Source organism: Rhizobium sp. CBN3 (assembly GCF_030518245.1).
Lineage (GTDB): Bacteria > Pseudomonadota > Alphaproteobacteria > Rhizobiales > Rhizobiaceae > Rhizobium > Rhizobium aethiopicum_A.
On sequence record NZ_JAULSE010000003.1, the window covers coordinates 397,451 to 451,205 of the forward strand.

The 53,755-nt window shown below is 62.0% G+C and carries 61 protein-coding genes and 2 pseudogenes (1 of these 63 only partly in view); 21 read left to right on the forward strand and 42 right to left on the reverse strand.

The window, feature by feature from the left end; all coding sequences use genetic code 11:
• Positions 1–50: 50 nt before the first annotated feature.
• The 8 genes and pseudogenes from QWJ46_RS07190 to QWJ46_RS07225 all read right to left on the reverse strand — a co-directional run bounded on the left by QWJ46_RS07190 (position 51) and on the right by QWJ46_RS07225 (position 7,054).
• The gene (locus tag QWJ46_RS07190) at positions 51–2,045 is read right to left on the reverse strand and encodes a heme lyase CcmF/NrfE family subunit (protein WP_302750114.1); all 1,995 of its coding nucleotides are present in this window, start codon (positions 2,043–2,045) and stop codon (positions 51–53) included.
• Positions 2,042–2,524, reverse strand: a complete 483-nt coding sequence (ccmE, locus tag QWJ46_RS07195) for a cytochrome c maturation protein CcmE (protein WP_302750116.1) — start codon at positions 2,522–2,524, stop codon at positions 2,042–2,044. The genes QWJ46_RS07190 and ccmE overlap by 4 nt, the downstream gene beginning before the upstream one ends.
• Positions 2,521–3,682 (reverse strand): annotated as a pseudogene (gene ccmI / locus QWJ46_RS07200) (c-type cytochrome biogenesis protein CcmI). The gene ccmE and the pseudogene ccmI overlap by 4 nt, the downstream one beginning before the upstream one ends.
• A gap of 65 nt (positions 3,683–3,747) precedes the next feature.
• A complete protein-coding gene (locus QWJ46_RS07205; protein WP_302750120.1) occupies positions 3,748–4,173 on the reverse strand; it encodes a hypothetical protein in 426 nt (141 codons plus the stop codon).
• A gap of 118 nt (positions 4,174–4,291) precedes the next feature.
• Entirely contained in the window at positions 4,292–5,695 is a 1,404-nt protein-coding gene (locus QWJ46_RS07210) for a HAMP domain-containing sensor histidine kinase (protein ID WP_183840761.1), read from the reverse strand.
• Positions 5,685–6,356 (reverse strand): response regulator transcription factor, encoded by a 672-nt coding sequence (locus QWJ46_RS07215; RefSeq protein ID WP_085777499.1) that lies wholly within the window; start codon positions 6,354–6,356, stop codon positions 5,685–5,687. The genes QWJ46_RS07210 and QWJ46_RS07215 overlap by 11 nt, the downstream gene beginning before the upstream one ends.
• A 53-nt stretch (positions 6,357–6,409) precedes the next feature.
• A complete protein-coding gene (locus QWJ46_RS07220) occupies positions 6,410–6,658 on the reverse strand; it encodes a hypothetical protein (RefSeq protein WP_184458780.1) in 249 nt (82 codons plus the stop codon).
• Between the two features lie 3 nt (positions 6,659–6,661).
• Entirely contained in the window at positions 6,662–7,054 is a 393-nt protein-coding gene (locus QWJ46_RS07225; RefSeq protein ID WP_184458781.1) for a hypothetical protein, read from the reverse strand.
• 67 nt (positions 7,055–7,121) lie between these two features.
• Between QWJ46_RS07225 and QWJ46_RS07230 the strand changes: the two genes are divergently transcribed.
• Positions 7,122–8,345, forward strand: coding sequence for an MFS transporter (locus QWJ46_RS07230; RefSeq protein WP_302750274.1), 1,224 nt, complete (start codon positions 7,122–7,124; stop codon positions 8,343–8,345).
• Positions 8,346–8,454: 109 nt separating this feature from the next.
• Here the strand turns inward: QWJ46_RS07230 and QWJ46_RS07235 are convergent, their stop codons facing one another.
• Both QWJ46_RS07235 and QWJ46_RS07240 read right to left on the reverse strand, forming a co-directional pair.
• Positions 8,455–8,793 carry a Dabb family protein gene (locus QWJ46_RS07235; RefSeq protein WP_184458782.1) on the reverse strand — a complete coding sequence of 113 codons (339 nt, stop codon included), beginning with the start codon at positions 8,791–8,793 and terminating at the stop codon, positions 8,455–8,457.
• Between the two features lie 13 nt (positions 8,794–8,806).
• Positions 8,807–9,501, reverse strand: a pseudogene (locus QWJ46_RS07240) (hypothetical protein).
• A gap of 157 nt (positions 9,502–9,658) precedes the next feature.
• On the opposite strand from QWJ46_RS07240, the gene QWJ46_RS07245 reads away from it, so the two are divergent.
• On the forward strand, positions 9,659–9,820 hold the full coding sequence (locus QWJ46_RS07245; RefSeq protein WP_184458784.1) for a hypothetical protein: 162 nt from the start codon (positions 9,659–9,661) through the stop codon (positions 9,818–9,820).
• A 9-nt stretch (positions 9,821–9,829) separates the two neighbouring features.
• On the opposite strand, the gene QWJ46_RS07250 is transcribed toward QWJ46_RS07245, so the two are convergent.
• From QWJ46_RS07250 to QWJ46_RS07265, 4 genes are all read right to left on the reverse strand, one after another.
• On the reverse strand, positions 9,830–10,390 hold the full coding sequence (locus tag QWJ46_RS07250) for a TetR/AcrR family transcriptional regulator (protein ID WP_302750125.1): 561 nt from the start codon (positions 10,388–10,390) through the stop codon (positions 9,830–9,832).
• 20 nt (positions 10,391–10,410) lie between these two features.
• Complete coding sequence (locus QWJ46_RS07255) at positions 10,411–10,872, reverse strand: nuclear transport factor 2 family protein (RefSeq protein ID WP_302750127.1); 462 nt, start codon at positions 10,870–10,872, stop codon at positions 10,411–10,413.
• Positions 10,873–10,949: 77 nt separating this feature from the next.
• Complete coding sequence (locus QWJ46_RS07260) at positions 10,950–11,882, reverse strand: pyridoxamine 5'-phosphate oxidase family protein (RefSeq protein ID WP_302750129.1); 933 nt, start codon at positions 11,880–11,882, stop codon at positions 10,950–10,952.
• Between the two features lie 58 nt (positions 11,883–11,940).
• Positions 11,941–12,552: a glutathione S-transferase family protein gene (locus QWJ46_RS07265; protein WP_302750130.1), complete on the reverse strand. Its 612-nt coding sequence runs from the start codon at positions 12,550–12,552 to the stop codon at positions 11,941–11,943.
• A gap of 132 nt (positions 12,553–12,684) precedes the next feature.
• Here QWJ46_RS07265 and QWJ46_RS07270 point away from each other — a divergent pair, with 132 nt between their 5' ends.
• Positions 12,685–13,578, forward strand: a complete 894-nt coding sequence (locus tag QWJ46_RS07270; protein WP_302750131.1) for a LysR family transcriptional regulator — start codon at positions 12,685–12,687, stop codon at positions 13,576–13,578.
• A gap of 2 nt (positions 13,579–13,580) precedes the next feature.
• On the opposite strand, the gene QWJ46_RS07275 is transcribed toward QWJ46_RS07270, so the two are convergent.
• Positions 13,581–13,949 (reverse strand): DUF983 domain-containing protein, encoded by a 369-nt coding sequence (locus QWJ46_RS07275; protein ID WP_064801332.1) that lies wholly within the window; start codon positions 13,947–13,949, stop codon positions 13,581–13,583.
• A 196-nt stretch (positions 13,950–14,145) separates the two neighbouring features.
• Positions 14,146–15,549, reverse strand: coding sequence for a PLP-dependent aminotransferase family protein (locus QWJ46_RS07280; protein ID WP_302750134.1), 1,404 nt, complete (start codon positions 15,547–15,549; stop codon positions 14,146–14,148).
• Positions 15,550–15,764: 215 nt separating this feature from the next.
• On the opposite strand from QWJ46_RS07280, the gene QWJ46_RS07285 reads away from it, so the two are divergent.
• The 4 genes from QWJ46_RS07285 (at position 15,765) to QWJ46_RS07300 (ending at position 17,968) form a co-directional block, all read left to right on the forward strand.
• Complete coding sequence (locus QWJ46_RS07285; RefSeq protein ID WP_183703755.1) at positions 15,765–16,670, forward strand: S1C family serine protease; 906 nt, start codon at positions 15,765–15,767, stop codon at positions 16,668–16,670.
• Positions 16,671–16,803: 133 nt separating this feature from the next.
• Positions 16,804–17,184, forward strand: a complete 381-nt coding sequence (locus tag QWJ46_RS07290) for a VOC family protein (protein ID WP_085777493.1) — start codon at positions 16,804–16,806, stop codon at positions 17,182–17,184.
• Between the two features lie 254 nt (positions 17,185–17,438).
• The gene (locus tag QWJ46_RS07295) at positions 17,439–17,822 is read left to right on the forward strand and encodes a hypothetical protein (RefSeq protein ID WP_259668253.1); all 384 of its coding nucleotides are present in this window, start codon (positions 17,439–17,441) and stop codon (positions 17,820–17,822) included.
• Positions 17,804–17,968 (forward strand): hypothetical protein, encoded by a 165-nt coding sequence (locus tag QWJ46_RS07300; protein ID WP_302750142.1) that lies wholly within the window; start codon positions 17,804–17,806, stop codon positions 17,966–17,968. Before QWJ46_RS07295 ends, QWJ46_RS07300 begins: the two co-directional genes overlap by 19 nt.
• Here QWJ46_RS07300 and QWJ46_RS07305 read toward each other — a convergent pair.
• Complete coding sequence (locus QWJ46_RS07305) at positions 17,959–18,873, reverse strand: SDR family oxidoreductase (protein ID WP_302750143.1); 915 nt, start codon at positions 18,871–18,873, stop codon at positions 17,959–17,961. The genes QWJ46_RS07300 and QWJ46_RS07305 overlap by 10 nt on opposite strands.
• 106 nt (positions 18,874–18,979) lie before the next feature.
• Here QWJ46_RS07305 and QWJ46_RS07310 point away from each other — a divergent pair, with 106 nt between their 5' ends.
• The gene (locus QWJ46_RS07310) at positions 18,980–19,540 is read left to right on the forward strand and encodes a TetR family transcriptional regulator (RefSeq protein ID WP_302750145.1); all 561 of its coding nucleotides are present in this window, start codon (positions 18,980–18,982) and stop codon (positions 19,538–19,540) included.
• Between the two features lie 7 nt (positions 19,541–19,547).
• Here the strand turns inward: QWJ46_RS07310 and QWJ46_RS07315 are convergent, their stop codons facing one another.
• Positions 19,548–20,024: a YcgN family cysteine cluster protein gene (locus tag QWJ46_RS07315; RefSeq protein WP_097599828.1), complete on the reverse strand. Its 477-nt coding sequence runs from the start codon at positions 20,022–20,024 to the stop codon at positions 19,548–19,550.
• A 192-nt stretch (positions 20,025–20,216) separates the two neighbouring features.
• Between QWJ46_RS07315 and QWJ46_RS07320 the strand changes: the two genes are divergently transcribed.
• The 3 genes from QWJ46_RS07320 to QWJ46_RS07330 all read left to right on the forward strand — a co-directional run bounded on the left by QWJ46_RS07320 (position 20,217) and on the right by QWJ46_RS07330 (position 23,685).
• Positions 20,217–22,403: a transglycosylase domain-containing protein gene (locus QWJ46_RS07320; protein WP_302750150.1), complete on the forward strand. Its 2,187-nt coding sequence runs from the start codon at positions 20,217–20,219 to the stop codon at positions 22,401–22,403.
• 150 nt (positions 22,404–22,553) lie between these two features.
• The gene (locus QWJ46_RS07325) at positions 22,554–23,141 is read left to right on the forward strand and encodes a DUF1214 domain-containing protein (protein ID WP_285193078.1); all 588 of its coding nucleotides are present in this window, start codon (positions 22,554–22,556) and stop codon (positions 23,139–23,141) included.
• Positions 23,134–23,685 carry a DUF1254 domain-containing protein gene (locus tag QWJ46_RS07330; RefSeq protein ID WP_302750153.1) on the forward strand — a complete coding sequence of 184 codons (552 nt, stop codon included), beginning with the start codon at positions 23,134–23,136 and terminating at the stop codon, positions 23,683–23,685. The genes QWJ46_RS07325 and QWJ46_RS07330 overlap by 8 nt, the downstream gene beginning before the upstream one ends.
• A gap of 52 nt (positions 23,686–23,737) precedes the next feature.
• Here QWJ46_RS07330 and QWJ46_RS07335 read toward each other — a convergent pair whose 3' ends face one another.
• The gene (locus QWJ46_RS07335) at positions 23,738–23,905 is read right to left on the reverse strand and encodes a hypothetical protein (protein WP_302750154.1); all 168 of its coding nucleotides are present in this window, start codon (positions 23,903–23,905) and stop codon (positions 23,738–23,740) included.
• Positions 23,906–24,271: 366 nt separating this feature from the next.
• Positions 24,272–24,637 carry a hypothetical protein gene (locus QWJ46_RS07340; RefSeq protein ID WP_302750155.1) on the reverse strand — a complete coding sequence of 122 codons (366 nt, stop codon included), beginning with the start codon at positions 24,635–24,637 and terminating at the stop codon, positions 24,272–24,274.
• A 108-nt stretch (positions 24,638–24,745) separates the two neighbouring features.
• Between QWJ46_RS07340 and QWJ46_RS07345 the strand changes: the two genes are divergently transcribed.
• Positions 24,746–25,795 carry a hypothetical protein gene (locus QWJ46_RS07345; protein ID WP_302750156.1) on the forward strand — a complete coding sequence of 350 codons (1,050 nt, stop codon included), beginning with the start codon at positions 24,746–24,748 and terminating at the stop codon, positions 25,793–25,795.
• A 19-nt stretch (positions 25,796–25,814) separates the two neighbouring features.
• On the opposite strand, the gene QWJ46_RS07350 is transcribed toward QWJ46_RS07345, so the two are convergent.
• A complete protein-coding gene (locus tag QWJ46_RS07350) occupies positions 25,815–26,159 on the reverse strand; it encodes a DUF1491 family protein (protein ID WP_085777486.1) in 345 nt (114 codons plus the stop codon).
• A gap of 256 nt (positions 26,160–26,415) precedes the next feature.
• On the reverse strand, positions 26,416–27,363 hold the full coding sequence (locus tag QWJ46_RS07355; protein ID WP_302750277.1) for an IS630 family transposase: 948 nt from the start codon (positions 27,361–27,363) through the stop codon (positions 26,416–26,418).
• A 136-nt stretch (positions 27,364–27,499) separates the two neighbouring features.
• Between QWJ46_RS07355 and QWJ46_RS07360 the strand changes: the two genes are divergently transcribed.
• On the forward strand, positions 27,500–28,534 hold the full coding sequence (locus QWJ46_RS07360) for an IS110 family transposase (RefSeq protein WP_302750157.1): 1,035 nt from the start codon (positions 27,500–27,502) through the stop codon (positions 28,532–28,534).
• Between the two features lie 462 nt (positions 28,535–28,996).
• On the opposite strand, the gene QWJ46_RS07365 is transcribed toward QWJ46_RS07360, so the two are convergent.
• From QWJ46_RS07365 to QWJ46_RS07375, 3 genes are all read right to left on the reverse strand, one after another.
• Entirely contained in the window at positions 28,997–30,445 is a 1,449-nt protein-coding gene (locus QWJ46_RS07365) for a methyl-accepting chemotaxis protein (protein WP_302750278.1), read from the reverse strand.
• Between the two features lie 108 nt (positions 30,446–30,553).
• Complete coding sequence (locus QWJ46_RS07370; RefSeq protein WP_302750158.1) at positions 30,554–31,507, reverse strand: peptidoglycan-binding domain-containing protein; 954 nt, start codon at positions 31,505–31,507, stop codon at positions 30,554–30,556.
• Positions 31,479–33,020, reverse strand: coding sequence for a HAMP domain-containing sensor histidine kinase (locus QWJ46_RS07375; RefSeq protein ID WP_302750159.1), 1,542 nt, complete (start codon positions 33,018–33,020; stop codon positions 31,479–31,481). The genes QWJ46_RS07370 and QWJ46_RS07375 overlap by 29 nt, the downstream gene beginning before the upstream one ends.
• A gap of 451 nt (positions 33,021–33,471) precedes the next feature.
• Here QWJ46_RS07375 and QWJ46_RS07380 point away from each other — a divergent pair, with 451 nt between their 5' ends.
• Positions 33,472–33,960, forward strand: a complete 489-nt coding sequence (locus tag QWJ46_RS07380; RefSeq protein ID WP_302750160.1) for a DUF5330 domain-containing protein — start codon at positions 33,472–33,474, stop codon at positions 33,958–33,960.
• 492 nt (positions 33,961–34,452) lie between these two features.
• On the forward strand, positions 34,453–34,875 hold the full coding sequence (locus tag QWJ46_RS07385) for a SufE family protein (RefSeq protein ID WP_097599837.1): 423 nt from the start codon (positions 34,453–34,455) through the stop codon (positions 34,873–34,875).
• A gap of 377 nt (positions 34,876–35,252) precedes the next feature.
• On the opposite strand, the gene QWJ46_RS07390 is transcribed toward QWJ46_RS07385, so the two are convergent.
• A complete protein-coding gene (locus QWJ46_RS07390) occupies positions 35,253–35,684 on the reverse strand; it encodes a MucR family transcriptional regulator (RefSeq protein ID WP_010060045.1) in 432 nt (143 codons plus the stop codon).
• A 457-nt stretch (positions 35,685–36,141) separates the two neighbouring features.
• Entirely contained in the window at positions 36,142–36,357 is a 216-nt protein-coding gene (locus QWJ46_RS07395; RefSeq protein ID WP_184458807.1) for a hypothetical protein, read from the reverse strand.
• 187 nt (positions 36,358–36,544) lie between these two features.
• Between QWJ46_RS07395 and msrB the strand changes: the two genes are divergently transcribed.
• Positions 36,545–36,955, forward strand: a complete 411-nt coding sequence (msrB, locus tag QWJ46_RS07400; protein WP_184458808.1) for a peptide-methionine (R)-S-oxide reductase MsrB — start codon at positions 36,545–36,547, stop codon at positions 36,953–36,955.
• 178 nt (positions 36,956–37,133) lie between these two features.
• Here the strand turns inward: msrB and QWJ46_RS07405 are convergent, their stop codons facing one another.
• The 4 genes from QWJ46_RS07405 to QWJ46_RS07420 all read right to left on the reverse strand — a co-directional run bounded on the left by QWJ46_RS07405 (position 37,134) and on the right by QWJ46_RS07420 (position 38,853).
• Positions 37,134–37,499: an SPW repeat protein gene (locus QWJ46_RS07405; RefSeq protein WP_064801301.1), complete on the reverse strand. Its 366-nt coding sequence runs from the start codon at positions 37,497–37,499 to the stop codon at positions 37,134–37,136.
• A 16-nt stretch (positions 37,500–37,515) separates the two neighbouring features.
• On the reverse strand, positions 37,516–37,761 hold the full coding sequence (locus QWJ46_RS07410) for a hypothetical protein (RefSeq protein ID WP_302750170.1): 246 nt from the start codon (positions 37,759–37,761) through the stop codon (positions 37,516–37,518).
• 64 nt (positions 37,762–37,825) lie between these two features.
• Entirely contained in the window at positions 37,826–38,335 is a 510-nt protein-coding gene (locus tag QWJ46_RS07415) for an Hsp20/alpha crystallin family protein (protein ID WP_302750171.1), read from the reverse strand.
• A gap of 41 nt (positions 38,336–38,376) precedes the next feature.
• Positions 38,377–38,853, reverse strand: a complete 477-nt coding sequence (locus tag QWJ46_RS07420) for an Hsp20 family protein (protein WP_064801297.1) — start codon at positions 38,851–38,853, stop codon at positions 38,377–38,379.
• 214 nt (positions 38,854–39,067) lie between these two features.
• Here QWJ46_RS07420 and QWJ46_RS07425 point away from each other — a divergent pair, with 214 nt between their 5' ends.
• Complete coding sequence (locus tag QWJ46_RS07425) at positions 39,068–39,289, forward strand: hypothetical protein (protein WP_184458812.1); 222 nt, start codon at positions 39,068–39,070, stop codon at positions 39,287–39,289.
• 38 nt (positions 39,290–39,327) lie between these two features.
• Here the strand turns inward: QWJ46_RS07425 and QWJ46_RS07430 are convergent, their stop codons facing one another.
• The 5 genes from QWJ46_RS07430 to groES form a co-directional block, all read right to left on the reverse strand.
• Positions 39,328–41,538, reverse strand: a complete 2,211-nt coding sequence (locus QWJ46_RS07430) for an amylo-alpha-1,6-glucosidase (RefSeq protein ID WP_302750174.1) — start codon at positions 41,536–41,538, stop codon at positions 39,328–39,330.
• Positions 41,539–41,552: 14 nt separating this feature from the next.
• Positions 41,553–42,647, reverse strand: a complete 1,095-nt coding sequence (locus tag QWJ46_RS07435; RefSeq protein WP_302750176.1) for a glycosyltransferase family 4 protein — start codon at positions 42,645–42,647, stop codon at positions 41,553–41,555.
• Positions 42,648–42,733: 86 nt separating this feature from the next.
• Positions 42,734–43,156, reverse strand: coding sequence for a hypothetical protein (locus tag QWJ46_RS07440; protein WP_302750177.1), 423 nt, complete (start codon positions 43,154–43,156; stop codon positions 42,734–42,736).
• A gap of 94 nt (positions 43,157–43,250) precedes the next feature.
• Positions 43,251–44,879, reverse strand: coding sequence for a chaperonin GroEL (gene groL, locus QWJ46_RS07445; RefSeq protein WP_302750178.1), 1,629 nt, complete (start codon positions 44,877–44,879; stop codon positions 43,251–43,253).
• Between the two features lie 52 nt (positions 44,880–44,931).
• Positions 44,932–45,246, reverse strand: a complete 315-nt coding sequence (gene groES / locus QWJ46_RS07450; RefSeq protein ID WP_302750180.1) for a co-chaperone GroES — start codon at positions 45,244–45,246, stop codon at positions 44,932–44,934.
• A 279-nt stretch (positions 45,247–45,525) separates the two neighbouring features.
• On the opposite strand from groES, the gene QWJ46_RS07455 reads away from it, so the two are divergent.
• Positions 45,526–45,798 (forward strand): usg protein, encoded by a 273-nt coding sequence (locus QWJ46_RS07455; protein ID WP_184458817.1) that lies wholly within the window; start codon positions 45,526–45,528, stop codon positions 45,796–45,798.
• Between the two features lie 66 nt (positions 45,799–45,864).
• Here QWJ46_RS07455 and QWJ46_RS07460 read toward each other — a convergent pair whose 3' ends face one another.
• The 4 genes from QWJ46_RS07460 to QWJ46_RS07475 all read right to left on the reverse strand — a co-directional run bounded on the left by QWJ46_RS07460 (position 45,865) and on the right by QWJ46_RS07475 (position 48,615).
• On the reverse strand, positions 45,865–46,566 hold the full coding sequence (locus QWJ46_RS07460) for a pentapeptide repeat-containing protein (protein ID WP_302750181.1): 702 nt from the start codon (positions 46,564–46,566) through the stop codon (positions 45,865–45,867).
• Positions 46,567–46,740: 174 nt separating this feature from the next.
• A complete protein-coding gene (locus tag QWJ46_RS07465; protein WP_302750182.1) occupies positions 46,741–47,292 on the reverse strand; it encodes a GNAT family N-acetyltransferase in 552 nt (183 codons plus the stop codon).
• 76 nt (positions 47,293–47,368) lie between these two features.
• The gene (locus QWJ46_RS07470) at positions 47,369–48,037 is read right to left on the reverse strand and encodes a hemolysin III family protein (protein WP_302750183.1); all 669 of its coding nucleotides are present in this window, start codon (positions 48,035–48,037) and stop codon (positions 47,369–47,371) included.
• 158 nt (positions 48,038–48,195) lie between these two features.
• Positions 48,196–48,615, reverse strand: a complete 420-nt coding sequence (locus QWJ46_RS07475; RefSeq protein WP_302750184.1) for a universal stress protein — start codon at positions 48,613–48,615, stop codon at positions 48,196–48,198.
• A gap of 279 nt (positions 48,616–48,894) precedes the next feature.
• Here QWJ46_RS07475 and QWJ46_RS07480 point away from each other — a divergent pair, with 279 nt between their 5' ends.
• Positions 48,895–49,755, forward strand: coding sequence for a VOC family protein (locus QWJ46_RS07480; RefSeq protein ID WP_302750185.1), 861 nt, complete (start codon positions 48,895–48,897; stop codon positions 49,753–49,755).
• Positions 49,756–49,762: 7 nt separating this feature from the next.
• On the opposite strand, the gene QWJ46_RS07485 is transcribed toward QWJ46_RS07480, so the two are convergent.
• A complete protein-coding gene (locus tag QWJ46_RS07485; protein WP_302750186.1) occupies positions 49,763–50,146 on the reverse strand; it encodes a hypothetical protein in 384 nt (127 codons plus the stop codon).
• A gap of 214 nt (positions 50,147–50,360) precedes the next feature.
• Between QWJ46_RS07485 and QWJ46_RS07490 the strand changes: the two genes are divergently transcribed.
• Both QWJ46_RS07490 and QWJ46_RS07495 read left to right on the forward strand, forming a co-directional pair.
• Complete coding sequence (locus QWJ46_RS07490; protein ID WP_302750187.1) at positions 50,361–51,527, forward strand: AI-2E family transporter; 1,167 nt, start codon at positions 50,361–50,363, stop codon at positions 51,525–51,527.
• Between the two features lie 18 nt (positions 51,528–51,545).
• Positions 51,546–52,838 (forward strand): FAD-binding oxidoreductase, encoded by a 1,293-nt coding sequence (locus QWJ46_RS07495; RefSeq protein WP_302750188.1) that lies wholly within the window; start codon positions 51,546–51,548, stop codon positions 52,836–52,838.
• Positions 52,839–53,068: 230 nt separating this feature from the next.
• On the opposite strand, the gene QWJ46_RS07500 is transcribed toward QWJ46_RS07495, so the two are convergent.
• Positions 53,069–53,755, reverse strand: the 3' portion of a protein-coding gene (locus QWJ46_RS07500) for a polysaccharide deacetylase family protein (RefSeq protein ID WP_302750189.1). Its footprint extends 111 nt past the window's final position; 687 of the gene's 798 nt are visible here — the last part of the coding sequence; its start codon lies beyond the right edge, outside the window; the stop codon is at positions 53,069–53,071.

Genomic DNA, 53,755 nt, shown 5'->3' on the forward strand with positions numbered 1-53,755 from the left:
TCGGGCATCTTCTCCCCGACGGGGAGAAGCGGAAAAAAGGTGCGAGCGCATCATTCCGCCGCCTTCATCACAGGCGCTGCCGGCTTTGCCTTGGCCTTTCTCCGCGGTGCGCCGACGCGCAGACGCCGGTCGGAGAGCGAGACGAGGCCGCCGGCGGCCATGATCAAGGCGCCGCCCCAGATGCAGAGGATGAATGGCTTCCACCAGATGCGCACGACAATGCCGCCGTCCTTGGTGGCGTCGCCCAATGAGACATAGAGCTGGCTGAGGCCGAAGGTCAGGATACCCGCCTCCGTCGTCGGCATCTGCCGGGCGGTATAGAGCCGCTTGGCCGACCAGGTATCGGCAATGGTGACACCGGCGCGGCGGATGGTGAAGTGGCCGCGCTCCTCGGTATAGTTCGGTCCCCTGCCCGACCGCATGCCGTCGAACTCAAGGCTGTAGCCGCCGGCTTCGACCGTAGCGCCCGGCTTCATCTCGACGACATGTTCGCTCTGGAAGGTGGTGACGGCGACGATGCCGAGCACGCTGACGCCGAGCCCGGCATGGGCGAGCGCCGTGCCGAAGGCCGAGCGCGGCAGGCCCGACAGGCGGCGCCAGGCGATGGCGCCCGCCACCTTGCCGATGCCGGCCCGATACCAGAGATCGGCAATGGCGCCGAAGATCAGGAACAGCCCGGCCGCCAGCCCGAGCACCGAGAGCACCGGCCCGCCATGTTGGAGATAGAAGAAGACCAGAGCGGCGGCGAAGGCGAGGCCGGCTACGGCATAGAGCCGCTGCAGGGCGCCGAGCAGATCGCCGCGCTTCCAGGAAAGCAGCGGCCCGAACGGCACAATGACGAGCAGCGGCGCCATCAGCAGGCCGAAGGTCAGGTTGAAGAAGGGCGGCCCGACCGAGATCTTGTCGCCGGTCAGCGTCTCCAGCAGCAGCGGATAGAGCGTGCCGGTCAAGACCGTGCCGCAGGCGACCGTCAGGATCAGATTGTTGAGGACGAGAGCGCCTTCTCGCGAGATCGGCGCAAACAGCCCGCCGGCCGCAAGCTTCGGCGCCCGCAGGGCAAACAGCGACAGCGCCCCGCCGATGAAAATCAAGAGGATCGACAGGATAAAGACGCCGCGGGTGGGATCGCTGGCGAAGGCATGCACCGAGGTCAGCACGCCGGAGCGCACCAGGAAGGTGCCCATCAGCGACAGCGAGAAGGTCAGAATGGCGAGCAGCACCGTCCAGATCTTCAGCGCCTCGCGCTTTTCCATGACGAGCGCCGAATGTAAGAGCGCCGTGCCGGCAAGCCACGGCATGAAGGAGGCGTTCTCCACCGGATCCCAGAACCACCAGCCGCCCCAGCCGAGCTCGTAATAGGCCCAGTAGGAGCCCATGGCGATGCCAAGCGTCAGACAGGTCCAGGCAGCCAGCGTCCAGGGTCTGACCCAGCGGGCCCAGGCGGCGTCGATCCGGCCTTCCAGGAGAGCCGCCACGGCAAAGGAGAAGCAGACGGAAAAGCCGACATAGCCGAGATAGAGCAGCGGCGGGTGGATGGCGAGGCCAATATCCTGCAGCACCGGATTGAGATCGCGGCCCTCGGCCGGGGCCGGATCGAGCCGCAGGAAGGGATTGGAGGTCAACAGGATGAACAGGGTGAAGGCGAGCGAAATCCAGGCCTGGACGGCCAGCACATTGGCCTTCAGCGTCTCCGGCAGGTTGGCGCCGAAGATCGCGACCAGGGCGCTGAACAGCGCCAGGATCAACAGCCAGAGCATCATCGATCCCTCGTGATTGCCCCAGACGCCGGAATATTTGTAGATCAGCGGCACCAGAGAGTGCGAATTCTCCCAAACGTTCTCGACCGAGAAGTCGGAGACGACATGGGCATAGGTCAGGACGGCGAAGGCAAAGGCGACGAGGGCAAACATGACAAGCGAACCGACGCTCGCCACATCCATCATCGCCGGATCATGGCGGCGGGCGCCGATCAGCGGCACGATCGAGACGATCAGCGCCGTCGCCAGCGCCAGCACCAAAGTGTAATGGCCGATCTCGATGATCATGGCGTCGCTTTGGCCTCCTGCCCCTTGCCTGCTCGCCCTTGGCCTTCCTGCCACAGCCCCTGCTGTTTCAGCTTGTCGGCCACCTCCTTCGGCATATAGGTCTCGTCATGCTTGGCCAGCACGGTGTCGGCGGTAAAGATGTTCGTTCCGGCGGCAAACATGCCCTCGGTGACCACCCCCTGGCCCTCGCGGAACAGATCGGGCAGGATGCCGGTATATCTGACCTTCACCGCATTGGCGCTGCCGTCGGTGACGGAAAACTCCACCGTCGAGCCGGCGCCGCGTACGACGCTGCCCGCCCCGACCAGGCCGCCGAGCCGGATGCGGGTCTCCGGCGCCACCGGCGTCTTGGCAAGATCGGCCGGCATGTAGAAATAGGCCACCGATTGGCTGAAGGCGAACATCACCAACAACACCGCCGCCAGGATGAAACTCATCCCGCCGGCGATCACCGCAAGGCGCTTCTGCTTGCGCGTCATTGCGTCATTCCCTCCGTGGCTATGCCAAGCTCCCTGGCAAGCGCCAGCAATTGCCGGCCCCGCTCGCCGGACGGCGGAAAGGCGGCCAGCCCGCGCTTCAGGGCGTCGGCTGCGCGATTCTTATCGTTCAATACGGCGTAAGAGCGGACGAGCCGCATCCATCCCTCGAAATTATTGGGATCCTCGCTGAGCTTGGCATCGAGGCTTTCAACCATGCCGCGGATCATCTGCTGACGGTCGCCGACGTTCATGTTTTCAGCAGCCGCCACATCTTCCGACGTCGGTCCGCCGGGCGCCGCCGGCGGGGCGACCGCGCCGCCGTTCTTGGCGATATGTTCATTGACCAGCGGCAGCCAGGGCGCATCGGCCGGCGATTGCTGCGCCAGCGCCTCGAAGGCCCGGCGCGCCTCGTCGGCTCGTCCCGCCTGCTCCATGCTGAGCGCGATGTAGAAGCGGGCACGCGGATTGTCGGGCGCCAGCGTCAGCGACTGCTCCAGCGCCTGGCGCGCTTCCTCCGTCACGACGCCGTCGGAGACCGCCATCAACGTCTCGGCAAGACCGTCGAGCCGGATCGGGCTCGGGCCGAGAAGCCGTATCGCGTTGCGGTAGGCGACCTCAGCATCGGCCACCCGCATCGTGCGGAAATAGATCGGCGCCAATACGTCCCAGCCCTTGCCGTCGTCGGGATTCTGAGCCAGATGCCGTTCGGCCTTGGCGATCAGCACCGCCACATCGTCGCCGGGATTTTCCAGCCGCGCTTCCAGCGGCTGCGACGGCAGATCCGGCCTGCCCGTGGTCAAATAAAGACAGAGCCCGAGCGCCGGCAGGATCAACAGGACGAAGACTTCGGTGAGACGATGATGCCGTGCGGGTTTGTCTATCGTCTCCGGCTCGCCGGCAGAGACGGCGATCAGCCGCCGGCCGATTTCGGCCCTGGCGTAATCAGCCTCCTCAGGCGTGATCAGCCCGCCAGCAAGGTCTCGGTCGAGTTCGCGCAACTGGTCGCGATAGACTGCCGCCTCGCCGGCGCGACTGTTCTGCGCCGCCTTCGCACCACGCAGAAGGGGGTAGAGCAGGATGACGGCGACGGCTGCCGTCAGAACGGCAACGAGAATCCAGAACAGCATATCGGCCCAAATACGTGAAGCGCACGCCTATTCCAACTGCCAAAGCCGGAATGACGAAGATTTGAGGCTATTCGCCGCAATTCAGGCTGAAAACGCTCAGCCGAGCGGCGACCAGCTGCCATCCTCGTTGCGGCAGGCCGCACCCCGCGCCACGGTTTCCTTGCCGTCGACGGTCAGCGTATGGGTATATTGCCGGCAATTCTGCGAGCCGACCTGATACGGCGCGGCCGCCACGACCTTGCCTGTGACGTCCTTGCCGCTCCAGACTACCGGCTGGCCGACCGCCGCCCCTTCCAGCGCCCGATACTCCGCCTCGAGCGCCCGCTGCTTGTCGCTATCGCTCAAGCTCACGCTGCTGCGGCCGACGATGCCGCCCTGCAGCGCGGTGATAAAGGCGGCCGACGCGGAGGGTTTGCTCGAAAAAATGCCGCGCGAAACAGCGCCCTTCGTCGTCGTGCAGCTGGTGAGCGCGACGGCGAGAAGAAGGATGGAAACCATCATGCCTTGCGAGCGTAGAATCATTGCGTCGAACCACGATCAGAGGTCAAATTCAGCCGATCGAAGTGCAGCGTCCCCGTGTCAGCATTGTGGCAAAACATGCTATACATTTGCCACTATCCTTGTGACATCAAGCAGTTGGTCATGCAACATCCTTTGTGACGCCGGGCAGGATAAGCTTCGCCTTCAACCCGCCCCATTCGCCGCGGGACAGTTCGAGCCTTCCCTGGTATTCGTTGGAAATCTCGGTGACGATCGAAAGGCCCAAGCCGGTTCCAGGCTTGCTTTCGTCGAGCCTGCGGCCACGCTTCAGCGCTTCGCGGATCTGGTCGGGCTCAAGGCCGGGCCCGTCATCCTCGACGGCAAGCTCCACCCAGCGCCGGCGGACGCTTGCCTCCGCTCCTTTCACGTCCTCGCCGGCTTCGACGGCCGAAAGCCGCACTCTGCTCTTGGCGAAACGCGCCGCATTTTCCAGGAGGTTGCCGACGGTTTCCTCGAGATCCTGCTGTTCCATGGCGACGGCAAGATGCGGCGGCGAGACGACGAGATCGAATTCGGTATCGACGTTCAGCCGGCGCATGACGCGCACCAGCCGCTCCAGCGCCGGTTCGGCATCGGTGCGGGCGAGCACGGATTCGCGCTGGGCGGCGATGCGGGCCCGGTTGAGATAGGATTGCACCTGCCCCTGCATCGATTCCGCCTGACTGCGCACCAGTTCGCCATGGGATTTCTCGAGCACCCGCGCCTCGTTCAGGAGAACGGCGATCGGCGTCTTCAACGAATGGGCGAGATTGCCGACCTGCATGCGCGCCCGCTCGACGATGCGGCGGTTGCTGTCGATCAGCGCGTTCACCTCGTTGGCGAGCGGCAGGATCTCCCGCGGGAAGTCGCCCTTTAACTGCTCGCTCTCGCCGGCGCGAATGCGCTCCAATGCGGCACGCGCCTTGTCGAGGGGCTTCAGGCCGTAGAGAATCGCCAGCGCATTGACGATCAGGCTGCCGACGCCGAAACCGGCGAGCGCCAGATAGAGGCTGTGGGAAAAGGTGCGGACATCATCTTCGACGACGTCTACATTGCCGGTGACGCGGAAGCGCGCCGCGCGCCCGTCGGTGTCGAGCACCACTTCGGTCTCGGCCACCTGCACGCGGTTCCCGGAGGCATCCGTCACCTGGTAGTAGCGCTCGTAATTCTTGTCGAAAGGCGCCTCGACGACGGAGGGTACCGGAATGAGCGCCGAGCCGAGCGAGGGCGAGACCAACGGCGCAGTCGTATAGGTGCCGAGCGGCTCCACCACCCAATACCAGCCGGTCTTCGGCTGAGCGAACCGCAGATCACCGAGCTGCGGGCTGCCGCTCAACGCCCCCTGATCGCCGATCGTCACGGAATTGATGACGTTATAGAGCTGCGCCCGCAGCAGATCCTGGAAACCGCGTTCGGCGCTCTTGCGGTAGAGCGTCGAGATCAGCAGGCCGATCACCACCAGGGCCACCGTCGACCAGACCGTGGTCAGCAGCAACACGCGTGCGGTGAGCGACTTAATTCGCATGTTTCGGCGCTTGAATGCGATAGCCGAGACCGCGCACCGTTTCGATCAAGTCGACGCCCATTTTCTTGCGCAGACGGCCGACGAAGACCTCGATCGTGTTGGAATCGCGGTCGAAATCCTGATCGTACATGTGCTCGACGAGCTCGGTGCGCGAGACGACCTCGCCCATGTGATGCATGAGATAGGCGAGCAGGCGATATTCGTGCGAGGTCAGCTTCAGCGTCGTGCCGTTGACCGTCGCCTTCGAGGATTTGGTGTCGAGCCGCACCGGCCCGCAGACGATCTCGGAGGAGGCATGGCCGGCCGCGCGACGGATCAACGCCCGAATGCGCGCCAGAACTTCCTCGACGTGAAAGGGCTTGGTGACATAGTCGTCGGCGCCGGCATCAATGCCGGCGACCTTGTCGCTCCAGCGGTCGCGCGCCGTCAGGATCAAAACCGGCATGCCGCGGCCGGCGCCGCGCCATTTTTCCAGCACGGTGACGCCGTCCATCTCCGGCAGGCCGATATCGAGGATGATGGCGTCATAGGGTTCGGTGTCGCCGAGGAAATGGCCCTCTTCGCCATCGAACGCCTGGTCGACGACATAACCCGCCTCCTTCAGCGTGTCGGTCAGCTGCCGGTTCAGGTTGACGTCGTCTTCGATTACCAGGATGCGCATCGGTCCGCCTTCGTCCGCTTCAAATCGATCGTGTTTGAATAGACCGATTCCGCTTACATCGGAACCTTTACCGTTACCTTGCGTGGACGCTGGCCATTGCCCGACACGAGAACGGTAATGATGCAGCTATCGCCCACCGGTTGCACGGACAGGAGCTGCCCGCCCGTCTGCTCGACGACCTGGGCGGCGGCGGCGCTGCAATCGCCGGCCACACGCAGGACGAGGGCGCCTGCGCCATCCGGTGAGGGCGCCGATGCCACCAGTCCGGCGGCCACTACTGCGACGCTCAGAGGAAAGGCCATGTCTTACGCTTTCAAGGTAATTCCAACTTGCTGCGAATATGTACTCAAGCGACCTGAATGGCAAATGAATGCGCTGTAATACAGGGCATTTAGCACCGTTCTCGCCTGTTCGGCACAGTCGATTCCTGCCGACGGAAGCCGCCCTCGCAGCAGCCGGAGGCGGCGCTTTCCCCGCTCCGCAAATGCCGTTCCCCAGGCGGGATCAATGCCTTTTTCATCGCGCTGCGAGCAGGTCGGCGGTGATTGGCGATTCGGCCACAGCGTTTCGATGAAAGCGGCGGCATGGCGGCCGATATCGTCAGCTTCCGTGCGCAGCAGGTCGTCCTGAAATTGTACCGGCCTATCTTTTTTCCCGCCGGAGAAAAAGCGCCGGGCCGCAGTCCGAATCGACGGCACCTGCTTTCACCGGTCGATCGAAACTGTTATGTCTTTGCCGCTTCCATTTCAGGCCGTTCCAGCACCGATGCTCATTTCCTACCGCTTCCGCTCGGCGCAGACGGTCACCGTCCTCGCCGTCACCCAGCTGATCGGCTGGGGCACGACCTTCGACATGCTCGGGGTCATGGGCCGCATCGTGGCGCCCGATCTCGGCATTGCGAACGAGGTGGCGTTTGCCGGCCTGACGATCATGATGATGGTCAGCGCCGTCGTCGGTCCGATGACCGGCGGCTGGCTTGCCCGTTATGGCGCTGCCCGGGTGCTTGCGGCGGCTTCTCTGACCTTTGCGCTCGGTCTCTCGCTGCTTGCTGCCGCAAACGGCGTCATTCTCTATGCCGCCGCCTGGGTGGTGATCGGCATCGGCGGCGCGCTCGGCCTGTCCGCGCCAGCCTATACTGCCGTCGTCGAACGCGAAGGGATAAACGGCAAGCGCGTCATCGCCATCCTGATGCTGTTCACCGGGCTCTCGAGCGCCGTCTTCTGGCCGATCCTCAGCCTGCTCAACGATGCCTTCGGGTGGCGCCTGACTTTCCTCATCTGCGCCGCGCTGCAATTCTTCATATGCCTGCCGCTGCATCTTTTCGCCCTGCCCAGGCCGATCGCGGCCCTGCTCGACGGCGGCGCGGCCGACATCGCCCCGGTGCCGCTGTCGAAGGCGGCGCAGCGCAAGGCCTTTCTGCTGATCGCCACCTCGACGACCATCACCACCTTCATCACCTTCGGCATCTCGCCATCGCTGCTCGAGATCTTCCGTCAGTCCGGCGCCTCGCCGGCTTTCGCGCTGCAGCTCGGCTCGGCCCGCGGCATTCTCGGGATCTCGGCACGGTTCCTGGACATGCTGCTCGGCCGGCGCGGCAATCCCATCGTCAGCGCTGCTATGGGCACCGGCCTGATGCTGACGAGCTTCCTGATGATGCTGATCGTCGGTCCTTCGACGCCGCTGCTCGTCAGCTTCATCCTGCTCTACGGCTTCGGCGCCGGCGTCATGACCGTCGCCCGCGCGCTTCTGCCGCTCGCCCTGTTTTCGCCGCGCGAATTCGGCCTGCAGTCGGCCCGATTGTCGCTGCCGCAAAACCTTGCCAATGCCGTCGCCCCCGTCGTCTTCACCGCCATTCTCGATCGAGCCGGCACCGGCCCGGCGCTCTTTGCCGCAGCCGTGCTCGCGGCATTGTCGCTAACCTTTGTGATGATGCTGATGACGCTGGTGCGCGGCGCACAGGCATCACAGCCGAGCACCGCCACCTCGTGAGATATGGATCCAGGCCGTTCTCCGGCTCATGATCAACAGGCGCATTTGGCGAATCTTTTGAATCGCTTGCGGCGGCTTTTTCGAAACTCGCGTTCAGGGGCTCAGAAGTTCATTCAACTGGGCGGCTCGAATCCGGAAGATCGCTTAGCGGCCGCGTCACCGCCGTGCGGCTGTCGTAATCGGCGGCGATGCGCTTTTCCCGGAGCGGGCGCACGCGCTCGATCGAACGCTGGTACTCGGGGTGCGCCTTATAAGCAGCGAGAGCCGCCTCATCGTCGAATTCGCCATAGACCACGAAATCAATCTCGGTGCCGAGCTGATCGGTCTTCACATTGGTGCCGATTTCAAGCAGCCGCGCGTATGGAATGGCGGTCAGGATCGAAAGACCCGCCCTCACCTCCTCCAAATGTTCCTCCTGCACGGTGAAGAAGACGATATGGCGGATCACGCGGAAGCTCCTGTCAGATTCCAGAGGGGTTGGCCCGCGCGATAACACGCGCGCCGCGAGCCTTCAACCGCGCGGCCTGCCCTGCGCGGCATCCGGACGCAGCGCCGCATGGAAGGTCATGGCGTAACCCGCGAGCTTCTCGGCCCGGTCGGTACCGTTGACGATGCGGCGTGCATTGACCCAATCCTCGGTCGTCGCATTCAGATGATCGGCAAGTTTGTGACCGGTAAAGCTGCCCTGCAGCATGCCTTCGATCAGGATCGTCACCGCCGCATCCATTTCCATCGCCCGATCGGGATCGGCAACCAGATCGATGCCCGTCAGCACGCTCATCGCCTCATAATTCCGTTTATGGGTGAGCTGCACCAGGCCGCGCCCGAGCCAGCATCGGCCATCCTCGTCCGGCCGCCAGTAGGGCGTCTTCACCCAAGAGAGCCGGCCTGCGGCAAAGGCTGCCTCGAGGATCTCGACCGCGCGCACATCGCTTTCAGCCAGCGTCTCGCGCACCGGCTGCATCGTATAGGCGGTCTCATGAAAGGCGGTAGCGAGGATATAGGCGAGCCACCGGCGGTCGGCCTCAGCGAACCGCTTTTCCCAGGCATCGACAATCGCCGTCATACCCACCACCTGAGGCTGAGTCAGCTCTCCTTTGAAGAGCTCTTGCCGCACCGCATCAAAAAAGAATACCCGGTCCATGTGGACAACCATTCCGCGCTTCCCCTGAACCTTGTGGTTAAAACCGCCTTAATCGATTAAAATAAACTTAATCGTTTGAAGTGTCTAAGCCCCTGATTTACACGCCTTTTGTCTTGTGCAATGCATTTTTCACGCCCTGAAGCCTTACCACCACAAGAGGAGACTTCCGATGCAGACGCCGGCCAACACTCAGACCACCATTCCCCAGCATGTCGTCGACCAGATGGAAAATGAGTGGCGCCAGATTCGCCTTGAGCGCGAGAATACCCGCCCGGCACCGGCAGCCTCAACACCAGCGCTGAGAGATACAGGCAAAGCGGTGCAGATGTAAGGCTTGCCCTCATCGCGTCGCAGCCTCAAGCCGGTTCGCCAGCGTTTTCAGCGACCGGGTGAAGACCGTTCCATCTCTGAGCGCGCGCGACAGCACCAGCGCGCCTTGAATGCCGCAGACGCCTTCCTCAGCAAGCGTCTGCGCCTCCGTCTCAGCACAGCCAGCCCGCATCAGCGCCGAACGCAACGCCTCGATCCAGCGGATGAAATAATCGGCGATCTCAGACGAAAACCGCTCGCGAGTGTCGTCGAGCGCGAAGGCGCCGACAAGGCAGATGCGGCCGCCGGCGCGAAAGTAGTCATTGACATTGACCCACATCGCCGCAATCGCCTGACGGGCGTCATCATTCCTCAGCGGCCGATAGATCGCCTGTTCGAACCAGGCATCGATATCGGCGAGCACTGCGCCGGCCATCTCCTCCTTGCCGCCAGGGAAGAAGTGATAAAGGCTGCCCTTGCCGATGCCGGTGCGTTCGGTGATGCGGCTGAGCGTAGCGCCCTCATAGCCGAGCTCGCGGAAGGTTTCGGCGAACACCGGTACGATGTCGGCGCGTTCATAGACGGTCTTCACCGGCCCAAGTTCATCCTATTCTAGAGGCCGAGCTCGGTCAGGCCGGGATGGTCGTCCGGCCGCCGACCGAGCGGCCAGTGGTATTTGCGCTCCGTTTCCCGGATCGGCAGATCGTTGATGCAGGCAAAACGGCGCTGCATCAAGCCGGTCGCGTCGAATTCCCAATTCTCATTGCCGTAGGAGCGGAACCAGTTGCCGCTGTCATCGTGCCATTCATAGGCAAAGCGCACGGCGATGCGATTATCGGTAAAGGCCCAGATTTCCTTGATCAGCCGGTAATCCAGTTCCTTGGCCCATTTGCGGGTAAGGAAAGCGACAATCTCGACGCGGCCGGTGATGAATTCGGCGCGGTTGCGCCAGCGGCTGTCCGGCGTATAGACGAGCGAGACGCGCTCGGGATCACGGCTGTTCCAGCCGTCCTCGGCAAGACGGACTTTGCTGGTGGCGGTCTCAAGGGTGAAAGGCGGAACGAGGCTGGACATGATCTTCTCCTGTACCGATCCGTCTCTGCTGTACCGATCGGTATATCAATCTGCAAGCGGCCTGATGAGGCGTCTTCTCAGCGGTCGAGATTGCGGCTCCAGCGCAACGGCAGTGCGTCCGGGCGAAACACGATGTGTTCAGGCGTAAAACGCCACAGCCTTTCGGCCCTTTCAAAGCTGGCGATCTCAGGTGAAGACAGCGATATTTCAGCTCTTCCGGTCATCTGCAGCATGTCGCCGGTTTCGAAATCGACGAAGACCAGTCCGGCCTTCGGATTGACGAGAAGATTACCGAGCGTGTTGAAGAACCGGTTGCCGGGAAAATCGGGGATGGTCAGCACGCCGTCGGCGCCGAGCCGCACGAAACCGGCATTTCCGCCGCGATGAGACACATCGACCTGCCGCTCGCCATTATCACGATCGACATGGGAGGCGACGAAAAACGTATCGGCGTTCTCGACCATGCGCCTCGCCCGGTCGTCGAGGTTGACGGAGTGAACCGGCCGCATCGCGGCGGGTTTATCGGGATCGCGGACAAAGGCGGCCGCGCGCGGCTGGATATATTGCGGGCAGTTGCCGAAGCTCTGGCCGACCCGCAGGCGGAAAGCCTCGGCATCCGTCCTGCGGATGACGCCGTTCAGCCGATTGCGCCTGCGGGTCTCGAGCTGGATGCCGAGCAGCGCGATCGCGTCTCCATCTTCCATGCCGGCATCGGCAGGATCGTCCGGATCGCGCCGCAGATCGACGTCGAGAGCCTCCGGCACCGGCGAGGACATGAACCCCGGGCGCCCCGCGCGCATCGTCGCCCAGACATCGCCCCTGGCGTCGACTGCGCCGAGCACGACGAAAGGCAGCATCGGGAAGAAGGCGCGGTGCTGTTCGGGCATGGCCTTGCGGATGAAATTGCGCCCCGGCCCGTCCATGCGTTCGACGACGCCGATACTGCGCTGCATGGCAAGTTCGCCCTCATGCCAGGGCGATGCGGTATCCTGACCTGTCTCGTTCAGCATCATGGGCTCCTAGTGGGATCATCGGCAGGCCGGGACGACAATCCGCCCCGGCGGCTCATCATGCGGCAAGGCCGATCTTCGTCTTGCGAAAGCCGACGAAACCCGGCAGCGCCTCAACGCGCGCAAGCCATGCGCGAACACTCGGATAGACCGAGGTATCGACATTGCCCTCGGGCGCGTTGGCGACGTAGCTGTAAAGCGCGATGTCGGCGATCGTCGGCCGGTCACCGAGCAGAAAACTATGGCCGCCGAGCTCCGCCTCGAGCAGTGCGAGGATGCGGTGCGCCCGCGCAATCACCTCCTCCGTGCGGAAATCGGCGCCGAAGACGGTGATCAGGCGGGCCGCGCACGGTCCGTAGGCAATCTCGCCCGCTGCGACCGACAGCCATTTCTGGATCCGCGCCGCCGCAACCGTCTCCTCCGGCAGCCAATCGGTGCGGCCGTATTTGCGGGAGAGATAGACGAGGATGGCGGAGGAATCGGCAATGACCGTGCCATCATCATCGAGAACCGGCACCTGGCCGAACGGATTGAGCTTGAGGAAATCCGGCGCCTTGTGGGCGCCTGCCGCCAAGTCGACCTCGACCAATTCATAGGGCACACCAAGCAGCGACAGGAAAAGATGGGCGCGATGTGAATGGCCGGATAGCGGGTGATGGTAGAGTTTCATGACGGCTCCTCTGGGAACGAAGGCGATTGGCGATGGCTGCTCGGAACCATCGGCAGTGAATCTACGGTCTTCCACTCAGATGCAGTAGAGTGCTAATCTGAAAGACAGATTTCCAATTTATGGAAGGATAGGATGGACCGCCTCGAAGCCATGACCGTGCTTCTCACCGTCGTCGAACAAGGCAGCCTGTCGGCCGCCTCGCGGCATCTGCACTCGCCGCTTGCCACCGTCAGCCGCAAGGTTTCGGAACTCGAAGCACATCTGGGCGCCCGGCTCCTGCAAAGGACCAACCGGAAGATCGCGCTGACGGAGGCCGGCCGCTCCTTTGTCGAGGCGGCGCGGGAAATTCTCGACCGCGTGGAAGAGGCGGAACGGACGGCGGCCGGCGAATACAGCGCGCCGCAGGGCGAGCTGACGATGACGGCGCCGATCGTCTTCGGGCGGCTGCATGTCCTGCCTGTCGTGGTGGACTTCCTGAAGGCCTATCCCGATATCAATCTGCGGCTGATGCTCGGCGACGGGCTGGCGAACCTCGTCGAGGATCATATCGACCTGGCGCTCAGGATCGGCAACCTGGCCGACAGCAACCTGATCGCCACAAGGCTCGGCGCGATCCGCCGCACGGTCTATGCAAGCCCGGATTATATCGCCCGGCACGGCGCAAGCCGCCACCCCAGCGATCTTTCCGCGCAGGATTGCATCACCTTCGAAGGCATGGCCTCGACGCAAAGCTGGACATTCGTCGAGGGCAAACGCGACCTTGTCGTGCCGATCCGATCACGGCTTGCGGTCAACACCGCCGAGGCGGCCGTGGATGCCGCCGTCGCCGGTCTCGGCATCACCCGCGTGCTCTCCTACCAGGCCGCGCGCGCCGAGAAGGCAGGCCTGCTGGTGCCGCTGCTTGCCGCTTTCGAACCGCAGCCGGCGCCGGTGCATCTCGTCTATCCCTCGCAGGGGCTGGTGCCGCTGAAACTGCGCGCCCTTATAGATTTCGCAACGCCGCGCCTGCGCGCAACGCTGAAATAGCGTCAGGCAAGCCTGCCTTCTTCCGCCTTGTAGAAGTACTGACTGGCGACCAGCCAGCCCTTCAGCGGCCGGAGCGGCGGAATGCAGGTAGCGAGCATGAAGGGACCGGTGACCAGAAGCTGTACCCAGATCGGCGCCGAGAACGCCACCTCCAGCCAGACGCCGAGCAGCACGCTCGGAATGCAGGCGAAGCAGATCACGAAGAAGGCCGGGCCGTCAGCCGGATCGGCGAAGGAATAATCGAGGCCGCAAGCCTCGCATTGCGGCTGCAGCGTCAGGAAGCCTTTGAACATATGGCCTTGGCCGCAGCGCGGGCAGCGTCCCCTGATGCCGGTCTGCATCGGGGGAAGCGGGGGATATTCGGTGTCCATGATTGACCTTGTCCTATCTCGCGGCTCAGTCAATGCCGCACAATGTATGCATTCAATATAAATACATTGTATGGGAGGCGCCAATCAATCTGTCAGATTGCCGCACAAGGCCGCCGGCCAAGGGCCGGTCCCAGCTTGCCGCTAACCCGTTCGATGGGCGGCTCCGCCTGCCAGACTCAGATGCGATACGGACGGGTCAGAAGAACGAACCTGCCATTTCCGGCGGACCTTCAAGCGCATGGGCCATAAACTCCAATGCGCCCTGCAACTTCGCCCGTTCGATCGGGCCTCCGAGGCAGACCCGCACAGCCTCGGGCGCGGCGCCTTCGACCGTGAAGGCATCGCTTGCCACCACGCCAATGCCGGAGGAATGCATATGGCTGCCGAAGGTGGAACGGGTCCAGCCCTTGGCCAAAGGCAGCCAGATATTGAAGCTGATCGAATCGGCGCGGTAGCTGCCGGCCGGCAGGACGGCGGCGACCATCTGCTGGCGGGCGCCCGCCTCTGCGCGGATGAAGCGGAGGATCGCATCGGCCGTGCCGTCCTCGATCCAGCGGGTGGCGAGCGCCATATTCAACGGCGAGGCCATGACAGTGTTGGCGCGCATGGCGCTGACGAAGGGCCACACTGCCCTGGTGTCTGGAGCCACGACATAAGCAAGGCGCAGGCCAGCGCCGAGGCATTTCGCCAGGCCGGCGATGTGCCAGGTCAGCTCGGGCGCCGTTGCTGCAAGCGGCGCAGGCCCTTCCTGCGGAATGAAGCCGTAGGCATCATCCTCGACGATCGGCAGATGATATTTGCGGGCGACGGCTGCGATTTCCTCGCGGCGACCGGCGGGAACCGTCAGGGTCGTCGGGTTCTGCAGCGTCGGATTGAGGTAGAGCGCCTTCGGGTTCAACCGCTCGCAGGCCGCGGCCAAAGCATCCGGCCGGATTCCATCCCCGTCCATCGGCAGGCCGGCAAGATTGAGCCGCAACTGGGCTGCGATCGAGCGCATCCCGGGATAGGTGATGATTTCCGAAAGTACGGTCTCGCCGGGCTTGGCCAGCAGGCCGAAGATCGCCAGGAGAGCCGGATGGGCGCCCGGCGTGACGAAGAACCGCTCCTGCGAGGGCGTCAGACCGCGGCGGCCGAGCCAGGCGGCGGCGGCTTCCTTGTCTACTACTGAGCCGCCGAAGCCTTGATAACGCAAAAGCGGGATCAGACTCGCGGCTACCGCCGACATGCCTTCACGCATGCGGGCGATCAACTCCAGATCGTCCGGTTCCGGCGGTAGGTTCATCGAGAAGTCGACAACCGACGCACGGCGGGGATCGGGCGCGTAATCGGCGCCTAAGTCCTGGTGCTGCCTGACGGCAGCGCCGGTGACGAAAGTGCCTCGACCGACATGGGAATCAACGAGGCCGCGCTTCTGCGCCTCGACATATCCTCTCGCCACCGTGGTGAAATCGACGTTCAGCCGTTTGGCAAGTTCGCGCTGCGGCGGCAGCCGGTCACCTGCTACCAAGTGACCGCTGCGCAGATCCGTTTCGATCAGATCGGCGATCGCCATGTAGCGCGGGCTGCTGCTGCGGCTGAGATCGGGATGCCAGTCCTTCATGTCGTGATCCGTGCACGTCTGATTCCTGGATTGACTGTATATTGTTGCGCAGCGCCCTACCACCCCCGCATATTCCGGTATTCCTCCACGCCAGGAGAGGCGGTGGCGGAAATTCCCGCCGCTCCAACCTTGCCGCCGCCCCTTCATCTCCTTACCTATGGAAGGAGAAGTGCCGGCTTTCGGCGTTGCGCGGCGGCGCCCATCGGGATGAAAGCATGAATATCGATCCTATCTTGCGGTCAGTCGTGGCCGTCCGTTCCACCATTCCGGAAGATGCCTTCACGGCGGAGACGCTGGGCACCGTCCGCGAGGGCAGCGGCGTGGTCATTCGCGACAATGGGCTGGTGCTGACCATCGGTTATCTCATTACCGAGGCCGAGGAAGTCTGGCTGACGACCCTGGACGGCCGGGTGGTTCCCGCCCATCCGCTTGCCTATGACCAGGAGAGCGGTTTCGGACTGGTGCAGGCGCTCGGCGCCCTGAACGCACCGGCGGTGGATTTCGGCGATGCGGCCGCGGCCAAGCCCGGCGATCCCGTCGTCCTTGCCGACGGCATTGGCGAATATGTCCAGGCAAACATCGTGGCCCGGCAGGAATTCGCAGGTTATTGGGAATATCTGCTGGATGAGGCGATTTTCACCGCGCCGGCTCATCCCGCATGGGGCGGCGCGGCGCTGATCGGCGCGGACGGCAAGCTTCTCGGCATCGGTTCGCTTCGTCTGCAGATGAGCCAGGACGGCGAGGTGGCCGATATCAACATGATCGTTCCGATCGATCTTTTGCCGCCTATTCTGGACGATCTCTTGAACCGAGGCCAGGTCAACAAGCCGCCGCGGCCCTGGCTCGGCGCATTCTCCGCCGAAAGCAGTGGCGGCGTGGTGGTGATGAGCGTCGCCGAAGGCGGCCCGGCCGCCGAGGCCGGCCTGCGTCAGGGCGATATCATTTCGGAAATCCGCGACGAAGAGGTCGATGGCCTAGCCGATTTCTACCGCAAGCTCTGGAGCAGCGGCCCAGCCGGCGCCGAGATTCCGATGCGGATTCTGCGCAACGGCCGGGAGGCCTGGCTGCGGATCAAATCCGCCGACCGCAACAGCTTCCTGAAAAAGCCGCAGCTGCAGTAGGTCGCGCCCCGGCTGGCCTCGCAAGAGGGGCCGGTCATCCGGCGCGCCTGTTCGAAGCATGTTCTCTCGTTGACTTGGAGCGGCCGTTGAAAGATGCTGCCGGCCAGCCTGGGATGAACGGAGTTTGAGGTCCATGTTCGATCATATCTCCATCGGCGTCAAAGATCTCGAAAGAGCCCGCCGCTTCTATGACGCGGCGCTGGCGCCGCTCGGATATGAACGCCTGTCGAATTCCGACGGCATGATCGGCTACGGTTCCGAACAGGTCGGCCTCTGGGTGATGCAGGTTGCGCGCCCCGTTGTCGCCGACATGCAGTCCGGGCTGCATTTCTGCTTCGTCGCGCCGGACGAGGCTGCGGTCGACGCGTTCTATGCGGCTGCGATCGCCTCCGGCGGCACGGACAACGGCGAACCAGGCATCCGGCCGGATTACGGCCGCTTCTATTATGCCGCCTTCGTCATCGATCCGGACGGCTACCGCCTCGAGGCCTATTTCCACAAAGGCGAAATATAACGGCCGTCGGGGCCGCAGCACTTGAGGGGCCGAGGACACCCTCGCCCGTCAGCCAGCCTGTCGGGCGGCGCAATGATCATCATGCCCAGCATCTCGGAGGTGCGAGCTGTGCCTGCGCCAGAGCCTCTGTCAGCCGCGAAAATCCCGTTGCGTTGCTCCGGCGAAAGGCGCATTGTTTCAGCTTCGGCAGCCATCGCACGGGCGCTGCCGACTGAGGGTTTCATAACCCCCGCCCCGACGAAAGGAGGACGTCGATGTCTTCCACTTCCGATAAGCCCTATCTGACGTCATCCGATCTCGACATGCTTCAGGGTGTGCTCGACGCCGCCGGCTATACAACAAAAATCCCGGTCGAGGACGAACAGGCCTGCAACGCCGCAGCCATGCTGCTGATCAAGCTGTTCCAGGAGGGCGTCACCTCGCCGGTCATGCTCTTACGGGCGCTCGAATACCATTTCGGCAAACCGAAGAAGCAACCGAAACCGGTCACCCCCGTCTGCAACCGCTATGCGATCCAGGGATTGCCGCGCGAACGCCGAACCAAGCCGCCGGTCAAATTCTGCAGGCGGGTAACGCGCGGCCAACAGCTTTCAATTCCAGTCCAACGGGAGATCCATCCATGGCAAAAGGACAGCTGAGAAGCAATCGCGAGGCCCGCAAGCCTAAGAAGGACAAGCTGGCGACGAAGCCGGAAACCAGCTTCGCCGGACAGATGAAGACGGCGGCCCAAACCGCGCCTCAGGGCAGCGGCGCGACCAAGGGCGGCGGTCAGCCTCACCGGTAGCCGGTTACATCAGCCGGTTTGCCCGGCTCCTGCACTTCCACCAGATAGCGCCAGCAATCCGGCCGCGAACCGTCGATGTCGTCGAAACCATAGGCCTTGGCCAACCCGCCGCTCGACAGCGACTGGCCGTTCCAGCGGGCGCGGTCGGGATCGGCTGACAGCGCCGTGACCGCACGGCCGATGAAGCGCGGAGTTTCGGAAATGGCGAAATGCGGCTGCACCATGGTCGCGTCGCGCCAATTCTCCTCGCCCACACCATAGGCCTCCAGCATCATTTCGGAGCGCAGCCAGCCAGGCGTGATCGAAACGGCGGTGGCGCCGTATTTGGCCAAGTCTTGCGCATGCGCCCAGGCCATGCGGGTGACGCCCGTCTTGACGAGGTCGTAGAAGGGCGAGAGCCGGTAATGCATGGCATTGTATTCTGCCGTGCCGTCGGTTACCTCCACCAGCAGCCCGCCCGGCCGCTCGATCATCAGCGCCAGCGCGTAATGGGCGGTGATCAAATGCGTCTCAATGCCGAGCCGCAGCATGCGCAGGCCCTTGTGCAGCGAATGCTCCCAGACCGCCTTGTCCCATTCAAACAGCTTTTCGCAGCCCCAGATGTCATTGACGAGGATGTCGAGCCGGCCGACTTCCGTCCGGATGCGCGCGACGAGCGCCTCGACCTCATGCGGAACGAGATGATCCACCTGCACGGCAATGCCCTTGCCGCCAGCCGACGTCACCAGCTCGGCCGTCTCCTCGATCGTCTCCGGCCGCATATATTCGGATTGCCCGGCGCGTGTTGTGCGACCCGTCACATAGACGATGGCGCCGGCAGCGCCGAGTTCCACCGCAATGCCTCGGCCGGCGCCACGCGTCGCGCCCGCCACCAAGGCCACTTTCCCCCGCAAATCCGCTGTCACGTTTCCATCCTCCACGCTAGAACCGAGAGCCGGCGGACTGCCACCGGCCCTAGTTGAATATAAACGAATGTTCGTTCATATTAAAAGTGAACGCAAGAGGAAATTCATGCCGCGCCGCCGCACCCTTTCCGACGAACAACTTCTCGCCATGGTGCTGGCCCTGATCCATGCCGAAGGGCCGGATGCAGCAACGTTTGCGGCGGTGGCGAAGGCGAGCGGCCTTTCCGGTTCAACACTGGTTCAGCGTTTCGCGACAAAGGCGGCGATGTTGCGCGCCGCGCTACTGTACGCCTGGGACCGGCTGGATGCGGAAACAGAGCGGCTTGCCGTCAGCGTGGCGAAAACGCCGGAGGGCGCCGTCGCGCTGCTCGTCGGCCTGTCGCAGGATTACGGCGACGATGCCGCCGCCTATGGCGAAGGATTGCTGGTCCTGCGCGAGGATTTTCGCGATCCGGTGCTGCGCGCCCGAGGTGCGGCCTGGGGAACGACGCTGACGGCGGCGATCGCACAATGTTTCGGCTCGGCGAAGGCGCCGGAAACGATCGCCCGACTGATGCTGTCACAATGGCAGGGATCGCTCACCTGGTGGGGCTTTGGCGCAGGCGGCCCGGTGGACGCCTATGTGGAGACGGAATTGCGGCGCTTCCTGTCAGCAGTGGAATTATGACCGCCGCTCACGCTTCTTCTTCATCCTTTTCCGCGCCCACGGTCAGCGGCCAGTCAACGACGTAATCCTCGAGATCGTCGACATCGATCTCGTTTTCATTGATCGTGCGGCCGCGGGCGGAAATGCCGGCGGCGTGGACGGTCTCGGGATCGCCGGAGACAAGCGGATGCCACCAGTAGAGATCGCGGCCCTCATTAATCAGCCGGTAGCCGCAGGTCGGCGGCAGCCAGGCGATCTCAGGCACGTTCTCCCTGGTCAGTTGCACGCAGTCCGGCACGAAATCCCAGCGGTTCTCATAGCTGGAGCAGCGGCAGCTGTGGCCGTCCAGCAGTTTGCAGCTGACCGAGGTGAAATAGATATCGCCGCTATCCCATTCCTCGAGCTTGTTGAGACAGCAGAGGCCGCAGCCGTCGCAGAGGCTTTCCCATTCGGCGGAGGTCATTTCGGCAAGCGTCTTCTTCTTCCAGAAGGGCAGATCGTTCATCGTCCGTTTCTTGCAACAGCGGCCCGCAAAATCACGTGACCGCCACTCTATCTCTCTTGTTATCCGCGGCAAAATCAATCAATTCTTCAGCATGCTCCTGGTATCGGAGAGCTTTCGGGCGATCGGGCCTCGCGCTTCGTCGCTTCCGGCGACCGGACATGAGGCAAGCGCGATCAGGCGGGAATACAGGACGTGCAGGATCCGGACAACCCTGAAAAAGGGCCTGAAAAGGAAGCAGACAAGCGAACCGGTGACACGGTGGGCAGGCGGACGACCAGGAGCCGCCACATTCTGCTGCGCATCGATTCGTGGATCGATTCGACCGTCTGGAATGCCGGCTTCCGCGCCGCAGAGATCTGGGAAGACACCACCATCTTCTTCCGCCGCTTCCGCGTGCGCGGCTGGAAACGCATCGTCTTCGAGCTCGCCGGCGAAGGGCTGACCCTCGGGGCGGCCGGCGCGGTGCTGATGCTGGTGCTTGCCCAGCCGGCCTTCGAGGCGACCAAGGAGGACTGGCGCAATCGCGGCGATTTCGCCGTCACTTTCACCGACCGCTACGGCAACGTCATCGGCCATCGCGGCGTCATCCACCAGAATTCCGTACCGATCGACGAGCTGCCGGATTCCCTGATCAAATCCGTCCTTGCCACCGAAGACCGGCGCTTCTTCGACCATTTCGGCATCGACGTGGTCGGCCTCTTCCGCGCGATGGTGACCAACGCCCAGGCCGGCGAAGTCGTGCAGGGCGGCTCGACGCTGACCCAGCAGCTGGCCAAGAACCTCTTCCTTTCCAACGAGCGATCGCTCGACCGCAAGATCACCGAAGCGTTCCTGGCCCTGTGGCTCGAGGCAAACCTTTCCAAGAAGGAAATCCTCTCCACCTATCTCGATCGCGCCTATATGGGCGGCGGCACCTTTGGCGCTGCTGCGGCGGCGCAGTTCTATTTCGGCAAGAATATCACCGATGTGAACCTTGCCGAGTCGGCGATGCTGGCCGGCCTGTTCAAGGCGCCGGCCAAATATGCGCCGCACGTGAACCTGCCGGCGGCGCGTGCGCGCGCCAACGAAGTGCTGACCAACCTCGTGCAGAGCGGTCTGATGACCGAAGGTCAGGTGATCGCCGCCAGACGCAATCCGGCGACCGTCGTCGATCGCAACGAGGTGGAATCGCCGGATTTCTTCCTCGACTGGGCTTTCGACGAAGTGCAGCGGCTTTCGCCGCGCTTCCACCAGCACTCGCTGATCGTGCGCACGACGATCGACATGGGCATCCAGAAGGCGGCCGAAGATGCGGTCGAGACGTCGCTGCGCGAATATGGCGAGGCTTATCACGCCAAGCAAGGCGCCATGGTGATGATCGAGAACGGCGGCGCCGTACGCGCCATGGTCGGCGGGCGGGATTACGGTGAGAGCCAGTTCAACCGCGCCACCAAGGCGCTGCGTCAGCCCGGCTCCTCCTTCAAGGTCTATACCTACGCGCTGGCGATGGAGAGCGGAATGACGCCGCAGACGACGATCGTCGACGCGCCGATTTCCTGGGGCAATTGGAGCCCGCATAATTACGCCAACCGCTATGTCGGCCGCATCACGCTCGAGACGGCGATCGCCCAGTCGATCAATACCGTGCCGGTGCGGCTTGCCAAGGAAAAGCTCGGCATCCAGCCGATCCGGGCGATGGCGAAAAACCTCGGCGTCGAAACGCCGATCCGCGACGACGTCACAATCCCGATCGGGACATCGGAGGTGACGGTGCTGGATCAGGCGACAGCCTATGCCACCTTCCCGGCCGGCGGTTATCAATCGCGCCGCCACGGCATTACCCAGATCCTCGATTACGAAGGCGATGTGCTCTACGACTTTGATCGTGACGAGCCGGCGCCGAAACGCGTGCTGTCCGAGCAGGCCGATGCCTACATGAACCAGATGCTGTCGCGGGTCCCCTATGTCGGCACGGCACGAAAGGCGGCACTCGACAACGGCATCCTGACAGCCGGCAAAACCGGCACGACCCAAGCCTATCGCGATGCCTGGTTCGTCGGCTTCACCGGCAATTACACCTGCGCCGTCTGGTTCGGCAATGACGACTATACCTCGACCAACAACATGACGGGCGGCTCACTGCCTGCGATGACCTTCAAGCGCGCCATGGACTACGCCCATCAGGGTGTGACGTTGCGCCCCATCCCCGGCGTCGAAAACCCCCCGCCCTCGGAAAAGGATCTCGCCAAGACCGCGGCCGCCAAGCCGCAGGACGGATTGCCGCAGCTCATCCGGCCGCGCATGCTCTCGGTGCAATCGACAAACATTCTCAAGAAGCTCGGAGAGAAGTTGAAGGCCGCCGCGCCGCCGACGCCGCAGAAGGTGGCGAGTGCGGATTAGGAGCTGCGTGGAAGTGTCGCTTTTCTCTGTCTCCGCGAGCATGCAGACGAGACCAGCAGCCTCTGACAGATCGGCGTTCATTCGCCACCCGGCATTCCACCCTGCCAGAATCAGTGTTAACCCTGTCATCCCGGTTTCCAAGGTCATGACGTGTTTCGATTCCCCCTTTTCATCCTGATCACGCTGATCGTCGCCTTTGGCGGCGGGATCATGATTTCGCTTTATGCGCTGGATGCGACACAGGGTTTCGGCGCGATCAAGCTCGGCGCCTGGGAGGCTTTTCCGGCGCTGCAAACAGTCGATGCCGACCCTTACGCCAAGTCGCATCGGGCACGCGCCGGCAAGCTGCTCTACGGCAGCGCCGAGGGCCTGACCTTCACGGCGAGCGTTGACGACGAAGGCGCACGGCTGAATGCCGGCTGCCGCTACCGCCTCAGCGGACAGACGCCACCCGCCCGGCTCTGGACGCTCTTTACCGCCGACAATGGCGGCAATCCGGCGCCGGTGAAGACCGGGCTTCCGGCGGCGCTTAATTCCTGGACGGTGCTGCGCCAGCCCGACAGCAGCTTTTCGATCGAGATCTCCGCCGTCGCTCGGCCGGGCAACTGGCTGGCCTTGCCGCAGGCCGGCACCTTCCGGCTGGTGCTGACGCTGTTCGATACGCCGACCGCCGGCAGCTCCGGTGTAATCGATCTCGCCATGCCGAAACTCACCAAGACCGGGTGCGGCAATGGTTAGGATCTTCTTCGCCGTCCTGACCGGGCTTTTCGGTGCGGCGCTGCTGCATCTCGTCATCATCCTGTCCCTGCCGCATTTCACCGGCAGGGATGCGGCGACTCGTGTGGCGGCAGAGGGCGATCTCAACAATTTCTATCTGCTCAGCGAGCAGTACGACGAGGCTGGGCTTGCCAATGGCGACCCCTTCCTGCGGACCGCCGTCTGCTCCTTCGACGTAGAGGATGCGCCGGTGCATTTCACCGCCAAGGGCAATGTGCCCTTCTGGTCAATCGCCATCTACGACAGCGCCTCCAACGAGGTGTTCAGCATGAACGACCGGACCTCGGTCGGCGGCGCGCTCGACGTCCTGGCGGGCGGCCCGATCCAGTTGACGGACTTGCGCAAGAACCTGCCGAAGGAACTGGATCAAGCGATCCTGGTGGAAATGGCGCGGCCGGACGGTTATGCCGTGCTACGGACGCTGGCACCGCAGGCAAGCTTCGACGAAGCAGCGCGCAACTTCCTGACGGAAGCGGGCTGCGAGCAATTCACCCCCGGTAATTAAGCGGGATGTCTGTTCTCAATTTCGGCATCACGCTCCGGGGTTGAGGAAGCGCTTACTTCTTCCTGGCGCGCGACGCGGGCGCCGGACCATGTCTAGGCTTCTCGGCGAGCCGCTCGTAGCGGACCCCGGTGAACCAGAGGATCTTGGCTTCGCGCGGTTCCTTGTCCGGGCGACGCGGCGCCCGCGGCCGCCGATCCGCCAATGCGACTACTATTGCCATTCTCGTCTCCATGCACTGCCCGAGACGGATGAACTTGCGACGGATTTCACCCTGCCCGCCAATCTGCGGGCCGGCGCGTCCTGCGGTGCCGGCATGGCCGAACCGAGGGCATTCGCGCCTTTCCCACGGCACCTGACTGAAATACCGTGATGCGGAGTTTCGACGATCCAAACACTCAAATCGCGTCGTTCCTGTCCGAATTGAGACACATGACAGTTAACAGTTTACTAATATTCGGTGGATGCCAAATACAGTTTCCGTAACTTCCTCTTCAACGCTTGAAGAGTCGATTTAGTTTCATGCCCCCGCTGAAAGATCAGAAGGCGGCCGGTAATATAAAATTAGAAACAATTCATATGGTTGACGCTATCTGCCAGCCGCAGGCGGTGCCGGTGTTGCAAATATGCGGCACAAAAATATTCGTTGCGGCACATCCGGATCGGCTTTGGTTTGTCCCGCATTGGCCACGCGTTTCGGGAGAGGGACCGATCGCAGTTCCCGCCACGCTCGAAATGGCTGTAGCGGCCCGATTTTCATCTTTCTCGTTGCGGCATGTTCGAATCGCGAGAACGATCCGAAGGGAGGAACGAGCTGTTTCACCCGCCGCACCGGCCGCGGGAACTGCCGCAGCGCCCTTTCAAAACCGATCGCCTTTGCCTCGCCGGTTAACAATTCGCCGCACGTTCCGCAGGCATATTTCTGTATCATTTTAATAAAATCTTCAGCATCCATTAACCGTACCGCTGTAGGATTTGTTCATATCCGTGTGGTCCGAGAGGCGTCTCCGCCAGCGCTATCGGCCCGTGGTTTCCCTTGGTTCTGCGTTTTCAGGGTGTGCTTGTGCGTGACCGGTTTCGAGACCTGGAGGGCCCATTGGCCGTCAGGAAAAAGGACGTGGTGTTAATGGCGACGGTGAGCAGTTTCGAGAGCCTATCTCGTCCGACACGATCCGAGCTGCGCCAATTCGCCGAACTTTTCACACCGCTGTTCCAAGCTTCCTCCGAGGAGGCCAAGCGCCAGGCGGTCGCGGCCCTTTCCCAATGCGAGACCATGCCGGCAGCCGTGGCGCTGTTCATCGGCAATCAGCCGATCGAGATCGCCGCGCCTTTCCTTATCGCCTCGAAGGCCATTGCCGACGACACGCTGATCACCATCGCGCGCATGCAGGGTGCGGCGCATGTCAAGGCGATCGTCAGCCGCGATTCGCTCTCGCCGAAGGTCATCGACGCGCTGGTGGCGTTGCGCCAGACCCAGCCGCGCGCCGCGGCCGCTTCGGCGCCGATCACGGAACCGGTGACCGTCCCGCTTTCGCCGGTTCAGGTGGAGAGCAACGAGGCCGAAGCGCTGGAGGAGCAGCGCGTCGCCAATGAAGAAGCCTTGCGCGGACGCATCCTCGATCTCGCCAGCCATCTCGGCCGCGATGATAAACACAGGCTCGGCCTGCGCACCCTCACCGACGTTCAGGAGGCGCTGCTGGTGCGCTTCGCCCGGTCGCACGAGGCGACGCATTTCGCCACCGCACTTGCCGATGCGCTTTCCGCCAGCCGCTGGCTTGCCGAACGCATCATGCTCGACCTCTCCGGCCAGCAGCTCGCCACGACGCTGACGAGCCTCGGCATGGGCTTTCTCGACGCCGTCTTCGTGCTGGAACGCTTCTATCCGCATCTTGCCGAACAACAGCACAATGTGACGCGCGGCTGGATGGTGCTCGATGCGCTCGATCCGGAAGAATGCCACGAAAGGGTGGAGGCCTGGCGGCGCGCCGATCGTTACACCTACAAGGCCGAGGCACCCGATTCGGACACATCTCGGGGAACAGAAACCCACCGCTTCATCCGTCAGGCGCTGGTGCAGCGCGATATGCGCGCGCTGGGGCGGCGGTCGCGTTGAGTTGAAGAAGACCTGACCCTCAGCGATCCCCCGCCAAGGGGATCATGTCCCCCAATTCCTCCGCCTCCAGCTCGACGATCCAGAGATCTGGGTCGAAGCGGCGTTCGCGATCCAGTATCGCCCGCACCGCTTCCGGCTCGCTTCGCGCGAGACGGACTTCGAACAACCGGTCTCGGATCTCGTCTTCGCCGAAGGCGGTCTGCGGCGCCGGCGCATAGAGGGTCTCCAGGCCGTCGCGGAAGTGCTGGCGGATGAAGATCGCGCCCGCCTCCTCCGCGCCCTTCTTCTCCACAGCCGCGAAATCACCACTCGCGAAGACGCGGCGCAGAAGGGAAGATACGAAGATGTCGGCGCGTAATCTCATCGGCGCGGTATAGAGCCTTTCCGAGTTAGATTGAAGCATTCTGTTGGCTCAAACGGAGTCGTATGGTCGACCGGCGGGCGCGTGTCGTAGCCGCGCTCTACGGCCAAGCCGGCCGGTCGATCAGCCGGCCCGTTTCAGCCAACCCTCCCGCAGATTTGCCTGGCAAATCTGCAAGACTTCAGAATCGCCGGACGCACTTATCGCTTCGCCACGGCGAAGCGGTGCGGGCCGGTGGGCCGGGCATCTCTAGAGCGTTTCACGTTTTGACGGAAGCGTAGCCTGCGTTTGAGAAGTAGTTGGCGCATTCGTCGGGCTTGATGGTGTCGGCGAGGTGGCCCAGATGGCGCCAGGTGTCCTCGACGGTTCGCTTTTGGGCCTGGCGCATCCAGTGCTTGATCTTGGCGAAGGCCTGCTCGATCGGATTAAGGTCGGGAGAATATTTCGGCAGAAACCACAGTCTGGCGCCAGCCGCCCTGATGGCGTGGCGGACGGCCTTGGCTTTGTGGGAGCCGAGATTGTCGAGGATAACAATGTCGCCGGGTTTGAGGGTTGGGATCAACTGCTGGCGGACATAAGCGTCGAAGCACTCGCCATTGATGGGACCGTCGAAGACGCAGGGCGCAGTGAGCCGATCGCAGCGCAAGGCGCCGAGGAAAGTGAGCGTGCGCCAGCGGCCATGCGGAGCAAAGCCGCGCAGTCTCTTGCCCCTCGGGCCCCAGCCGCGCAACGGCGCCATGTTGGTGCGGATCCAAGTCTCATCGATAAAGACGAGCCGCTTCGGATCAAAGCGGCCTTGCCAGGCTTTCCAGCGGGCTCTGCGGCGGGTAATGTCGGCGCGGCCCTGCTCAAGGGCGAACAGCGTTTTTTTAAAGCTCAGGCCCTCGCGGCGCATGAACTGCCAGATGGCATTGTGGGAGACGCTCACGCCGCGGGCGGCCAACTCATCCTTCAGCCGATGCAGCGTCAGGTGGGATGTTTGCTCGATCCGTTCGACGATGAAGGCACGATGCGGCTCCAACACCCGCCGACGATGGCCGCCCATCTTGCCCGGCGAGACGCTGCCGGTTGCCCGATGGCGTTGCGACCACTTCACCACAGAGGAAACGGCAATGTCGAACCGCTCCGCCACCACCCGGCAACTCTGACCGGCCGAAACTGCCGCAACAACACGCTCACGAAGATCATTCGAATAAGGTCGCGTCATCGATGCTGGCCTCCATTCCAGCATCCAGGATGAATCACAATTCTGCTGATTTGATGTTGTGGAACGGCTCTGCTCCCACCCTATCCTGAATCCCGGTGCCGAGCGTGTGGTTCGGCGGAGAACATGGAGCCTTCTCATGACTTTGATCAAAACCATCGGCCTCGACACGGCCAAACAGGTCTTTCAGTTGCATGGAGTGGACAACGACGGAAACGCCGTCCTTCGCAGGCAGCTTCGACGTTCAGAGGTTTTGAAGTTCTTCAGCAAAGTCCCGTCCTGCGTTGTTGGTTTAGAGGCGTGCGGCGGCGCTCATTATTGGGCACGAGAGATCAAGGCTCTCGGACATGAAGTTCGATTGATCCCACCTGCGTATGTGAAGCCTTATGTCAAAAGAGGAAAGAATGACCCGGCAGATGCTGAGGCGATATGCGAAGCTGTAGGCCGACCGTCGATGCGTTTCGTACCGCACAAGACCGTCGGCCAACAAGCCACGGCTATGCTCTTGAAGGCACGGGACTTGTTGGTTCGGCAGCGCACCCAAACGATCAACGCTCTGCGCGGTCATCTTACCGAACTGGGCATTACCGTATCCAGAGGTGTGGGCAAGGTCGACGACCTCGCCGCAATCGTCCGTGATGAGGATGATGCCCGCTTGCCGCCCTTAGCCCGCATCGCCCTGTTGCCACTGACCCATCAGATAGAGGCATACACGTCAGAGATCGTTAAATTGGAGAAGTACATGGTCCGCGAAACTCGACAGGATGCGACATTGAGGCGGCTGACCTCAATTCCAGGTGTGGGGCCAATCACTGCCAGCTCTATTGCGGCATTTGTACCCGATCCAGGGGCCTTCAAGTCTGGTCGTCATTTTGCGGCTTGGATAGGCCTGACCCCGAAATCAAACTCCACAGGTGGGAAGACCAGATTGGGAAGAATCTCAAAAATGGGAAACCCGGTCCTACGATCTCTGTTGGTTGTGGGGGCGTCCGCCGTCATACAGCACGCACGTCGAGGCGCAAAGGCATCAGCATGGCTCACGGAGTTGATCAAGCGCAGGCCATATAAGGTCGCGGTCATTGCGCTAGCCAACAAGATGGCGCGCATTATTTGGGCTCTCCAAGTAAGAGGAGGGCATTTCCAAAACACCGCGAGCAAAACAATGACAGCCTAGAGACCGCTTGTCCTCGCTGACAAGCTGAAGCCCAAGGTGCAACATCAATGATGACCCCGAGGAAAGACATCCGGGTTGGATCAAGACCGTGATTCCCAACGTGCTTCGAGCTCGCTGATTTGTTTAGGTCACTCCAGCCGCGAACGTCATCAAGGCCAGTAGCCCAATGCTGCGCTAAAAGGCCGGACATATGGGCGCACCAGCCCTCGGAATATCAACGATTGAACACCTTGACCGCAGAGCCGTTCCACATATGGGAATCCCGCAACGATTCCGATAAGCAAGGAATTGCTCTAGCCAGGATCAAAGGCGATCGGCTCGGACGTACCTTGGGGTATGCCCGTCGCCAATCGCCTTTGCCCTGACGAAAACCTGCGCCGGCAGAATGCTTCAATCTAGCTCGGAAAGGCTCTAAGACCGGCGCCAGCGCCGGCAATCCGCAGTCGAGCCTTGACGAATGCGTCAGACCTTGATCGCCAGCCGCAAGCCACCCCAATGGCGGCCCCTGACGGTGATCGGCGCGGAGATATCCTTCATCATCACGAAATTGCCGCCGCCCATGTCGCGGCGATAGGTCTGGACGAGGAAAGGTGCGGTGCTGCGGCCGGCGGCAAGGCCGACGCGATCGGCGAAGACGCGGCGATTGCGGCAATTGGCGGTGTTCCAGACGACGTCGCCTGGCCGCTGTGGCTGCGAAAACTTCCGGTTATGGGTCGGCAGATAACCGTTTTCGTCGACCGCCGCGCAGAAAGCGACGCGCTCGTCCAGGGCGACGACGGCCTCCTGGATCGGCGGCAGCAGACGGTCGGTGAGCTCGGTGAAGGCGGCCATCACCTGAACCGGATCGGTGTCAGGCAGCGGCCGGTAGCGCCGGTCGAAGAGGGCATCGAAACCGATCTGACCCTCGGCGACGGCGCGTTCGAAAGCGCCTGATATCTGCCTTGCCACCGATTTTGCTTCCTCGATCCAGCGGCTGTCGGCGGTCTTGACGCCGGCGCTCGCCGTCAGCTGGATCAGCGTTTCCGAGAGGCCGACGACGCTGTCGACGCGTTTTGCCGCCTGCTGCAGCCTGACATTCGAATCGGCGACCTCGGCGGACATCTCGCCGAGCTTCTGGACGAAGCCGGCGCATTGCTGGTCGACCGCCTCGGTGGTGTTGGCCATGACGGTCGAACTGTCGAGAATGCGGGTGATGACATGTTCCATACTTTCGAAGGCGCCGCGCATCGCCTCCGACTTGTCGCGCACGCCGGCGGCGCTGTCGCGGGCATTGCCGCCGACCGCCGACAGCCGGTCGATCTTCACCCGCAGCTCATCCAGCGTGTCCTGAATGGAGCCGGTCGCCTTCGACGTCTGCAGCGAAAGTGCGCGCACTTCGGCGGCAACCACGGCGAAACCCTTTCCTGCCTCGCCGGCGCGCGCCGCCTCGATCGCGGCGTTCAGCGCCAGAAGGTTGGTCTGGCGGGCTATGGTGCTGATCTCCTCGGCAATCTTGTCGACATCCGCAAGCGATTTCGAGAAGCCGGCGATTTCGGCGCCGATGACGTTGGAAGCCTGAACCATATGGCCGATCTCGGCAACGGAGCCGGACAAGCGGTCGGCCGATTCCTTGAGCATCTGGCGGGCTTCGGCCGCCGTGCGGTCGGTCTCGCGCAGCGACAGGGCGACCGAGCGATTGGTCTCGGCAATCGAAAGTGCGGTGCTGGTGACATGATCGAAGGCGGAGGTGTGGCGCGCCGACATCGCCGCCATGTCCTGGATGGCGCCGGCAATATCGACGAGATCGATGCCAAGGGTGGAGGCTTCTTCAGCAAGGCGCTGCAGGATGTGGCGCAATGCCTCGCGATCCGGGCTTTCCGCTTTAGCCGCCGGTTCTCCGGCCAGATCGTCTATCGCCTTCAGCGCATGCATGACCGACATTCCCCCGCCGCAATGGGCAAAGCTTCGGACAACATGGTTAACAAGTTGCAAACGGCGCTAGGGTCTTGGACTTAGGTTGTAATCTACGGCGCGAACGCCTTAGATCGCACCGATTTCCTTCAACTTCTTCAGCACCGCTTCGTTCGGTTCGCCGTTTTCGGGGAGGTTATAGTGCTTCTGGAAATGGCGGATCGCGGCGCGGGTCTGCTCGCCCGCCACACCGTCGACGCCGACATTGGCATAAGCCATGTTGGAAAGGCCCTTCTGGATTTTCAGCACCAGGTCGACGGTGGCGAGCTCGCTCGATGGAAGCTGCTTTGCGGCTGACGGAGCCGTCTTGACGGTCTTTTCGGCGCTGCGGATCGCGGCAGCCACCGGGTCTTCCGCCGCCGCCTTCGAGGTGACATCCTCAGGCGGTTTTTCCACAGGCACAGTCGAGGGGCCGGCAGCGTCGGTTCTCAGCGCGGCCAGCACCTCCGGCGTCGCTTCCCCAGTCTGGGCCATGCCGACGGTCTCCTGGAAAAACAGGATGGCGGCGCTGGTGCGGGGACCGATGATGCCGTCGGCGGTGCCGTTATAGAGGCCGCGACGCACCAGCTGCTGCTGGATGTCCATGACGAGCTGGCTCGGCTGCTGAGCGGCTGCGGCCGGCGCCGGCGTCCCGCTGGTGGTGGCGGCATCCTCCGGCCGTTCGATCCGGAAGGTGGTGACCTCAGCCGGCTGTTCGTCGGTTGGACGGCGCGCACCGAGCACATTGGGAGACTGCGGGTCGCGGGTGCGGAAAATCGGGTGCGGATGCAGGCCAGGCTGATACCAGAGCGCGTTGGCCGCAACGAAGGAGAAGATGACGAAGAAGGCGATCGTGCCGCCGGCGACCGACGGATTACGGCCGATGACGCCGCCGAGCGCGGACGCCCCCTGCAGCCCTAGACCACCCAGCGCGGAGGCTCCCTGCAGGCCGAGCCCCCCGAGAGCGGCCGCACCGGACACGACAAGGCCCGGCTGCTGCCGTCGCTTCTTTCCCTTAGGCGATTTTCGCTTGCGCGCGGCCATCGAAAAGCCCCTCTTCCAATTCTGCTCCGGTGCCGACCGCGTCCTTCAGCCGCGGCGGAAATTCGACGGTCGCGCCATGGCCGGCATTTTCGGCGCGCCGGGCGCCCGAGCCATCCACCGCGATCTCAACGGTGATGATCGTACCTTCGCCCGGCTGGCTGGCAATGGCAAAATTGCCGCCATGCAGCGCCACTAACCCCTTGACCAACGAGAGGCCGAGACCGCTGCCCTCGAAGCGGCGGGTGTAATCGTTCTGAATCTGGACGAAAGGTTGGCCGAGCATCGCCAGCTTATCGGCGGCAATGCCGATGCCGGTATCGCTGACCGTAAGCTTCAGAATGCCGTCACGCGCCGCCGCATCGACCGAGACGACGCCGCCGGCTTCGGTGAATTTCACGGCATTGCCGACGAGATTGATGAGGATCTGCTGGATGGCGCGCTGATCGGCGACGATCTCGCCAAGCCCGCGCTGAATCCGGCTCGTCAGCGTGACGCCCTTGGTCTTTGCTTGCAAAGCCAGCATCGATTCGCAGGATCTGACGGAGCTTGAGATATCGAAGGCATCGAGAATCAGCTCGTAGCGCCCCGCTTCGATCTTGCTCATGTCGAGCATGGTATTGACGACGGAGAGCAGATGCGCGCCGGATTCGCGGACGAGTCCGACATATTCACGCTGGCGGTCGTTTTCGAACTTCCCGAAATATTCGCCGATCAGAATATCGGAGAAGCCGAGGATGGCATTCAGCGGCGTGCGCAGTTCGTGGCTGACCGCGGCGAGGAAGCGCGACTTGGCATCATTTGCCGACTCGGCCTCGGCCGCACGGTTCTGGGCTTCGGCCCGCAGCTGCTGCTCGACGGAGACATCGCGCAGCTGGGCGATGACGGCGGCAAGCTCGCCATCGGCATCACGGCGCGCCGTCATGTCCATTCTCAAATAGGTGAACTGGCGCTGATCGCGCGAGACCGAAGGCCGGTCGAGGCGCAGATCGACGCTTGCGGCATCTTCGCCGCGCCTGAGCTCATCGAGCGCCTGCAAGAACAGGATACGGTCTGAGACATGCACCTGCTCCAGGAAGCCCCTGCCCTTCGGATCGCGCATCCAGGCAAGGAAATCGCGCCGGTCGCGGCCGCCGATGGTGGCGACGCTGCCGTGCGGATCCAGGAAGAAGACGAGGCCGGGGGTGACGGCGAGGAAGAAATCCTCGGCCGACTGTGCGGCAATGCCGGCGGACGAGCCCTGGCGGGCCAGCGCGATGCTGCCGACGGCGGAAAAGAGAAAGGCGGCGCAGACCATGGCGACGCCGGCCGGCAGCGCGACGGCCGGACTGGTGACCGCCGAAAGACCGACAGGCGCGGCGACGAGAGCGGCCGAGGAGAGCAGCACGAGGCGGCGCAGAATCGCAAGCTCGCGCTGGCGCACGGCTTCGCCGCCGCCCGTCCGGGAAAGCCAGCTTGTCGCCGCCCGGTCTACGAGGGTCGTCACCCAGCCGCCAATGTCACTCAATACTCGCACGCAATACCCGCCCAAAGAGGCTGTCTGTCGATCCGGACAATAGGCCGCCGCGACTTAAGGAAAGGATAAGGCAAAGGCGCTGTTCACAGCCAGAAAGAGCAGAAATTCCCATTTTGGAGCATCCGAGAGCTCCTTTGCTTTTTGTGGTTAATGGCCAGTAAGCGACGGATTCCCTTCATATTTCAGCATCGCGTTAACTCCTGTGGCAAGGCGAACCGGCAAAAGCCCTGCAATTGCAAGCAGGTGCCGCCCTGATACTTAACGACAATCGCTCGCATTCGACTTAAATGCGGCTCAAATGCACTTCGCTAAAATTTGAATTAAATTTGCCGCAAATGCGCACGAGTTTCGAAAAGCGGCATTCGCAACTTGCCGATATGGTGAAAGCACACCGGACAACCGGCCTGATTCGGCGATAGAACCGGACGGGAAAACAGGATGGGCAACGACAATGTGGTTTCTGATCAAAGGATCCTTCTGGTTTGGCCTTGTGCTCGTGCTTCTTTCCGTCTTCAGCACGGAGGGATCCGACAAGCTCGCCGGCGGCCCGCAATTGCAGCTCTCCGATGCATTCACGGCGGCGAGCGGCGCCTATGACTATCTCACTGGCATGTGCTCGGAAAAGCCGGAGGTCTGTGCCAAAGGCGCCGAGACCCTGACGGCGCTCGGCTACCGGGCCCGTGAGGGCGCCCGCGTCGCTTACGAACTTCTCGACAGCCAATTCACGGACGAACCGCCGACGACCGCAAGCCCCGCCGAACCCGCAAACCGGGTGGCAGCCGCCGCACCCTCCCTCGCCTCTCCTTCCGTTCAGGAAAAGGCACGCGAGGCAAAGGCTGCGCTCAACCAGCCGATGCCTTACCGTCCGCCGGTCGACGATGAAGCCGCGACCGTAGTAACCGGCGCGATCCCGCTGCCGACGCCGAAGCCGGCGATCTGACGAAATTGCGCGAGCAATCGGCCCGGCGCGCATGAGCAACATTCGGAGGCGAGACCGCTTCTCAATTGAATTCTAAAGCGCGGTGCGATCTTTGAGATTCGCCTGCCGCGCTTTAGGTCCTTTACCGCATGTCTTTCACGCAAAACCGCTGCATACTTTTGCGCGACATGCTTTAGAGCTTGCATCGGTGGTCCGCATGACGCGGAAATGCCCCATGCCTGACGTGCCTGCCCTGTTTAATTCAGCAGATTGCTGCGCCGTGAGGATGCCCATCCCTCACGGCGTTTCTTTTGAGAGCATGTCGCACAATAATGTGCGCTGGTTTTCGATAACGACGTGCGTAAAATAAAAGCTGGAGCGCGGCATCGGCAAGACGACGCGCTTTAGCGGTTCAAATCTGTCGGTCTATCACCTATATGCAGTCCTAGAGCATGTCCGGACGCAAAATTGCCGTGTCGTTTTGCCAGCATGCCAAAAGGTGAAAGGCTTTTTATGGCATCCCTCGACCAGATCATCGATGACTTCGCCTTCCTGGACGATTGGGAAGACCGCTACCGCTATGTCATCGAACTGGGCAAGGCGCTGCCCGAGCTCGCCGAGGAAAAACGCACCTCGGAGAACAAGGTGATGGGTTGCGCCAGCCAGGTGTGGCTGGTGACGCATACGTCGGGCGATCCGGAAAACCCAATCTTGAGTTTCGAAGGCGATTCCGACGCGCATATCGTGCGCGGCCTCGTCGCCATCGTACTTGCCACCTATTCCGGCAAGCCGGCTTCCGAGATCGCTGCTCTCGATGCCTTCGAGATCTTCTCGAAGATCGGCTTGGTGGAGAACCTGTCGTCGCAGCGCTCGAACGGGCTGCGCTCGATGGTGAAGCGAATCCGGGAAGAGGCGAAAGTCCGCGCCGCGGCCTGAACGCGATCGATTCGGTCGGCGGGCGCGGCCGATTGCGCATTTGCGGAAACGGCCAATCGACTATATTAACACTTTCTTATAGTATAGGAATACATTCTACGCCGCCCTCCCAAGCGTAAGAGGGGCTTCCTGATAATATCCCGTCTCCCCCGTGCATGACTTGCGATAGCGGCAGAATTGTCAGGGAGATTATTATCCTCGTTCAGAACAGGATGAACTCTGGGCCGTTCGGACCAAAGTCTGAATCCTGCTTTCATTTAACAGGCCGGGACAGCCAACGCCCCGGAAACGCTTCCGGTTTTCGGCATCATGTTTGCGGTACAGACAGAAAAGCCGGGCGCAAGACCCGGCTTTTGTCGTTGACTGCTTCGAAAAGCTCAGCCGCGGCCGCGCTTGCGGCGCTGACCCAAGCCCATCTCCTTTGCCAGGCGCGAACGCGCTTCGGCATAGGCGGGCGCTACCATCGGGTAGTCGGTCGGCAGGTCCCATTTCTCACGGTATTCTTCCGGCGAGAGACTGTGATGCGTCATGAGGTGACGCTTGAGGGACTTGAAGTTGCCGCCGCATTCCAGGCACGTAATCTGCTCGTCCTGTACGGACTTGCGGACAGAGACTGCAGGCTTCTGCTTTTCGACGACGGCCGCAGCGGGCTGCGGTACGGACGTGTTGCTCAGTGCCGAATGCACGTCGGAAATCAGATTCGCCAGGTCGCTGACCGGGACAACGTGGTTGCTGACATAAGCCGCGACGATGTCGGCCGTCAGTTCCACAAGCAGCTCCGGCCCATTGCCGGTCGCCATATCCGTCATATTTTTTCTCCTGTTAGCATGCTCAAACGATCTTTGACTGTCACACCAAAGACCCGCCTCGTAGAAGCGAACAGCAAAAGCACAGGAAGCAATCTTCTGTTTCGAAAAACGTGAAATCCACCCCTAGATTCCGAAGTCCGAGACCTGTTCTTATACTGTCTGACCGAAAACCACTACCGTCTTGCTCCAGGCGATGGCCCCAGTTAGACATTGAAAAATCAAAACTGAGGGACTTGGAAGCAGTACGATTGTAATTCACAATCAGAATTCTACTTGCATTTTCAAATACCATCGTTTGGCCGAAAGGCCAATTATTATTTGTCGTTTTTCTTGAGAAAAAATGGCTGATGAAGAATTATAGGACTTTAGGCCAAGCTTTACTCACAGCTTCCTGTGCATAAGTTCGGCATAAAACAGGTTAAGACGCCAATAGCATGGGCTCAGGGAGTTGCCGTGATCAGGCCAGCGAGCGGGAGAGACGCGTTAGCAGCCGGACGACCGAGCCGTGCAGGACGAAGAGCAAAAGCGTCAGCGGCCAGAGCAGGCAGGCGAGAAGTCCGGCGAGACGATGGAACGTCAAACCGGCATGATTGGCCCAGCCCTCCAGCAGCGTGACCGCCATAGCGGTCACGGCCACGAGGCCGTAGAGCAGGACGATTGCGGCTTCAAACACCAATGGCTCCTCAATGCACGTAACATTAACCCTAACAGAAAACCCTTAATAGATGTAAAAGCAGACGTCTTCCCTGATAGCTGCATGCCGCGATTCCCGAGGCCCGGCGCCGGAGGCTTGATGAAACAAAGACGGCGCACCACATTTCTCGCGAACCGGAACCGCCCCTCGGCGAAAGGAGCACGTCATGTCCGAAACTGCAACCACCGCCAAGATCCATAAATCAGACGCCGAATGGAAAGAGCAGCTCACGCCCGAGCAATACCGCATTACCCGCCAGCATGGGACCGAACGCGCCTTCACCGGCCCCTACTGGGATTCCTTCGAGACGGGGCTCTACCGCTGCGTCGGCTGCAACGCGCCGCTTTTCCGCTCCGACACGAAGTTCGACGCCGGCTGCGGCTGGCCGAGCTATTTCGAAGCGGTCTCTCCGGACGCTGTGACCGAGCATCGCGACACGAGCTACGGCATGGTGCGCACAGAAATCCGCTGCGGCACCTGCGACGCCCATCTCGGCCACGTCTTTCCCGATGGCCCGCCGCCGACCGGCCTGCGCTACTGCATCAATGGCCATGCCATGGTGTTCGAGCCCGAATAGGCGCTGAACCAATGATCGGCTATCCGCCGCCCTCGCGCAGAGGGCCGCGCACTCATCAATGGCGATCACCGCGTCGCTCTCGTCAACCAGTCTGATCGGCCGCCAATCCGCTCCTTCAGGGGCGGCTGGCGGAGAGATAGGCGAACGGGCCCGGACGTCCGAGCCCGTTCGCACTCAGTCATGCGGTCGACAACGGATGGTTATGACTGAACCAGATGCTGCCCGCTGCGAGGGCAGCGACGACCAGGCCGACAATCACATGCGCCCACATGGCCGCTGTCACGGCTGAAAAGCCGAGGAGCCACGGAGCGATCACAGCCCATAGCCCGAGGACCAGGTTGCACCATTCCTCGGCCTCATAGAAAGCGTAGAGAGCGGCAACGGCGATCAGGGTAATGGCCGCGCCAACGATCCACGCATTCCAGGCGGCATAGGTCTCAGCGGCGAAACCGAACAGCCAGGGCGAGATGAAAAGGCCAAGACCGGCAACGATATTGACGATATCGAAAGCCGTCCGGTTGTTGGAAGACAGAGACTTCAGCATCGATCATTTCTCCTTCTTAGTTGGGTGCATCATCAATGGCCGCCTCCTGCGGGCAGAAGACGGTTGCGGCGGCAGCGTTTGAACCACCATCGCCGCAAAGCTCGGTCATCGTGTAGTGGGAAGCCAGAAATGAGATGCGGGCGACGCTGTTCCCTTGGAACTGCGGAACTGTGAAAGGAAGGCGGCTGCGCCGATTGTCGTTCGAGGCGCAGAAGCGGGAGATCGGTGCTGTGTTTTCGCGTGTACGTCCGATAATCTTCATCGTTTATCCTTCCCAACCTGGTGAAGGATGAGCGGCGGCCGCCGGGTGGCGGCCGCCGCGCTCGTCAGCTTCTGATGGCGATGCGCTTGACCTGTGACTGCGCCTTTTCGGTCTTAGGCAGAGTGACGGTCAGAATGCCGTTCTTGAAGGTGGCCTCGACCTGGTCTTCCTTGACCTCGGTGCCGAGCGGGATGCGTCGTTCGAAGCGGCCAAAGTAGCGCTCCGAAAACTGCTTCTCCTTGTCTTCCGTTTCCGAACGCTTCTCACCCTTCAGCGTGAGCACGCCGTCATTGAGAAAGACCTCGATGTCCTTTTCTTCAAGACCGGGTACTTCGGCCGTCACCTTGATTTGCTTGTCGGTGTCCGAAATCTCGACGCTCGGCCAGCCTGCACCGAAGCCGCCGGCGCCGCGATGTGACGGCAGGCCGGGGCCGAAGCCGCGAAAAACATCGTCGAACAGCCGGTTGACCTCGCGGTGGAGCGACAGGAAAGGATCGCGGTCGTCGTCGCGAAGGAGACTCGGCATCTGACTGCCGTTGTTGCGACCCCAGGGAATCAAATCACGAACACTCATGGCTTTACTCCTTTCTGGTGGTTCTTCGGCTACCTGAAGGCTTAGGCCGCCTGTGTCCCGCCCTCTATCTGCTTGGTCTCGGCCTTCGGCATCGCGTGACCAGTTCCGATCTCGATCTGGCGCGGCTTCATCTCTTCAGGAATTTCGTGCTTGAGATCGATGGTCAGCAGACCGTTGACCAGACCGGCGTCGACAACCTTGACATGATCGGCCAGCTCGAATCGGCGCTGGAACGAGCGTCCGGCAATTCCGCGATGCAGGTATTGAACATCTTCGCTGTCTGCCCTCTGCCCCGATACCATGAGCATGTTCTGCTCTTGCGTGATTGCCAGCTCGTCCTGCGAGAAGCCCGCCACTGCCATGGCAATGCGGTAGTCGTTCTCACCAGCCTTGACGATATCGTAGGGCGGCCAGTTATCGATTGTCTCGGCGCGGCCTGCAGCCTCAAGCGCGTTCAACATCCGCTCGAAGCCGATGCTCGACCGGAACAGGGGAGAGAAATCGAGGTTTGTCCTCATAGCCATATCCTCCTTGCAAGCAACATGGACACAAGGAGACGCCAAGAGCGACCGGCGTCTCCTGGACTTTGTGTCGATCCCTGTTGGGCGATCAACAATGCTAATATAATTCAGGGTCTTACGGTTTCAAGAGTATCGAATTTCTCGACGAGAAAAATTGACCTTTTCGAAGGCGCCACCATATGGTTTGGAGCTTGAGCAAGGAGCAATGGTTATGACAATGACTTCACACGACGTCGTCGCCGTCCTTGGACCTGCCGACAAAACGCTTGTGGCCGAGATCATCGCGACAGGTGCAAGCCAAGCCGAGCTTGCCGAGGCGTTTGCATGGGCCAATAACGACGAGGCCCTAGTGGGTGAGGGCCGGCATCTGCCGACCGGCAGGGTTGCTGCACTTGTTGACCTGCTGAGGTCGGACGAAGAGGAACCGGATTAGAAAAGGCGGTTGACCCGCCTTCCCTGCACCGTCCTTCATCAGGCCGTGGTGAGCACGCTGACATTGCCCTGTCGATTGATGACATCGACCACGACCTGGTGTCTCGACCGGCGGATGGCCACGTCAACCGAGCCATTGCCGATCAGCAGGCGCCGCAAGATCACCTCATCGAGGAAAGAAGGAAGCCGCGGCACGCTGAAGCTGATCTGCAAACTATTCGGATCGAAGTCGAGGCCGAGGCAGGATTGCAGCAGCGACAAAGGGGCGGCTGCCGCCCATGCTTGCGGCGAGCAGGCAACCGGATAGGAGGTCGGTCCGCGTGCGCGTTGACGCGGCAGGCCGCAGAGGAGTTCGGGAAGCCGCCGCAGGTCGATATAGGTCGCAGCGGCAAACAGCCCCTCGAAGATTCGCGCGGCTTCGGCGCGATAGCCATAGCGGGCAAGACCACTGGCGATCATGGCATTGTCATGTGGCCAGATCGATCCATTGTGGTAGCTCATAGGATTGTAACGTGCTTCGGTCGAGGGAATGGTCCGGATGCCCCAGCCACAGAAGGACGAAGCATTCATAAGGGTGCGGGTCACCTGTGCGACCCGTTCAGGATAAGCAATACCGGTGAACAGAGCATGGCCCGCATTGGAGGATCGGACCCGGCAAGGCCGTTTATCCCCGTCGAGAGCCAACACGTAGGTGCCGAGTTCCTCATCGAAGAAGCTCAAGTCGAAGGCGCGGCGCAGTCCCTCCGCGCGCGCGAGAAAGCTCGCCGCGCGTTCCGGCTTGCCCCTCCACCGGAAGATTTCGGCAGCACTTTGCCAAGCGCCGTAGACATAGGCCTGGACTTCGGCGATCGCGATCGGGCCTCGGGCCAAGGTGCCGTCGGCATGGAAAACCGAGTCGTTGCTATCCTTCCACGCCTGATTGATCAGTCCTTCCTCGGTCAGCCGCCCGTATTCGACGAAGCCGTCGCCATCGCGATCCCCATATTCGTCGATCCAGGTCAATGCCGCTTCGACATGAGGCAGGATACGGTCGATGGTCGCAAGATCACCGGTTCGTTTGAGATAGTCTCCGGCCAGCATCACGAAGAGCGGCGTCGAGTCAATGCTGCCGTAGTAACGCCGGAATGGAACTTCGCCGAGTTCGGCCATTTCGCCGCAACGCACTTCGTGCAGGATCTTGCCCGGCTCGGCATCCGAAGCAGGATCGACGTTCGTCGCCTGATTGGCTGCGAGATGACCGAGAACCCCGCGGGCGATCTCCGGATCGAGCCAAAGTGTCTGAAGCGCCGTGATCAGCGCGTCACGGCCGAAAACGGTGCTGAACCAGGGAATGCCGGCATAAGGATAGGGACCTTCCGGCTTGTCGGTGATCAGCATGTAGAGGTCGGAGGCGCTGCGTCGCGCGACTTCGTTGAAGATCTCGTTGGAGGTTGTGACCGACGCCGCGCGCGAGGAGGAGGCGCGCAACGCACGGCGGGCATCCCGCAAGGTAAGGAAGAAGGAAAGGCGGCTCAGCCGATCGGCGGAAGTATGGTCGCAGCCGATCTGGATGAAGAGCGATTTGGTCTCGTGCGGCTCCAGATGAAGGTCGTAAGTGACGAGATCGCTACGAATCTCGGCCGGTTGAGGCATGAAGGAAAGGCGCGTCGACCGCTTGCGATCGTCCAGGCCAATATAGGAAAGCAGGATCCAATCCTGTTCCACGACGGCGGGAAGATGGCGCCCTCGCCTTGCCCTTGCGGTGCCGCGGACTTCGAAAAGATCGGCGAAATCGGCCCCGAAAGAGATTTGAATGCGAACATGTTGCCGCCGCTCGTCATAATTTCTCACGGCCAGCCGTTCATAACAGCAGGCATTCCAGAGAAAGCGCGATCTGCGCAGATGAATCACGTCATGACCCAGAACCAGCCTTCCCTTGTCATCGAACTGATCAGGATTGGTGAGATCGCAGGTCAGCGTCGCGTTGTCATCCCGCAGCGTCGACGACAGAAGCATCGGCCGCTGTTCGTTGATCGTCAGGTAAAGATGCGAGAGGTGACGAGTGTCCCGGTGGAAAAGGCCCTCCGGGCTGCCGGGACCGGAAAGAGCATCGCCATTATGGTCGAAGACGGCGAAAGTATCGCCGTGCTTCAATGTACGCGGCCGGCGCTCCTGCAGCGATGCGGCGGCCGGAATGAAGAACTGAGCGACCGGCGTCGCCAGGCCTGACGATGCTGAGGCGGGATTGCTCTCCGCAGTCACGTTTGACATGTCTCCTCCTTGCCTCAGGCGACAGCCTGCAGGTCGAGCGCTTGACCATTCGACCGGCGGATCGGCGCGGCTTTGGTGCGAACGCCAGGCAGTCTGCGATAGATGTCGAGATAATCGCACGCCATTCGCCGTGCGGTGAAGCGCTTTTCAAACGCGGCCCGCACCTTGCGCCGATCGAGGCGGAGTGCCCATTCGACGTTTTCGGCCGCCTCGGTGACGCTGTCGACCAGGATGCCGGAGATGCCGTTGTCAATGACCTCGGGAACCGAGCCACAGCCGAAAGCGATGACCGGCGTACCGCAGGCCATGGCCTCGATCATCACCAGCCCGAAGGGCTCCGGCCAGTCGATCGGGAAGAGCAGAGCGCCTGCATTTCCCAGGAAGTCAGCTTTCTCACGTTCATCGATCTCGCCGATGAATTCTACATGTGAATGGCTCCTGACCATAGGCTCGATGACGGTCTCCCAATAGGCCTTGTCGGCATTATCGATCTTGGCGGCGATCTTCAGAGGCATTCCGACCTTTGCCGCGATCTGGATGGCGCGGTCGGGGCGCTTTTCCGGGGAAACACGACCAAGGAAGGCCAGGTAATTACCCCTAGGGTTCTCCGTAAAGGGAAGAAGATCGGCCGGCAGACCATGATAGACCGTTCCGCGCCAGTCGACCGGTGGCATCGGAAGGCGCTGATCATTAGAGATCGACACCAGTGGGATCTCGGGGAACGCCGCGTAGAACGGCTTGAGATCCGGCAAGTCGAGTCGCCCGTGCAGCGTGGTCACCGTTCGATCGGCAAAATCGCGGATCAGCGGGAAATGCAGCAGGTCGATGTGGAAATGCAGCACGTCGAACTCATGCGCTCGCCGACGGATCTCCTCAAGCATCACGACCTGATGCGGCAGATGGTCCCTGACCGCCGGATTGAGCCGTAAGGCGACGTCCGCACACGACACGAGTGTCGCCCGGGTGACGGAATCGCCGCTGGCAAAGAGCGTGACCTCATGCCCCTGTGCCACGAGTTCTTCAGTCAGGTAGGAAACGATCCGCTCCGTCCCGCCGTAGAGCTTTGGCGGAACGCTTTCGGCGAGCGGCGCAATCTGAGCGATCTTCATCGGCAAACCTCCTCAGTTGAGCAAAGAGCCGTCGGCAAAAATCATGCCTGCGTCCTCGAGAGGCACACGGCAGGCCGGACGGAGAGTCATGTTTCGAACAGCGGTCGGCGCCGTCCTCCTTCCCAGTAGCTGCACAAGCCAAGGCCGGGAAACCGGCGGGTGCGTGGTTTTCGACGACGGGTCCTGTTGGAATTCAGGGAAGCGGACGTATCCTGCCTCGCGGATGGTCGATCGCCATTATCCAAAGCCTTCAGCGCTTCAAGGATCTCGTCACAGGATACAGCTCTTTCCGCCCCTGGGTAAAGGCGGAGGGCTGGTACGGATTCGACCGCGAAGATATCGGATGCCCATGAAGCGAGAATTGCCCGCTTCTCGTCGTCGTCGATCTCGGCAGCGGCAAGCACGTCACGCGGGTGACCAAAATGCTTCGCCGGATGAAGCAGATGCGCCGCGCTGATGGCCGCCACGGCATTCTGCTGTATGGAATTGCTGCTGTTTTCCTTTCTCATAGCTTGGCTCCATTGATGTCGACCGATGGAACTTGTTTCATTCGATAGTGCGTAGCACGGCCCGCCCCGTGGGCAGAGCGGGCCGAGCGATCGCTTAGAAGTCCATGCCGGCGCTGGTGGGCATGGCCGGAGCAGCTTCCTTCTTCGGCTTCTCGGCGATCATCGCCTCTGTCGTCACCAGCAGGCCGGCAACCGAAGCTGCGTCCTGCAATGCGGTGCGAACGACCTTGGCCGGATCGATGACGCCCTGCGCGTAGAGATCGCCATATTCGCCGGTCTGAGCGTTCCAGCCATAGGAGAATTCGCTCTTTTCCCGCAGCTTGCCGACGATGATTGAGCCTTCTGCGCCGGCGTTTTCGGCTATCTGGCGAACCGGGGCTTCGATCGCCCGGCGGACGATGTCGACGCCGACCCGCTGATCGTCATTGGCAGTCTTGATATTGTCTAGCGCTTTGACCGCGCGCAGCAGTGCCACGCCGCCGCCCGGCAGAATGCCTTCCTCGACTGCCGCGCGGGTGGCATGCAGCGCGTCATCGACGCGATCCTTCTTCTCCTTCACCTCGACTTCGGTCGAACCACCGACACGGATGACCGCAACACCGCCGGCGAGCTTGGCAAGACGTTCCTGCAGCTTCTCGCGGTCGTAGTCGGAGGTGGTCTCCTCGATTTGGGCGCGGATCTGAGCGGTGCGACCGTCGAGTTCCGTCTTCGAACCGGCACCGTCGATGATGGTGGTGTTTTCCTTTTCGATCGCCACCTTTTTCGCCCGCCCGAGCATGTTCAGCGTCACATTTTCGAGCTTGATGCCGAGATCTTCGGAGATGACGGTGCCGCCGGTCAGGATGGCGATGTCTTCCAGCATGGCCTTGCGGCGGTCGCCGAAGCCAGGCGCCTTGACGGCAGCAATCTTCAGGCCGCCGCGCAGCTTGTTGACGACGAGCGTTGCGAGCGCTTCGCCTTCGACGTCTTCAGCGATGATGAGGAGCGGCTTGCCGGACTGAACGACGGCTTCGAGAACCGGCAGCATTGACTGCAGGTTCGACAGCTTCTTCTCATGAATCAGGATATAGGGATCCTCCAGTTCGACCCTCATCTTGTCCTGATTGGTGACGAAATAGGGGCTGAGATAACCGCGGTCGAATTGCATGCCCTCAACGACTTCAAGTTCGGTTTCGGCGGTCTTGGCCTCTTCAACCGTGATGACGCCTTCGTTGCCAACCTTCTCCATTGCTTCGGCAAGGTAGCGGCCGATCTCGGAATCACCATTGGCGGAGATCGTACCGACCTGGGCAATTTCGGAATTGTTGGAAATCTTGCGGGCGTTAGTTTTCAGTTCAGCGACGACAGCGTCGACGGCAAGATCGATGCCGCGCTTCAGGTCCATCGGGTTCAGGCCGGAGGCGACCGCCTTGGCACCCTCCTTGACGATCGCCTGGGCGAGCACCGTCGCAGTCGTGGTGCCGTCGCCGGCGAGGTCATTCGTCTTCGATGCGACTTCGCGCAGCATCTGCGCACCCATGTTTTCGAACTTGTCTTCGAGTTCGACCTCCTTGGCGACGGAAACGCCGTCCTTGGTGATGCGCGGCGCGCCGAAGGACTTGTCGATCACGACGTTGCGGCCTTTGGGGCCAAGCGTCACCTTCACGGCATTGGCCAGGATATCGACCCCACGCAACATGCGTTCACGGGCATCGCTATGAAATTTCACTTCTTTCGCAGCCATTCTTTAACTCCTTCAATAGGCAGCTTTTATTGACTTACGCGCGGAGAACGCCTCAGGCGGCGATCTTTTTGGCCGCCTGGGCTTCGATAACGCCCATGACGTCGCTTTCTTTCATGATCAGCAGGTCCTCGCCGTTGATCTTGATCTCCGTGCCGGACCACTTGCCGAACAGGATGCGATCGCCGACTTTGACGTCGAGCGGCTGGATCTGGCCGGCATCGTTGCGTGCACCAGAACCGACGGCGATGACCTCGCCTTCCTGCGGCTTTTCCTTGGCGGTATCGGGAATGATGATGCCGCCCTTGGTCTTTTCCTCGGAATCGACGCGGCGGACGAGAATGCGATCATGAAGCGGTCGGAACGACATGTTTTCCTCCAATGGACAAACAATAGTGATGTTGTTCCCCTGGCCGGACCGGATGACCAGTCCGGGCGGGTGCAAACCTCTGTCGAGCATCTTGCGCGCAATGATCTGGTTTTGCGCTTTTTCGATTTCAAGAGGGCGCGGAGAAAAAATTAGCACTCCCCAAGAACGGCTGCTAACACACTGAGAAGGAACAATAAACGCGGCCGCTGCGTTGAGAAATTAGTTGATGGACGCAAAAATATGCGCCACCTTCTCGTTGTCGTGAAACGGAGATGAGGCATGCAATTTTCATCGGATCTGGAGCGTCAGCTCAGCGGTTACGGCCTTACCACTGCGCACATCCTCTACCGCATCCCCGACTTTGAATCCGTTCTCCAAACCTATGTCTGGCAGGATTACGATCTCGCCCCGGACTTTCCCGAAATGCATAAGTTCCTGGATTTCTGGCAGTCCACGCTCGACGGACCGCTGCATTCTGTCCGCTACACCCATCAGCGGCTGATCGGACCGAACGAATGGCGTCGCGTCATGGGCGAGTTCAAATTGCATTAGGTCGAAACCCGCATTTTTAATCCAGCGGGGCGTGGTTGCCACAGGCGCACGGTGTCGCCCGGGTAATCACTCGTGCTCGGCAGGGCATGGCCAGGTCGCCGGCGTCGAGAGGCCGGGCGGCAGCTTGGTCGAGGCATCGCCGCACGCTAGGTCGATCTGCGCCTGTTCGAGGCCGGCGGCAGCCGAGAGGTCAAGGCCTTCGATGCGGGTCAGGAACATGAAGGCGCGCTCGAACGTCGCCGGGCCTTCGAAGATGGCATTGGAGAGATCGGCGCGGGAGAGATTGGCGAAAGAGAATTTCACCCCCTTCAGCACCGCCTTGTCGAAATCGGCGCGGCCAAGTTCGGCCTTTTCGAAGCTCGCGCCGGAGAGCCGGGCGCCGGCAAAATTGGCGCGCTGCAGCTCGGCGCCGGCAAAGGAAGCACCTTCGGCGGCAATATTGGCGAAGCTGGCACGATAGGCCTCGACCTTGGCGAAGTTGGCCCCTTCGGCATGTGACCCCTCAAGCGAGGCGCGCACCAAGCTCGCCTTTTCCAAATTGGCGGATTTGAAATTCGAACCGCTGAGATCGGTCAGCGAGAAATCGGTGCTGAAGAGATTGGCGCCTTGGAGGTCACTGCCCTGCAGCATCAGGTTCTTCTTCGTGCATTCCTGCCAGTCGAGCTTCGGCGAGGCCGTGCTACCGCAATCGGCAGCACGCGAGGAAATCGGAGCAGCGGCGAGAAGAAGGAAGGCAAGGAGGCCGAGCGGCGATCTATGCATTGCCATTGAACTGTTGATCTCCATGACGCTTATCACGCCGCCTCTCGCGAAGCAGGCGGCCTCTCTTTTCTACACAGCTCAGAATACAATAAAAAGATAGCGACCGCTCCGGCAATGATTTGCCGGTTCACTCCGTGCGGCGAGCGCTCATCCTCCGTCGGCCTTGCCCGAGCAGGCAGGTCAATCGGCCCCGCCGGGCAGGCGAAGCTCCATGCAGGTGAGGTCCAGCCAACGGCCGAACTTGGTGCCGACCTCGGAAAATCTGCCGGCGATGCGGAAGCCGAGCTTCTCGTGCAACCGTATCGAGGCGGTGTTCTCGGCCTCGATGCCGGCGATCATCACATGGATATTGGCGGCCGCCGCACGCGCGATCAATTCGCGCATCAGGGCCTCGCCGATGCCGCCGCCGCGATGATCCTTGTCGACATAGACGGAATGTTCGACCGTGTGGCGATAGCCCTCGAAGGGGCGCCAGTCGCCATAGGAGGCATAGCCCGCCACCTTGCCCGACTTCTCGGCGACGATGACTGGAAAGCCGCGGTCCTTGCGCGCGCTCAGCCATTCCCGTCGATTTTCGAGATTGACGAGCGTTTCGTTCCAGATCGCCGTCGTGTGCTCGACGGCGTGATTGTAGATATCCCGGATGGCGGGAAGATCGGCTTCGGTGGCGTCGCGGAGAAGAACGGCGTCTGTCATGGTGGCCCGGTTCGGATTGACTGCGCGGGTTGGCATACGCTGCGGTTCAAAAGATGTAAACGGCCGATACAGCGGAGAAAGGCCTCCGGGACGGGCTCGGGCAGGCCGCAGCTCAGAACTCTGGCATCGGCAGGCTGAAGCAGGTGAAGACGGCGGAATAATGCACGGCCGCGGCGATGACGACGAAACCGTGCCAGATGGCGTTCTGGAAGCGCAGTTTCTCCCAGACATGGAAGATGACGCCGAGCGAGTAGAGGACGCCGCCGATGACGATCAGCAGCATCGAAGCGGAGGGAATGCGCGCGGCGACAGGCCCCGCCACCAGCACGCCGCTCCAGCCCATGGCGAGGTAAAGCAGGATGGCGAGACGGTCGTAGCGCCCTGGAAAGGCGCATTTTAGGACGATGCCGACGGCAGCGAACAGCCATATCGCCACCAGCATGAAGGAGAGCAGCGGATCGTCGGCGCCGCGTTCTAGGAACGGCGTATAGGTGGCGGCGATCAGGATGAAGATCGCCGAATGATCGAAGCGGCGCAGGAACCATTTGGTGCGCGAGACCGGCCAGATATTGTAGGAAAAAGAGACGGCAAGCGTCGCCACCAGTCCGACGCCATAGATCCAGGCGGCGGCGAGCGCGCCATTGGAGCTCCAGACTGTGGCGTAGAAGATCAGAACCGTGGCGCCGATCAGCGCCAGCACGAGACCGACGCCATGGACGATGCCGTCGGCGATCAGCTCATATCTATCGTAAGCCCAGCGAATGCCGTTGAACTCGGCCATGCACGCCAACCCGTTTCGTACCCGATCGCGATGGTCGCACCGAACGCGCGGGGGCGCAACTGCGGCGCAGCGCGCGGGCGGTAAATCTTCGTGACAGACCGCACCAAGCCTGCCCCTCGGCCGCGCGTAAGATCACTCGAAAATGGAGCGGCGCAGATTCAGATTTTCTGCCGCTCGACCAGCACGGAGCACTTGGCGTGCCGCACGACGCGGTCGGCCGTGGCGCCGATAAAGTAGTTCGAAAAGTCCGGAATATGCGAGGCGAGGATGATGAGGTCGGCGCCGTGGCTTTCGGCGGCCGCGATGATGGCCTTGGCCGGCGGGCCGTTGCGGATGTCGATCGTTGCTGCGACCCCGGTTGCGGCGACCAGCGCTTCCAGCTTGGCGCGCCCGTCCTTCATGGCGTCATCGAGCATATTGGCCGGCAGTTCGATCGCGACATAGGTCGGTACATCCTCGACGACGTTGAGCGCGACGATCTGGCCGCCCGCGTCGAGCAGCGAGGCGGCCTTGCGGAGAATGTTCTCTCCCCTGTCGAGGCTGCCGAGCGCGATCGCCACGATGATTTTTCTGTACATGGCTTCCCTCCATGACTGAGATGCATAAGCTTGCTCAGATGAAGATATGGGCGCATTGACTGCGATCAAGCCGGTGCAGGTCATCGTCAACATCTGCTCAACGCTTCATCCTCAAAAACAAGCCTTCTGTGAACAATCGAGATGGGCCATATAGAGATCTAGTACGGCGCCGAGGAGACCAGGCGCATGAACCGGCGACACTTCCTCGGATTTGTTACAGGCGGCATGGTTGCCGCCACCGCCGGTACGCCTTCAACTGCAGAGGCAGGAGATCCATTGATGACGACAGAAACATCCTATGCGCTGACGCGGCCTGCCTATATCGACCAGTCGCATCTCGTCGTTACCGACCTCGGCCTCGTTTCCGGCTTCTATCAGTCGATGCTCGGCCTGAAGGTCATCGAGAAGACGACGAGCGGCGAAGTACTGGGGGTCGGGGGGCATCCGCTGTTGACGCTGACGACGGCAAAGGACGCGGCAGTCGCGCCACGGAATGCCGCAGGCCTTTTCCACACAGCCTTCCTGATGCCCGACCGCACGGAACTGGCACGCTGGCTGCGGCACGCCGCCCACAACAACGTTGTACTCGACGGCGCCTCGGACCATCTCGTCAGCGAGGCGATCTATCTTTCCGACCCCGAGGGCAACGGCATCGAAATCTATGCCGACCGGCCGCACGAGCAATGGAAATTCCACCAGGACGGCATGGTCGAAATGGCCACGCAGCGCCTTGACCTGCAGGCACTCTATAACAGCGCATCGGAGGATCGCTGGGACGGCATGGCTGAGGGAACGGCGATCGGCCATCTGCACCTGCAGGTGGGCGATATCCCGCAGGCCGACGCCTTCTACCGGGACGTGCTCGGCCTCAAGCTGATGGCCCGTTATCCCGGCGCGAGCTTCTTTGCAACCGGCGGCTATCATCACCATCTTGCGGCCAACATCTGGAACAGCCGGGGTGCCACTGCTCGCGCCGACAATATGACCGGGCTGTCGGACTACCGGATCCGTTTAAACGACAAGGCGACGCTCGACGCGGCGGTCTCCAAGTTCGACGCGCTAGAGATCAACAGCGAGAAGCGCGACGGCGGCGTCTTCCTCAAGGATCCTTGGGGCATCGGCCTGACGCTTTCGGCCTGAACCTGCACTATTGGACCTTCTCGGTTCCTGAGGGCGTCGTCACCTGCGTCGGTCCGCCGCCGTTTCCGCTCGGCGTTGGCGACCGGTCTGTCGCTTCGGGCGGCCGTGCAGGGCCGGAGGCCGGGTCGTTGTTGAAGGCACCGGGACCGGAGGGCTGCGTGTTGATCGGATCCGGCTTGGTCGAAGCCGTCGCCGTCGGATCATTGTTGCTGGGATTGGGCCAGATCGCAACGCTCACGCCGGCAATGATGAGAACTGCCGCGCCCGCCATAAGAACGGTCCAAACCCACCAACGCCGCTGATCTGCGGCTTTCAGCCTACCCTCCTCCGCATAAGGGGGATTGGTCGAATAGGTCTCGGCGGTTTTCGTCTGATCGGGATCTGCAATCATGAGTACTCTCCTTCCGAAGTCGAACGCCAGCGACGGCGAGGTTGTTCCGGCGGCAGGATCAAATCGGCGCGCGGACCGATGAAAGGGCGGAAGCTTCAGCGCCCTTGCCCGCAGGCGGACCGATGTCTTTACGACAGCGCCATCGGCCGGCGGAACCGGAACTGCATCAGCGCGTTTTTGTGGCGAAGCAATCTGGCTTCGGGGACCTTACCGCATGGGCATCGCCAACGGCATCCGCAAACACGCAAAGAAGATCGCCATCGGCGAACGCCAAACCAGCGCCTGGGCTAAGTCGTTGCAAGAGACCGCGGAGGAACTGCCGTCCCCGCCGGTGCATCGGCTTGAGAAGGACGGGCTCGACATCAGCATGGCCTGGGCGATCATCGGCATCTTCGCCATCCTCGGCCTTGCCGCCGTCTATACGATGTCGCTGATCCTCATTCCGATCACTCTTGCCGTCGTCGTCGGCATGATCCTCGGCCTTGCCGCAGAAAATCTCAGCAAAATGGGTGTGCCGAGGCTTGCCAACGCTTTCCTTCTGTCAAGCAGCGTCGCTTTGGTCATCGTTCTGCTGGTCACTTCGCTTGCCGATCCGCTGACGACGCTTGCCAACGAAGCCCCGGCTTTCGTCGAGCGGACGATCAGCCGCATCATGCCTTACCTGGAGCGCATCGAATGGCTGCACATTACTCCGGCGACGTTCGAAAGCGGGCCGATGTCGATCGGCGCGCTGCTCGAAAATACCGGTAGCGTCCTGCATGTGGTGACAACAAGCCTCACGCCGGCGCTGATACAGGGGCTGATCTTCTTCGCTGCGCTGCTGCTCTTCCTCGCCAGCCGGGTCAATCTGCGCAAGACGATCATCATGACCTTCCGCACCCGCACGCAACGTCTGGCGGCAATCCGCGTCATCAATGCGGTCGAGCAGGTGCTCGGCTTCTATTTCGCCACAGCCTCGCTGATCTATGTCGGGCTTGGCGTCGTCATGACGATCATCGCCTATGCGAGCGGGTTGTCGTCACCTGCGCTCTGGGGCTTCTTCGCCTTCCTGTCGAGCTTCATTCCCTATCTCGGCATCACGCTGATGACGCTTTCCGTCGCCGTCGCCGGCATCATCACCTATGACGGCTTCTTCGTCGGCCTGGTGCCGGCGGCAGCCTTCTTCACCGTGCATCTCGTCATGGAGAACCTGATCTTCCCGGCGGTGATGGGACGGCGACTGGAAATCAATCCCTTTATCGTCTTCCTCGCCATCCTGTTCTGGACCTGGATGTGGGGCGCCGTCGGCGCCATGCTGGCGCTGCCGCTGTCGTTGATCGTCATGACCATCATCGAGGAATTGCTGATCGAGGAAAAACCGCAGCCGCAATTGCCGAAGTGATCAAGCGAGGAGACATAAGTGGCGTCCGATCTCGATCTCGACGAATCCGATCATGACCAGATGGTCAGCGGCCGTTCGCTCTGGGGGAAGAATGCCATACGTCCGCAATGGCGGCCGATGGCGCAGAGCTTTTCGACCGATGTCGCGGTGATCGGCGGCGGCATCACCGGCGCGCTGATCGCAGATCATCTGACGGCGCGCGGCTTTTCCGTTGCTATCATCGACCGGGAGGAGCCAGGCTTCGGCAGCACAGCCGCCAGCACCGCGATGCTGCAATGGGAAATCGACAGCACGCTCACGGATCTCGAGACCTATTACGGCTTCGAACGAGCGGCCGGTATCTATCGCCGCAGCGCCGCCGCCGTCGCCGGTCTTTCGAAGCTGATCGCAGCGAACGGAATCGCCTGCGGCTTCCGGCCGCGCAACACGCTTTATCTCGCCTGCAACCTCGAAGGCGCCCGCGACCTCAGGGAAGAGCGCCAGCTTCGCCGGCGGGCGGGGCTACCCGGCGTCTATCTCGAACATCCCGATCTCTTCACGCAATTCGAGCTCGATCGGGATGGGGCGATCTATTCGCCGGGTTCGGCGGAAGCCGATCCGCTGCTGCTCACCTGGGCGCTGATCGCGATGGCCGTCCGGCGCGGGGCGCAACTGGTCAGCGCTTCCGTGACCGCGCTGCACAGCGAGGGCGATTGCGTCACGGCGGAGACGGATGGCGCCCATGTCATCGAAGCGCGGCATGCCGTGCTGGCGACCGGCTATTCAATGCCGGGTTTCGACATGCCAAAGCTGCATCGGACGCGTTCGAGCTGGGCCTTCGCCACCGTGCCGCAGGATCCCGCCACCTTCTGGCGCGACCGGGCTTTGATCTGGGAGGACAATCATCCCTATCTCTACATGCGCACGACCGCGGACAATCGCATCGTCGCCGGCGGCGAGGACGACGGTACGACAGATGCCGCGGCGCGGGATCGAAAGCTGCCGGCCAAGATCAGCGCTGTCCAGGAGAAGATGAGGCGGTTATGGCCGAGAGCGGATACCCGCATCGCCCATGCCTGGGGCGGAACCTTCGGCGAAACGGCCGACGGCCTGCCGCTGATCGGCCCGGCGCCCGGGATGCCGCATGTCTTCGCCGCCCACGGTTATGGCGGCAACGGCATCACCTTCTCCTATCTTGCCGCCCAGATGATCGGGGCGATGATTGCGGGGATCTACCGCGACTGGTTCGAGGACTTTGCGCTCGACCGGGAAGGACCGGGGATACGGCGGTTTGGCGAGGATAGGCTGGGGACTGGGAGTGAACTGCGGTAGAGGCTTGGTACTGACTGTCGCGCCGTGCCAGCCCCCTCTGCCCTGCCGGGCATCTCCCCCACAGGTGGGGAGATCACAAGTGGCCCAAACTTCGCACCCGTCCACCGTTCAGCGGACTGCAACGCTAGTTGTTTGGGGAAGCCGTTGCGCCCAGCCAATCTCCCTCCTTGTGGGGGAGAGGCCCGGCAGGGCAGAGGGGCGTGCCACACGGCGCGCCTTCAGCCGTAGATCTAATCCGTCGTCTTATCGTCGCCGGTATCCTGGACGTCCTCCAGACGAACGAACTCGGTGCCTTTGGCCTTGAGATAGACCAGCGCCTTTGCCACTCCCTCGCCGGCCGCATGGGTGGGCTGATTGATGTGGGAGATGACGACGTCGCCGTCCTTGGCGGAGGCGATGCGTTTTTCGGTGACAACGGCGCCGAGCAGCGAGCCACCGTCGCCGTTTACCGAGTAGCCGGCGATGCGATAGCCCATGGCGCGAATCTCGCCGATGGCGGAAAGATCGTATTTGGCCGTGGAGCCGCGGAACCAGTGCGGTGCGGGAATGCCGGCCGCGATCATGGCGGCGGCGCCGCCTTCGACTTCCTGCCGCACCGCCTGCGGCGAGCCGGCCGAGGCGATGCCATAGACGAGCGTCGGCGTATCGACGGCCGGAATATGGTTCTCGCCATGGTTTTCGAGCTCGAAGAGATCCGGATTTTGCAGGAAGACGGCAAGGGCTTGCGGGTTGCGCTTCAGCCAGCGGGCGGTGACGAAGATCGTTGCCGGAATGCGCTCGCGCACGAGGGTCGAAAGGATGCGTTCGTCCGCCTGCCCCATGCAGGCGTCGAAGGTGAGCGCGACGCGGGCATGGCCCGGTATGTTGGAACGGGCGATATGCAGATGCGGCTCGACGAGCTTGACCGACGGCGCCTT

Excerpts from the sequence above, each read along its gene's own strand:
- QWJ46_RS07350 (WP_085777486.1), bottom strand. The coding sequence starts at position 26,159 with ATGAGATTACGCGCCGACATCTTCGTATCTTCCCTTCTGCGCCGCGTC.
- QWJ46_RS07485 (WP_302750186.1), bottom strand. The coding sequence starts at position 50,146 with ATGATTGCAGATCCCGATCAGACGAAAACCGCCGAGACCTATTCGACC.
- QWJ46_RS07430 (WP_302750174.1), bottom strand. The coding sequence starts at position 41,538 with ATGTCAAACGTGACTGCGGAGAGCAATCCCGCCTCAGCATCGTCAGGC.
- QWJ46_RS07425 (WP_184458812.1), top strand. The coding sequence starts at position 39,068 with ATGACAATGACTTCACACGACGTCGTCGCCGTCCTTGGACCTGCCGAC.
- QWJ46_RS07270 (WP_302750131.1), top strand. The coding sequence starts at position 12,685 with ATGGACCGCCTCGAAGCCATGACCGTGCTTCTCACCGTCGTCGAACAA.
- QWJ46_RS07390 (WP_010060045.1), bottom strand. The coding sequence starts at position 35,684 with ATGACGGATATGGCGACCGGCAATGGGCCGGAGCTGCTTGTGGAACTG.
- QWJ46_RS07310 (WP_302750145.1), top strand. The coding sequence starts at position 18,980 with ATGCCGCGCCGCCGCACCCTTTCCGACGAACAACTTCTCGCCATGGTG.
- QWJ46_RS07215 (WP_085777499.1), bottom strand. The coding sequence starts at position 6,356 with ATGCGCATCCTGGTAATCGAAGACGACGTCAACCTGAACCGGCAGCTG.
- QWJ46_RS07220 (WP_184458780.1), bottom strand. The coding sequence starts at position 6,658 with ATGGCCTTTCCTCTGAGCGTCGCAGTAGTGGCCGCCGGACTGGTGGCA.
- QWJ46_RS07435 (WP_302750176.1), bottom strand. The coding sequence starts at position 42,647 with ATGAAGATCGCTCAGATTGCGCCGCTCGCCGAAAGCGTTCCGCCAAAG.
- QWJ46_RS07440 (WP_302750177.1), bottom strand. The coding sequence starts at position 43,156 with ATGAGAAAGGAAAACAGCAGCAATTCCATACAGCAGAATGCCGTGGCG.
- QWJ46_RS07210 (WP_183840761.1), bottom strand. The coding sequence starts at position 5,695 with ATGCGAATTAAGTCGCTCACCGCACGCGTGTTGCTGCTGACCACGGTC.
- QWJ46_RS07275 (WP_064801332.1), bottom strand. The coding sequence starts at position 13,949 with ATGGACACCGAATATCCCCCGCTTCCCCCGATGCAGACCGGCATCAGG.
- QWJ46_RS07360 (WP_302750157.1), top strand. The coding sequence starts at position 27,500 with ATGACTTTGATCAAAACCATCGGCCTCGACACGGCCAAACAGGTCTTT.
- ccmE (WP_302750116.1), bottom strand. The coding sequence starts at position 2,524 with ATGACGCGCAAGCAGAAGCGCCTTGCGGTGATCGCCGGCGGGATGAGT.
- QWJ46_RS07290 (WP_085777493.1), top strand. The coding sequence starts at position 16,804 with ATGTTCGATCATATCTCCATCGGCGTCAAAGATCTCGAAAGAGCCCGC.
- QWJ46_RS07230 (WP_302750274.1), top strand. The coding sequence starts at position 7,122 with ATGCTCATTTCCTACCGCTTCCGCTCGGCGCAGACGGTCACCGTCCTC.
- QWJ46_RS07370 (WP_302750158.1), bottom strand. The coding sequence starts at position 31,507 with ATGGCCGCGCGCAAGCGAAAATCGCCTAAGGGAAAGAAGCGACGGCAG.
- QWJ46_RS07335 (WP_302750154.1), bottom strand. The coding sequence starts at position 23,905 with ATGGCAATAGTAGTCGCATTGGCGGATCGGCGGCCGCGGGCGCCGCGT.
- QWJ46_RS07295 (WP_259668253.1), top strand. The coding sequence starts at position 17,439 with ATGTCTTCCACTTCCGATAAGCCCTATCTGACGTCATCCGATCTCGAC.
- QWJ46_RS07460 (WP_302750181.1), bottom strand. The coding sequence starts at position 46,566 with ATGGCAATGCATAGATCGCCGCTCGGCCTCCTTGCCTTCCTTCTTCTC.
- QWJ46_RS07475 (WP_302750184.1), bottom strand. The coding sequence starts at position 48,615 with ATGTACAGAAAAATCATCGTGGCGATCGCGCTCGGCAGCCTCGACAGG.
- QWJ46_RS07465 (WP_302750182.1), bottom strand. The coding sequence starts at position 47,292 with ATGCCAACCCGCGCAGTCAATCCGAACCGGGCCACCATGACAGACGCC.
- QWJ46_RS07280 (WP_302750134.1), bottom strand. The coding sequence starts at position 15,549 with ATGAAGGACTGGCATCCCGATCTCAGCCGCAGCAGCAGCCCGCGCTAC.
- QWJ46_RS07245 (WP_184458784.1), top strand. The coding sequence starts at position 9,659 with ATGCAGACGCCGGCCAACACTCAGACCACCATTCCCCAGCATGTCGTC.
- QWJ46_RS07455 (WP_184458817.1), top strand. The coding sequence starts at position 45,526 with ATGCAATTTTCATCGGATCTGGAGCGTCAGCTCAGCGGTTACGGCCTT.
- QWJ46_RS07470 (WP_302750183.1), bottom strand. The coding sequence starts at position 48,037 with ATGGCCGAGTTCAACGGCATTCGCTGGGCTTACGATAGATATGAGCTG.
- QWJ46_RS07380 (WP_302750160.1), top strand. The coding sequence starts at position 33,472 with ATGTGGTTTCTGATCAAAGGATCCTTCTGGTTTGGCCTTGTGCTCGTG.
- QWJ46_RS07260 (WP_302750129.1), bottom strand. The coding sequence starts at position 11,882 with ATGCTGAACGAGACAGGTCAGGATACCGCATCGCCCTGGCATGAGGGC.
- QWJ46_RS07405 (WP_064801301.1), bottom strand. The coding sequence starts at position 37,499 with ATGCTGAAGTCTCTGTCTTCCAACAACCGGACGGCTTTCGATATCGTC.
- QWJ46_RS07355 (WP_302750277.1), bottom strand. The coding sequence starts at position 27,363 with ATGACGCGACCTTATTCGAATGATCTTCGTGAGCGTGTTGTTGCGGCA.
- QWJ46_RS07265 (WP_302750130.1), bottom strand. The coding sequence starts at position 12,552 with ATGAAACTCTACCATCACCCGCTATCCGGCCATTCACATCGCGCCCAT.
- QWJ46_RS07315 (WP_097599828.1), bottom strand. The coding sequence starts at position 20,024 with ATGAACGATCTGCCCTTCTGGAAGAAGAAGACGCTTGCCGAAATGACC.
- QWJ46_RS07190 (WP_302750114.1), bottom strand. The coding sequence starts at position 2,045 with ATGATCATCGAGATCGGCCATTACACTTTGGTGCTGGCGCTGGCGACG.
- QWJ46_RS07255 (WP_302750127.1), bottom strand. The coding sequence starts at position 10,872 with ATGTCCAGCCTCGTTCCGCCTTTCACCCTTGAGACCGCCACCAGCAAA.
- QWJ46_RS07415 (WP_302750171.1), bottom strand. The coding sequence starts at position 38,335 with ATGAGTGTTCGTGATTTGATTCCCTGGGGTCGCAACAACGGCAGTCAG.
- QWJ46_RS07330 (WP_302750153.1), top strand. The coding sequence starts at position 23,134 with ATGGTTAGGATCTTCTTCGCCGTCCTGACCGGGCTTTTCGGTGCGGCG.
- QWJ46_RS07480 (WP_302750185.1), top strand. The coding sequence starts at position 48,895 with ATGACGACAGAAACATCCTATGCGCTGACGCGGCCTGCCTATATCGAC.
- QWJ46_RS07340 (WP_302750155.1), bottom strand. The coding sequence starts at position 24,637 with ATGGATGCTGAAGATTTTATTAAAATGATACAGAAATATGCCTGCGGA.
- QWJ46_RS07205 (WP_302750120.1), bottom strand. The coding sequence starts at position 4,173 with ATGATTCTACGCTCGCAAGGCATGATGGTTTCCATCCTTCTTCTCGCC.
- QWJ46_RS07490 (WP_302750187.1), top strand. The coding sequence starts at position 50,361 with ATGGGCATCGCCAACGGCATCCGCAAACACGCAAAGAAGATCGCCATC.
- QWJ46_RS07385 (WP_097599837.1), top strand. The coding sequence starts at position 34,453 with ATGGCATCCCTCGACCAGATCATCGATGACTTCGCCTTCCTGGACGAT.
- QWJ46_RS07285 (WP_183703755.1), top strand. The coding sequence starts at position 15,765 with ATGAATATCGATCCTATCTTGCGGTCAGTCGTGGCCGTCCGTTCCACC.
- QWJ46_RS07365 (WP_302750278.1), bottom strand. The coding sequence starts at position 30,445 with ATGCATGCGCTGAAGGCGATAGACGATCTGGCCGGAGAACCGGCGGCT.
- QWJ46_RS07420 (WP_064801297.1), bottom strand. The coding sequence starts at position 38,853 with ATGAGGACAAACCTCGATTTCTCTCCCCTGTTCCGGTCGAGCATCGGC.
- groES (WP_302750180.1), bottom strand. The coding sequence starts at position 45,246 with ATGTCGTTCCGACCGCTTCATGATCGCATTCTCGTCCGCCGCGTCGAT.
- QWJ46_RS07410 (WP_302750170.1), bottom strand. The coding sequence starts at position 37,761 with ATGAAGATTATCGGACGTACACGCGAAAACACAGCACCGATCTCCCGC.
- QWJ46_RS07300 (WP_302750142.1), top strand. The coding sequence starts at position 17,804 with ATGGCAAAAGGACAGCTGAGAAGCAATCGCGAGGCCCGCAAGCCTAAG.
- msrB (WP_184458808.1), top strand. The coding sequence starts at position 36,545 with ATGTCCGAAACTGCAACCACCGCCAAGATCCATAAATCAGACGCCGAA.
- groL (WP_302750178.1), bottom strand. The coding sequence starts at position 44,879 with ATGGCTGCGAAAGAAGTGAAATTTCATAGCGATGCCCGTGAACGCATG.